53 protein-coding genes and 3 pseudogenes are annotated in these 55,289 nt (G+C 61.1%); 24 read left to right on the forward strand and 32 right to left on the reverse strand.

Annotated features, from left to right (window positions below; all coding sequences use genetic code 11):
- Positions 1-339 precede the first annotated feature (339 nt).
- The 3 genes and pseudogenes from Q2941_RS30050 to Q2941_RS30060 all read left to right on the forward strand — a co-directional run bounded on the left by Q2941_RS30050 (position 340) and on the right by Q2941_RS30060 (position 2,603).
- Entirely contained in the window at positions 340-795 is a 456-nt protein-coding gene (locus Q2941_RS30050; protein ID WP_458194649.1) for an SRPBCC family protein, read from the forward strand.
- Between the two features lie 486 nt (positions 796-1,281).
- A pseudogene (locus tag Q2941_RS30055) lies at positions 1,282-1,472 on the forward strand (N-acetylmuramoyl-L-alanine amidase); the annotation flags it as partial.
- A gap of 168 nt (positions 1,473-1,640) precedes the next feature.
- A complete protein-coding gene (locus tag Q2941_RS30060; protein WP_458194650.1) occupies positions 1,641-2,603 on the forward strand; it encodes an alpha/beta fold hydrolase in 963 nt (320 codons plus the stop codon).
- Between the two features lie 372 nt (positions 2,604-2,975).
- Here Q2941_RS30060 and Q2941_RS30065 read toward each other — a convergent pair whose 3' ends face one another.
- On the reverse strand, positions 2,976-3,437 hold the full coding sequence (locus tag Q2941_RS30065; RefSeq protein WP_051390274.1) for an ion channel: 462 nt from the start codon (positions 3,435-3,437) through the stop codon (positions 2,976-2,978).
- Positions 3,438-3,919: 482 nt separating this feature from the next.
- Here Q2941_RS30065 and Q2941_RS30070 point away from each other — a divergent pair, with 482 nt between their 5' ends.
- From Q2941_RS30070 to Q2941_RS30080, 3 genes and pseudogenes are all read left to right on the forward strand, one after another.
- Complete coding sequence (locus tag Q2941_RS30070) at positions 3,920-5,200, forward strand: patatin-like phospholipase family protein (RefSeq protein WP_458194651.1); 1,281 nt, start codon at positions 3,920-3,922, stop codon at positions 5,198-5,200.
- Positions 5,201-5,257: 57 nt separating this feature from the next.
- On the forward strand, positions 5,258-5,995 hold the full coding sequence (locus Q2941_RS30075; protein ID WP_458194652.1) for an acetoacetate decarboxylase: 738 nt from the start codon (positions 5,258-5,260) through the stop codon (positions 5,993-5,995).
- A gap of 104 nt (positions 5,996-6,099) precedes the next feature.
- Positions 6,100-6,844 (forward strand): annotated as a pseudogene (locus tag Q2941_RS30080) (SDR family oxidoreductase); the annotation flags it as partial.
- A gap of 496 nt (positions 6,845-7,340) precedes the next feature.
- On the opposite strand, the gene Q2941_RS30085 reads toward Q2941_RS30080, so the two are convergent.
- The 13 genes from Q2941_RS30085 to Q2941_RS30145 all read right to left on the reverse strand — a co-directional run bounded on the left by Q2941_RS30085 (position 7,341) and on the right by Q2941_RS30145 (position 21,993).
- Positions 7,341-9,515: a xanthine dehydrogenase family protein molybdopterin-binding subunit gene (locus Q2941_RS30085; RefSeq protein ID WP_458194653.1), complete on the reverse strand. Its 2,175-nt coding sequence runs from the start codon at positions 9,513-9,515 to the stop codon at positions 7,341-7,343.
- 2 nt (positions 9,516-9,517) lie between these two features.
- Positions 9,518-9,979, reverse strand: a complete 462-nt coding sequence (locus Q2941_RS30090; RefSeq protein ID WP_458194654.1) for a (2Fe-2S)-binding protein — start codon at positions 9,977-9,979, stop codon at positions 9,518-9,520.
- A 288-nt stretch (positions 9,980-10,267) separates the two neighbouring features.
- Positions 10,268-10,969, reverse strand: a complete 702-nt coding sequence (locus tag Q2941_RS30095; RefSeq protein WP_458194655.1) for an SDR family NAD(P)-dependent oxidoreductase — start codon at positions 10,967-10,969, stop codon at positions 10,268-10,270.
- A gap of 39 nt (positions 10,970-11,008) precedes the next feature.
- Positions 11,009-11,815, reverse strand: a complete 807-nt coding sequence (locus Q2941_RS30100) for a glutathione S-transferase family protein (protein WP_458194656.1) — start codon at positions 11,813-11,815, stop codon at positions 11,009-11,011.
- A 79-nt stretch (positions 11,816-11,894) separates the two neighbouring features.
- Positions 11,895-13,094 (reverse strand): ABC transporter substrate-binding protein, encoded by a 1,200-nt coding sequence (locus tag Q2941_RS30105; protein WP_458194657.1) that lies wholly within the window; start codon positions 13,092-13,094, stop codon positions 11,895-11,897.
- Positions 13,095-13,160: 66 nt separating this feature from the next.
- Positions 13,161-14,321 (reverse strand): iron-containing alcohol dehydrogenase, encoded by a 1,161-nt coding sequence (locus Q2941_RS30110; RefSeq protein WP_458194658.1) that lies wholly within the window; start codon positions 14,319-14,321, stop codon positions 13,161-13,163.
- 55 nt (positions 14,322-14,376) lie between these two features.
- Complete coding sequence (locus Q2941_RS30115; RefSeq protein WP_458194659.1) at positions 14,377-15,387, reverse strand: NAD(P)H-dependent flavin oxidoreductase; 1,011 nt, start codon at positions 15,385-15,387, stop codon at positions 14,377-14,379.
- A 20-nt stretch (positions 15,388-15,407) separates the two neighbouring features.
- Entirely contained in the window at positions 15,408-16,595 is a 1,188-nt protein-coding gene (locus Q2941_RS30120; RefSeq protein WP_458194660.1) for an acetyl-CoA C-acyltransferase, read from the reverse strand.
- A gap of 14 nt (positions 16,596-16,609) precedes the next feature.
- The gene (locus Q2941_RS30125; protein WP_458194661.1) at positions 16,610-17,740 is read right to left on the reverse strand and encodes an acyl-CoA dehydrogenase family protein; all 1,131 of its coding nucleotides are present in this window, start codon (positions 17,738-17,740) and stop codon (positions 16,610-16,612) included.
- 23 nt (positions 17,741-17,763) lie between these two features.
- Positions 17,764-18,945 (reverse strand): acyl-CoA dehydrogenase family protein, encoded by a 1,182-nt coding sequence (locus tag Q2941_RS30130; RefSeq protein ID WP_458194662.1) that lies wholly within the window; start codon positions 18,943-18,945, stop codon positions 17,764-17,766.
- Positions 18,946-18,956: 11 nt separating this feature from the next.
- A complete protein-coding gene (locus Q2941_RS30135) occupies positions 18,957-19,694 on the reverse strand; it encodes an SDR family oxidoreductase (RefSeq protein ID WP_458194663.1) in 738 nt (245 codons plus the stop codon).
- 64 nt (positions 19,695-19,758) lie between these two features.
- A complete protein-coding gene (locus Q2941_RS30140; RefSeq protein WP_458194664.1) occupies positions 19,759-21,306 on the reverse strand; it encodes a class I adenylate-forming enzyme family protein in 1,548 nt (515 codons plus the stop codon).
- Positions 21,307-21,354: 48 nt separating this feature from the next.
- Positions 21,355-21,993 (reverse strand): 2-hydroxychromene-2-carboxylate isomerase, encoded by a 639-nt coding sequence (locus Q2941_RS30145; RefSeq protein WP_458194665.1) that lies wholly within the window; start codon positions 21,991-21,993, stop codon positions 21,355-21,357.
- A 198-nt stretch (positions 21,994-22,191) separates the two neighbouring features.
- Here Q2941_RS30145 and Q2941_RS30150 point away from each other — a divergent pair, with 198 nt between their 5' ends.
- The 6 genes from Q2941_RS30150 (at position 22,192) to Q2941_RS30175 (ending at position 25,677) form a co-directional block, all read left to right on the forward strand.
- Complete coding sequence (locus Q2941_RS30150) at positions 22,192-22,704, forward strand: winged helix-turn-helix transcriptional regulator (protein WP_458194666.1); 513 nt, start codon at positions 22,192-22,194, stop codon at positions 22,702-22,704.
- 486 nt (positions 22,705-23,190) lie between these two features.
- Complete coding sequence (locus Q2941_RS30155) at positions 23,191-23,445, forward strand: hypothetical protein (RefSeq protein ID WP_458194667.1); 255 nt, start codon at positions 23,191-23,193, stop codon at positions 23,443-23,445.
- Positions 23,446-23,472: 27 nt separating this feature from the next.
- Positions 23,473-23,919: a hypothetical protein gene (locus Q2941_RS30160; protein ID WP_458194668.1), complete on the forward strand. Its 447-nt coding sequence runs from the start codon at positions 23,473-23,475 to the stop codon at positions 23,917-23,919.
- Between the two features lie 11 nt (positions 23,920-23,930).
- The gene (gene dapA, locus Q2941_RS30165) at positions 23,931-24,848 is read left to right on the forward strand and encodes a 4-hydroxy-tetrahydrodipicolinate synthase (RefSeq protein WP_458194690.1); all 918 of its coding nucleotides are present in this window, start codon (positions 23,931-23,933) and stop codon (positions 24,846-24,848) included.
- Between the two features lie 43 nt (positions 24,849-24,891).
- Entirely contained in the window at positions 24,892-25,275 is a 384-nt protein-coding gene (locus Q2941_RS30170; protein WP_458194669.1) for a hypothetical protein, read from the forward strand.
- A 135-nt stretch (positions 25,276-25,410) separates the two neighbouring features.
- Positions 25,411-25,677, forward strand: coding sequence for an epoxide hydrolase N-terminal domain-containing protein (locus Q2941_RS30175; RefSeq protein ID WP_458194670.1), 267 nt, complete (start codon positions 25,411-25,413; stop codon positions 25,675-25,677).
- Here the strand turns inward: Q2941_RS30175 and Q2941_RS30180 are convergent.
- The 4 genes from Q2941_RS30180 to Q2941_RS30195 form a co-directional block, all read right to left on the reverse strand.
- A complete protein-coding gene (locus Q2941_RS30180) occupies positions 25,579-26,091 on the reverse strand; it encodes a hypothetical protein (RefSeq protein WP_458194671.1) in 513 nt (170 codons plus the stop codon). The genes Q2941_RS30175 and Q2941_RS30180 overlap by 99 nt on opposite strands.
- A gap of 204 nt (positions 26,092-26,295) precedes the next feature.
- Positions 26,296-26,685 carry a cupin domain-containing protein gene (locus tag Q2941_RS30185; protein WP_458194672.1) on the reverse strand — a complete coding sequence of 130 codons (390 nt, stop codon included), beginning with the start codon at positions 26,683-26,685 and terminating at the stop codon, positions 26,296-26,298.
- A gap of 66 nt (positions 26,686-26,751) precedes the next feature.
- On the reverse strand, positions 26,752-27,504 hold the full coding sequence (locus tag Q2941_RS30190) for an SDR family oxidoreductase (RefSeq protein WP_458194673.1): 753 nt from the start codon (positions 27,502-27,504) through the stop codon (positions 26,752-26,754).
- A 71-nt stretch (positions 27,505-27,575) separates the two neighbouring features.
- Complete coding sequence (locus tag Q2941_RS30195; RefSeq protein WP_458194674.1) at positions 27,576-28,526, reverse strand: MBL fold metallo-hydrolase; 951 nt, start codon at positions 28,524-28,526, stop codon at positions 27,576-27,578.
- 367 nt (positions 28,527-28,893) lie between these two features.
- Between Q2941_RS30195 and Q2941_RS30200 the strand changes: the two genes are divergently transcribed.
- Entirely contained in the window at positions 28,894-30,669 is a 1,776-nt protein-coding gene (locus Q2941_RS30200; protein WP_458194675.1) for a tetratricopeptide repeat protein, read from the forward strand.
- 109 nt (positions 30,670-30,778) lie between these two features.
- Here the strand turns inward: Q2941_RS30200 and Q2941_RS30205 are convergent, their stop codons facing one another.
- The 3 genes and pseudogenes from Q2941_RS30205 to Q2941_RS30215 form a co-directional block, all read right to left on the reverse strand.
- Positions 30,779-31,441 (reverse strand): SDR family NAD(P)-dependent oxidoreductase, encoded by a 663-nt coding sequence (locus tag Q2941_RS30205; protein ID WP_458194676.1) that lies wholly within the window; start codon positions 31,439-31,441, stop codon positions 30,779-30,781.
- Between the two features lie 67 nt (positions 31,442-31,508).
- Positions 31,509-32,439: pseudogene (locus Q2941_RS30210) on the reverse strand (helix-turn-helix transcriptional regulator).
- Positions 32,440-32,914: 475 nt separating this feature from the next.
- Complete coding sequence (locus tag Q2941_RS30215; RefSeq protein ID WP_458194691.1) at positions 32,915-35,701, reverse strand: ATP-binding protein; 2,787 nt, start codon at positions 35,699-35,701, stop codon at positions 32,915-32,917.
- A gap of 110 nt (positions 35,702-35,811) precedes the next feature.
- Here Q2941_RS30215 and Q2941_RS30220 point away from each other — a divergent pair, with 110 nt between their 5' ends.
- The 3 genes from Q2941_RS30220 to Q2941_RS30230 all read left to right on the forward strand — a co-directional run bounded on the left by Q2941_RS30220 (position 35,812) and on the right by Q2941_RS30230 (position 37,325).
- The gene (locus tag Q2941_RS30220; RefSeq protein WP_371260547.1) at positions 35,812-36,336 is read left to right on the forward strand and encodes a DUF302 domain-containing protein; all 525 of its coding nucleotides are present in this window, start codon (positions 35,812-35,814) and stop codon (positions 36,334-36,336) included.
- 41 nt (positions 36,337-36,377) lie between these two features.
- Positions 36,378-36,731, forward strand: coding sequence for a hypothetical protein (locus Q2941_RS30225; RefSeq protein WP_027526863.1), 354 nt, complete (start codon positions 36,378-36,380; stop codon positions 36,729-36,731).
- 426 nt (positions 36,732-37,157) lie between these two features.
- Complete coding sequence (locus Q2941_RS30230; RefSeq protein ID WP_198031897.1) at positions 37,158-37,325, forward strand: hypothetical protein; 168 nt, start codon at positions 37,158-37,160, stop codon at positions 37,323-37,325.
- On the opposite strand, the gene Q2941_RS30235 is transcribed toward Q2941_RS30230, so the two are convergent.
- From Q2941_RS30235 to Q2941_RS30265, 7 genes are all read right to left on the reverse strand, one after another.
- Positions 37,322-38,185, reverse strand: coding sequence for a COG3904 family protein (locus tag Q2941_RS30235; protein ID WP_458194677.1), 864 nt, complete (start codon positions 38,183-38,185; stop codon positions 37,322-37,324). The two genes, Q2941_RS30230 and Q2941_RS30235, sit on opposite strands and share 4 nt — an antisense overlap.
- 146 nt (positions 38,186-38,331) lie before the next feature.
- Positions 38,332-38,565: a hypothetical protein gene (locus Q2941_RS30240; protein ID WP_458194678.1), complete on the reverse strand. Its 234-nt coding sequence runs from the start codon at positions 38,563-38,565 to the stop codon at positions 38,332-38,334.
- A gap of 652 nt (positions 38,566-39,217) precedes the next feature.
- Entirely contained in the window at positions 39,218-40,447 is a 1,230-nt protein-coding gene (hemA, locus tag Q2941_RS30245; RefSeq protein ID WP_027526861.1) for a 5-aminolevulinate synthase, read from the reverse strand.
- 335 nt (positions 40,448-40,782) lie between these two features.
- On the reverse strand, positions 40,783-40,992 hold the full coding sequence (locus tag Q2941_RS30250) for a hypothetical protein (protein ID WP_027526860.1): 210 nt from the start codon (positions 40,990-40,992) through the stop codon (positions 40,783-40,785).
- Positions 40,989-41,159, reverse strand: coding sequence for a hypothetical protein (locus tag Q2941_RS30255; protein ID WP_198031896.1), 171 nt, complete (start codon positions 41,157-41,159; stop codon positions 40,989-40,991). Before Q2941_RS30255 ends, Q2941_RS30250 begins: the two co-directional genes overlap by 4 nt.
- A 262-nt stretch (positions 41,160-41,421) precedes the next feature.
- Positions 41,422-41,709, reverse strand: a complete 288-nt coding sequence (locus tag Q2941_RS30260; RefSeq protein ID WP_458194679.1) for a hypothetical protein — start codon at positions 41,707-41,709, stop codon at positions 41,422-41,424.
- Between the two features lie 50 nt (positions 41,710-41,759).
- The gene (locus Q2941_RS30265) at positions 41,760-42,596 is read right to left on the reverse strand and encodes an SDR family NAD(P)-dependent oxidoreductase (RefSeq protein ID WP_458194680.1); all 837 of its coding nucleotides are present in this window, start codon (positions 42,594-42,596) and stop codon (positions 41,760-41,762) included.
- Positions 42,597-42,696: 100 nt separating this feature from the next.
- Here Q2941_RS30265 and Q2941_RS30270 point away from each other — a divergent pair, with 100 nt between their 5' ends.
- Positions 42,697-43,608: a LysR family transcriptional regulator gene (locus Q2941_RS30270; protein WP_458194692.1), complete on the forward strand. Its 912-nt coding sequence runs from the start codon at positions 42,697-42,699 to the stop codon at positions 43,606-43,608.
- A gap of 208 nt (positions 43,609-43,816) precedes the next feature.
- Here the strand turns inward: Q2941_RS30270 and Q2941_RS30275 are convergent, their stop codons facing one another.
- Positions 43,817-45,994 (reverse strand): PAS domain S-box protein, encoded by a 2,178-nt coding sequence (locus tag Q2941_RS30275; protein WP_458194681.1) that lies wholly within the window; start codon positions 45,992-45,994, stop codon positions 43,817-43,819.
- 371 nt (positions 45,995-46,365) lie between these two features.
- Between Q2941_RS30275 and Q2941_RS30280 the strand changes: the two genes are divergently transcribed.
- The 3 genes from Q2941_RS30280 (at position 46,366) to Q2941_RS30290 (ending at position 48,976) form a co-directional block, all read left to right on the forward strand.
- Complete coding sequence (locus Q2941_RS30280) at positions 46,366-47,739, forward strand: ABC transporter substrate-binding protein (RefSeq protein ID WP_027526857.1); 1,374 nt, start codon at positions 46,366-46,368, stop codon at positions 47,737-47,739.
- A gap of 48 nt (positions 47,740-47,787) precedes the next feature.
- Positions 47,788-47,970 (forward strand): hypothetical protein, encoded by a 183-nt coding sequence (locus Q2941_RS30285; RefSeq protein WP_027526856.1) that lies wholly within the window; start codon positions 47,788-47,790, stop codon positions 47,968-47,970.
- A 322-nt stretch (positions 47,971-48,292) separates the two neighbouring features.
- Positions 48,293-48,976, forward strand: coding sequence for an alpha/beta fold hydrolase (locus Q2941_RS30290; protein WP_458194682.1), 684 nt, complete (start codon positions 48,293-48,295; stop codon positions 48,974-48,976).
- Positions 48,977-49,389: 413 nt separating this feature from the next.
- Here Q2941_RS30290 and Q2941_RS30295 read toward each other — a convergent pair whose 3' ends face one another.
- Together Q2941_RS30295 and Q2941_RS30300 are read right to left on the reverse strand one after the other, a co-directional pair.
- Positions 49,390-49,623 (reverse strand): hypothetical protein, encoded by a 234-nt coding sequence (locus Q2941_RS30295; RefSeq protein WP_458194683.1) that lies wholly within the window; start codon positions 49,621-49,623, stop codon positions 49,390-49,392.
- A gap of 143 nt (positions 49,624-49,766) precedes the next feature.
- Entirely contained in the window at positions 49,767-50,828 is a 1,062-nt protein-coding gene (locus tag Q2941_RS30300) for an alpha/beta fold hydrolase (protein WP_458194684.1), read from the reverse strand.
- Between the two features lie 262 nt (positions 50,829-51,090).
- Here Q2941_RS30300 and Q2941_RS30305 point away from each other — a divergent pair, with 262 nt between their 5' ends.
- From Q2941_RS30305 to Q2941_RS30320, 4 genes are all read left to right on the forward strand, one after another.
- Positions 51,091-52,038 carry a LysR family transcriptional regulator gene (locus Q2941_RS30305; RefSeq protein WP_458194685.1) on the forward strand — a complete coding sequence of 316 codons (948 nt, stop codon included), beginning with the start codon at positions 51,091-51,093 and terminating at the stop codon, positions 52,036-52,038.
- Positions 52,039-52,514: 476 nt separating this feature from the next.
- Positions 52,515-52,916: a DUF305 domain-containing protein gene (locus Q2941_RS30310; RefSeq protein WP_458194686.1), complete on the forward strand. Its 402-nt coding sequence runs from the start codon at positions 52,515-52,517 to the stop codon at positions 52,914-52,916.
- A 1-nt stretch (position 52,917) separates the two neighbouring features.
- On the forward strand, positions 52,918-54,426 hold the full coding sequence (locus Q2941_RS30315; protein WP_458194687.1) for a YncE family protein: 1,509 nt from the start codon (positions 52,918-52,920) through the stop codon (positions 54,424-54,426).
- A gap of 148 nt (positions 54,427-54,574) precedes the next feature.
- Positions 54,575-54,748, forward strand: coding sequence for an alpha/beta fold hydrolase (locus tag Q2941_RS30320; RefSeq protein WP_458194688.1), 174 nt, complete (start codon positions 54,575-54,577; stop codon positions 54,746-54,748).
- A gap of 178 nt (positions 54,749-54,926) precedes the next feature.
- On the opposite strand, the gene Q2941_RS30325 is transcribed toward Q2941_RS30320, so the two are convergent.
- A complete protein-coding gene (locus tag Q2941_RS30325) occupies positions 54,927-55,136 on the reverse strand; it encodes a hypothetical protein (protein ID WP_458194689.1) in 210 nt (69 codons plus the stop codon).
- Positions 55,137-55,289 lie beyond the last annotated feature (153 nt).

Consider the following 55,289-nt stretch of genomic DNA (forward strand, 5'->3'; position numbering starts at 1 on the left):
ACACTGGAAACCATCGCGCCATTGAGCGATGATCCCATCGTCGGCCTGCCCGCCGTGGCAAGCTGATGCCTTCCGACCCGCCGGAGTCTCGGCGGTGACCCGCCGTCAGTTACACCACGCCACGGGACGCGATCCAATCAGCAGGCGGCGTCGGGCCTCTGCCACTGAGTCATTCGTGGGGTCGTTGGTTGCGCAAGCGGTGTCGCGACCATGGTGCGACGGTCCTGGTCTGTCACGGCGCGGATGGTGCAGCCACCTCGCGGGGCCTATCCTGGGGGAAAGGCCTGCCCTACCTTCCCCGCTGCAGGCGGGCAGGCATGACAACCGTGGAGGAAACCGATGCAAGAGGCACTCGTCGTCCGACGCGAGACGCACATCCCGGCGCCGCGCGCCGCAGTGTTCGCGTTCCTCACTGATCCGGAGAAGATCCTCCGATGGATGGGAACGGAGGCGCAGGTCGATCCTCAGCCCGGCGGGCTTTATCTCGTCAATGTCACCGGCGCTCGCTTTGCCCGTGGGTCCTTCCGCGAGGTGGTGCCAGTGCACCGCCTAGCCTATAGCTTCGGCTGGGACGGCAGCGAGATGGTACCGCCGGCGTCAAGCCTGGTCGAGATCGACCTGATGGAGCAACCGGACGGAACGCTGCTGCGCCTGACCCATACGGGCCTGCCCAGTGCCGAGCAATGCGCCGGCCACGCAGAAGGTTGGGCCCATTACCTCGACCGGCTGGCCGAGGTTGCAGCGGGACGCGACCCGGGCTCGGACCCCTGGCACGGCCGAACTGGTACCGATTGAACGCGGTCGCACCTCAGCGACGCGGCGTTGCATCTGGGCGAGATACTGTGGGACGAAACGGCGAGGTCGCAGGCTTTCCGTCCCGAGCGCTGGATGAGCAATCTTGTTTCTTGGGTAGCTCTGTTCGCTGATGCAGGCCTAACGCAATTTGTCCCCCTTTGTAGTGAGGGCTCCGGGTCGCGGACAATGATTTCTAAAGATCCCCGCCAAGACTTTCCGCTGCAGCCTGGGACATCGCATCCCTGCAGAGATCGCTCACCTCTGCCATGCGCGATTTTATGCAGGCTCTGATACCGCCGGCGCTGATCGAATCGATCCCCAACGAAACGGGCGGCGATGATGCGACAAAGAAGGCGCTGGCGGAGCTGACAAAGACGATCGGAGATCAAGTGCTGGTCGAGCGCAAGCCCCTCTCGGCTGTCGTGGAAACGCAGACACTGGCGCCTTTCCGCGCGCCCAGCCAGCTGCCGACGACCCTCGCCGGAAACCGAGCTCTCCGCTCACTACATCGTGCTGGAGGATGGCCGCATCGTGCAGTGCGTGCCCGAAGCCAAGCGCGCCTGGCACGCCGGCGTCTCATCCTGGGCGGGCGAGGAAGATTCCATTCCTGCTCCATCGGGATCGAGATCGTCAATCGCGGCCATGACTGGGGTTATCCGGATTCTCCGCTGCGCCAGGCCTCCGGTAATTCGGTTCGGGTTCGGTTCGGCGTTTGTTCATCGAGGCGCGGTGCGGCTCGAAAATAAATTCGTAGAGCATGTCGTTTTGGCGGTCTGCCGTTCGACTGGGTGTCGGCGATCCAGCCGATCAAGAGGAGTGCGGAAATGCAGAGCGGAGGTTGCCAGATGACGATCTCGCATCGATTTATCGAGACAAATGGCATTCGAATGCACCTGGCCGAAGCAGGGGACGGTCCCACTGTACTTCTCTGCCATGGCTTTCCGGAGTGCTGGTATTCGTGGCGGCACCAATTAGAAGCACTCGCCGCCGCCGGATATCGCGCCATCGCGCCCGATATGCGTGGTTACGGGCAGACGGACAAACCGGATGCGATCGATCAATATACTCTATTGCGTCTGACCGGAGACATGGTCGGGTTGTTCGACGCGATCGGCACGGATCAAGCAGTCATCGTCGGACATGATTGGGGAGCGCCGGTCGCTTGGCGCTGCGCTCTGTTTAGACCGGATCGATTTAGGGCCGTCGTTGGCTTGAGCGTGCCGTTTCCGGTGCGTGGTCCCGACCGACCAAGCACTGTCATGCCGAGAGCCGAAAAGCAGCGCTTCTATCAACTGTATTTTCAGACGCCGGGCGTTGCCGAGGCAGAACTCGAAAAAGACGTCCACAACGCAATCAAGACGACACTGTTCGCCCTATCTGGCGATGCGCCGGTTGAAGATCCTGCGTCGCTCACGATGCTTCCTAGTGACGGCGGTTGGCTTGATGGGAAGCCTACAACCCAATCATTGCCGGCGTGGCTCACGGACAATGACATCGAATTTTATGTCGAGGAGTTCAAGCGCACCGGCTTTAGAGGAGGTTTGAATTGGTATCGCAACATTGACCGCAATTGGGAGTTGCTCGCACCATGGTCTGGCGCAAAGGTTCAGGTCCCGGCACTATATATCGTCGGCGATCGAGACGCGGTTTACAGATCTCCGAACTGGGACCATCTCATCCCTAGCCTGAAACAGTCCGTGCCCTTGCTTCGCGAGACAATAGTCTTGAAAGGTTGCGGTCATTGGACTCAGCAAGAGCGCGCCAAAGACGTGAACAATGCGCTCCTGGAATTTTTGAAACAGTTATAAATCGCGAACGGACCACTTTTGGCCGCTCGCTTGCTGGCAACAGCAACGTGCTCGCTGGATAGAAGACTTGCGTAGACACGGCAGGCAACGCGACTGAAGCCCGGCAACGCAATGTCGCCTTTTGGGCCCTTCTCAGAAGTGCGCATACCGCCGCTTTGCGCCCAAGAACGGCCCTCCCCGCGATGCCGCAGTTTGGCCCCAGAGCGGTCATCGAGGTTCAGATCCGCCCTCGTATTCCCTTCCGACCTTTATTCGGCGAAGCGGTCCGGGACGGCAGGCTTTAAAGCTGGGGTCGCGGTCATAGACAGGCGCGGCAACTCTAGCGATCGGTATCCATATGTTGCGCAATTGGCGAACGCCTCGACAAAACGCTCAGGACCTAAGGTCCTCAAACCTGTCCAGAAGCAGCCTTTGGATAACGGCAAAGACCATGGCGGTCGAAACGCCGAACATAAGCGCTCCGTTCGCTGCCTCCAACGGTCCCAACAACCGCCACGACGGTGTCAGAAGCAGATCACCGTAACCCAGCGTCGTGTAGTTGACCGCTGAATGGTAGAAGGCGTTTCCGAACTCTTGAAATTCTCCACAGATGACGAGCAACACTGCCCATAGAGCGATCTCAATCAGGTGCGCCACGAACGCGAATGATACCGCCAGCGCGACGATTGCGAGATCGATCAAGGCGCCTGCGCCTGCTCGCCCGAGTTTCCTCTCATAGCGAACGAAGTTTACCGTCGCGGCCAAAGCGAACGCATGGACGAAAATCGTACATGCGACTCCGCCTAGGCCAACCACCAATGGATACAGGATCGCGAATTGATGATTTTGCGTCATCTTTCCACACCAGCATCCCATCCCATCACGGATCACGATGCTTGGATTTGAGACGAATAGCGTTCGGACCACCATCACCAGGGCAGCCCTAAGGCCGGTTCAAGCCGTAGCAGAATATATAAGACAATCGAATCATGTCCCGTGTTTCCGGGGGTCGAATTGGTGGATGGAACATTTTTAGGCTGTGGCCTTCGGGCCCTCCTTCATCTCTCGTACTGTCCGCGCGTGTGGACCGGCGATGCTCGCGACGCACGACCCAACTCGGACAGGAGACATCCGGGTGCCTCCCACAAATAGACCAGCATGGCTGACCAGTCGACGACGTCTAAGAAAGCGGCGCGGGATGTTATCCTGCTGTTGAGTGCGAACGGGCGACCGGATAATTTCTTCTCATTAGCATTCGACCCACTTTTCGACTCCCATTCTATTTAAGGCGCCCGGGTCATCAAAGAGTCTCCAGTCGTCGACAGGAGAGGATCAACATGACCAAGAGCACAATCTCGGAGAGCATGCCGACGGTATCGCTGCGCGATCAGGGCGTGCCCGACAAGCCGCTCGCGGAAAGACCGCTCGTCCCGAAACTGCGCGCAGCGAGCAAGGGCCGGAACCTGCGCGCGGGGCTCCCGTTCAATCGCGTCGTGTTGCTGCTGCAGGGGGGCGGCGCGCTCGGCGCCTACCAAGCGGGCGTTTATCAGGCCTTGGCCGAGACTGGACTTCATCCGGACTGGGTGGTCGGCATTTCGATCGGCGCCATCAACGCCGCCATCATCGCCGGCAATGCGCCCGAGAAGCGCGTCGACAGGCTGCGCGAATTCTGGGAGGAAATCACCGCCCCTGCCATGGGCTTCGACGCCGACGTCGTCGGCCTCTTTGAACGAGGCGAGGCTGCGCGCGCGCTCGCCAATCAGGTGAGCGCGGTCACGGTTGCCTTCGCCGGAACGCCGGGCTTCTTCAGGCCGCGACTCCCCAATCCGTGGTTTCATCCACCCGGTACGATCGAGGCGACGAGCTATTATGACACGCGGCCGCTGAGAGCCACGCTCGAGCGCTACGTCGACTTCGACCGCATAAACTCCGACAACTATGACACGCGTCTCAGCCTCGGCGCGGTGAATGTGCGCAGCGGCAACCTGGTCTATTTCGATCCTGGGACGCAGGTGATCGGACCTGAGCATGTGATGGCCAGCGGCGCGCTGCCGCCCGGCTTCCCAGCCATCGAGATCGAGGGAGAGCACTATTGGGATGGCGGCCTTGTCTCGAACACGCCGCTCCAGTGGCTTGTGACGAACACGCGTGTGACCGGCCAGCGGATGCCCGACGCGCTCGTGTTTCAGGTCGATCTCTGGAGCGCACACGGCGAGTTCCCGCGCAACCTCCCGGAAGTCGCGACCCGTCAGAAAGAGATCCAATACTCGAGCCGCACCCGCGCCTTCACGAATTTCATCAAGCTGCTGCACAAGGTGGAATACTCCGTCGCCACGCTCCTGGACCAGCTGCCGGACGAGTTCAAGCAAAGCGAGGAAGCCAAGTTCCTGGCCTCGCGCGCGCAACGACACGCCTACAACCTAGTGCACCTCATCTATCGACCGAGGGGCTACGAAGGCGACTCGAAAGACTATGAATTCTCCCGGGTAACAATGTCGGAGCATTGGCGGTCCGGCTACCACGACACCATTCGCACGCTGCGCCATCCCGAGGTGCTCGAGCGCGCCGGCAATGGCGAGGAACTCAGCATCTTCGACTTTGCCGGTGATCGCGATTAAGCCGCGGGCCGCGAGACGCGGCGCCCCTTCGACACACCTATATCAGGAGATCCAGCGATGAGAGAAAGCGACGTCCGCGAGCGAGCGTTTGCGATGCCATTGACGAGCCCGGCCTATCCGCCGGGGCCCTATCGCTTCATCAATCGCGAGTATCTGATCATCACCTACCGCACCGACCCGGAGAAGCTGCGCGCGCTGGTGCCGGAGCCGCTCGTGTCGGACGGCGACATAGTAAAATACGAGTTCATCCGCATGCCGGATTCGACCGGCTTCGGCGACTACACCGAGACGGGCCAGGTCATTCCGGTCGCGTTCCGCGGCCGCCAGGGCGGCTATTCGCACTGCATGTTCCTCAATGACGAGGGGCCGATCGCCGGCGGCCGCGAGCTCTGGGGCTTCCCCAAGAAGCTCGCCGATCCTACGCTACACATCGAGATCGACACGCTTGTCGGCACGCTCGACTACGGCCCGGTGCGCATCGCCACTGGGTCGATGGGCTACAAGCACAAGACTTCGGATTTGGCGGCGGTGAAGGCCTCGCTCGCGGCGCCGAACTTCCTCCTCAAGATCATTCCGCATGTCGACGGCACACCGCGCATCTGCGAGCTCGTCGAGTACTATCTCGAGGACATTACTGTCAAAGGCGCCTGGACCGGCCCGGCCGCGCTCGACCTCCACGCGCATGCGCTGGCACCGGTGGCCGAACTGCCAGTGCTCGAGGTCTTGTCGGGCGTCCACATTATCGCCGATCTGACCCTCGGCCTGGGCAAGGTCGTGCACGACTACTTGCGCTGACAGGAGACGGTTGGCTCATGCCGTGACGCCATGTCCGTTCTGCGCCAGTCTGAACCGATAGCAAATGTCCAGCACGTCGCTGGACTGAACTCGGGAGTCATCACATGAAGATTGTCGTCATCGGCGGCACCGGCCTGATCGGCTCGAAGACTGTCGCCATACTGCGCCAGGGCGACCATGAGGTCGTCGCCGCTTCGCCCAATACCGGCGTCAACACCATCACCGGCGAGGGCTCAAAGAGGCCCTGGCCGGCGCGCAGGTGGTGATCGACTCGCCAACGCGCCCTCATGGGAAGACAAGGCGGTACTGGAATTTTTCGAGACTTCCGGGCGCAATCTTCTTGCGGCGGAGGCCGCAGCCGACGTCCGGCACCATGTCGCGCTATCCATCGTCGGAACCGACCGGAGCGACAATGGTTATTTCCGTGCCAAGGTCGCCCAGGAGAAACTGATCGCGCCCTCCGGCATCCCCTACACCATCATCCGCTCGACCTAGTTCATGGAATTCCTCGGCGGCATCGCCGCTTCAAGTGCGGATGGAAATGTGGTCGGGCTTTCGCCCGGCCTGTTCCAGCCCATCGCGTCGGACGACGTCGCTGCCAACGTCGCCGACGTGGCGCTCGCGGCGCCGCGAAACGGTATCGTCGAGATCGCGGGCCCGGAACGAGCACCGTTCAACGAAATTGTTGCCCGCTATCTGAAGGCGATCGGCGATCCGCGTGTGGTCGTGAGCGATCCCGAGGCTCGATACTTCGGTGGCCGGGTCGAGGAGAAATCGCTGGTGCCGCTGGGCGAGGCGCGCCTCGGGCGCATCGGTCTGGACGAATGGCTTCGCCGGTCACAAGCAAAAACCCGAATTGTGACAGCATGCAGCGTGAGGCGAGGATATGAGAAGAGCGACGTGATTTGTTCCGAGTGCGGCGCTGGTTTTCGTCGCCTCGAACTATGGTCACACCCCGGGGAAGAAGGCGAGTACCGCTGTGCCGCCTGCGACAACTCACTCGAGGTTTTCGACGGTAGCAAGCTGGTTGCCTATCGCCTTACGATCGAGCCATCGGTTAGAGCTATGCGCGACTGACATCTCTCAATTGAGCTGCGTTTTGAAATGCCACGTGTCTCTGCATGCAGGATGCATAAGGCTCAAGTCGATAGGATATTCACGTCGGCTCAAGCCGGCGAGACTATCGTTTGCACACCGCGCCAGCAGGTGTGGTTCTTTTCACGAGGCTTAACGCTCAGTCCGCCGGTCTCTTTCCGAAATTCCGCTATCGAGAGTGCATTTCGATGCACTGTCCCAAGCCGCCACGGGCCCGCTTACAGGGCCAAGTAGCGTATTCATCAGCACCTCACGCCTGCTTCAACAATGCAGGATCGATCGGCATCTTGCGGAGCCGCTTGCCCGTCGCCGCATAGACCGCGTTGGCGATGGCAGGGACGATCGCCGAGGTCCCCGTCTCGCCCATTCCGCCCGGTGGCTCCGAGCTCCCGACGACATGAACCTCGATCTCCGGCGCCTCGTTCATGCGCAGCATCTGGTAGGTGTCGAAGTTGGTCTGTTCGACACGGCCGTTCTTGAGCGTGATCTCGCCATGGAGTGCCGCCGTGACACCAAAGATGATTCCGCTCTGGATCTGAGCTTGCACTGTGTCGGGATTGACGACGGTACCGCAATCCATCGCACAGACCACGCGGCGAACGCGGACTGTGCCCTCCTTCGACACCTCGACCTCCGCAACTTGGGCCATGTAGCTGCCGAACACAAACTGCAGTGAGACTCCGCGGCCGCTTCCCTTGGGCAAAGCCTGTCCCCAGCCGGCCTTCTCCGCGGCAAGATCGAGCACCGCCTTGGCGCGCGGCGACTTGTCGAGCAGCGCGCGGCGATAGGCGACCGCGTCCTGTTTCGCCGTGGCGGCCATTTCGTCGATAAAGCTTTCGGTCACGAACACATTGTGCGACGGACCGACGCTGCGCCAGAAGCCAGTCGCAATGCCTGGCGGCTCCACGCGCGCATATTCGACGTGGAAGTTCGGTAGGTCGTAGACCAAATCAATCGCGCCTTCCGTCGAGTCAGGATCAAGGCCATCCTTGAAGCCTGGCGGCAGCCATCGCGCAACCACGGACGAACCCGCAAGGCGGTGATTCCAGGCGATTGGCCTGCCCCGCTCGTCGAGCCCAGCGGAAATGCGGTCGAACCAGTAAGGGCGATATGCGTCGTGCTGGATGTCCTCCTCACGAGTCCAGACGACCTTCACCGGCCCGTCAACCTGTTTGGCGATTTCGACGGCGCCGACCGCGACGTCGGCTTCCAACCGCCGGCCAAAGCCGCCGCCGATCAGGTGATTGTGGACGATCACTTTCTCTGGCGGCAGGCCAGCGGCTTTCGCGGCCATCGCCTGAACGCGGGCAACGGCCTGGCTGCCGATCCAGATCTCACACTCGTCCTTACGATGATGTACCGTACAATTCATCGGCTCCATCGTAGCGTGCGCCAGGAACGGCACCTGATAGATCGCCTCGACCTTAGTGGCGGCGCCTGCCATGGCCTTGTCGGCGTCCCCGATGGTCTGCGCCACCGCGCCTGGCTTCGTTGTCGCACTTTCGAGCTCGCGCGCAATGTCGCTAGTCGAGAGGTTGGCATGTGGACCTTCATCCCACTCGATCTTGAGCGCCGTCAGACCTTTCTTGGCAGCACCCATATGATCGGCCACCACCGCAACGGCGTCGTCGAGCTGAACAATCTGACGGACGCCGTTGATCGCCTTGGCCGCAGTATCATCCACGCGCTTGACCCGCCCGCCAAACACGGGCGATTGCACCAGCGTCGCGATCTTCACCCCATGCGGCCGAGCGTCGATGCCGTAGATCGCGGTACCGTTAATCTTGGCAGGCGTATCGAGCCGCTTCGCCGGTGTGCCGATCAGCTTGAAATCCGCCGGATTCTTCAGCGTCACAGCCACGGGCACTTGCATATGCGCCGCATCGGCCGCAAGCGCGCCGTAACCGAGGCTGCGTCCCGACGCCTGATGGCGCACTTCACCGTCTTCTGCCCGGCAGGAGCTCGGATCGACGTTCCAGCGCCTTGCCGCCGCCGCGATGAGCATTGTCCTCGCGGTCGCGCCAGCCTTGCGCAGGGGCTCCCAGGCGCCTCTTATCGCATTCGAGTTGCCGGTCGCCTGCACACCGAGCAGCGGGTTCACGTAAAGCCTTTCATCTGGCGGGGCATGCTCAAGATGAATCTGCTTCAAGCCTACCTCGAGCTCCTCGGCAATTAGCATCGGGATTGAGGTGTAAGTGCCCTGCCCCATCTCGACATAGGGCATCGTCAAGACAATCTGGCCGTCGCCGCCGATCCGGATGAAGGCATTTGGCTCAAAGTTGTCGGAGCTCGCCGCCTCGCTCTCGCCGCTCGCGAACGGCAGGCTCAGGCTCAGCAAGAGGCCGCCGCTCATTGCGGCGCTCGCGCGGAGAAAGCCTCGCCGCGACAGATCACCTTGGGTTATGTCAATGTGCGCGAACGCCATGGTCAGCCTCCCGATTTCGCGGCTTGCTTGATTGCTTCGCGGATACGCACATAGGTTCCACAGCGGCAGACATTACCCGACATCGCGTCATCGATATCGGAATCCGTCGGATGCGGATTGCTCGCAAGCAATGCGGACGCCGACATAATCTGGCCGGATTGGCAATAGCCGCATTGCGGCACTTCTCGATTGAGCCAGGCAGCCTGGATTTTCTGGCCCGCCGGTGTCTTTCCGATCGCCTCGATCGTGGTGACCTTCGCGTCGCCAATGCTGTCGATCGAGGTGATACACGAACGGACGGCCTCGCCGTTGATATGCACCGTGCAGGCGCCGCACAGCGCCATGCCGCAACCGAATTTCGTGCCGGTCATACCGAGCACATCGCGCAACACCCAGAGAAGAGGCGTATCTCCGTCGACGTCGATGGAATGGCGATCTTCGTTGATCGTGATCTCGAAAACCATCGTGACCTCCCTTGAACGATTGTTCTGATTCAATTGCGAGGTGGCATTCGACGCTCACCTCGTTTCATCCACTACGCGATCAGCGAGCGCAGCCGGCAGCGGGTCTTTCTCTCCACCTCTCGATGCCAACGCGAGATCCTGTCTCTGTATCACAGCAGCATGCCTCCGCATCTTCGCACCTCATCGCGGATCTCCACAGCTAATGCACTGCGCCAGATCACTTCCTTCAACAACACAATGACAGCCGAACAACGCCACTCTTGAAGGCCCGCTGTGGCTGCGTTGCGGTTACCATGTTTCTCCAAACGGCCGCAGCTCGACATTGAACGACCATGCGCAGCGATCCTGGTGAACCACGTGCCAAATTTCCTCTGCGATTGCTCGCGGTTTGATGAAGAAATCGTCCGGCCGGTCCGGATAGCGCTTCCTCGTCCAGTCCAAGTCGATCACCGCGTCGACGACGACGTAGGCGACATGCACTCCTTGCGGACCGAGCTCGCGTGCCATTGCCTCGGCCAGGATCCGCTGCGCTGCCTTGGTTGGCGCAAATCCGGCGAATCCTGGCTTGCCCCGCAAGGCTGACGTATTGCCCGTGGCAACGATGGCACCCTTACTGGAGCTGACCATCGCCGGCGCAAAGCGCCTCGCCAGGTACAGCAGCCCCATCGTGTTGACCTGGAAGTTGCGATTGAGAATCTGCGGATCGATCTCGCGAAACGTGCCGAATGCTCCGCCAACCGCATTGTGAATGACGACGCCGGGTTGGCCGAGATCGCGTTCCACGGAGGTCGCTACCGCTTCGATTTGCGCCGGATCCGATACATCGCATCGATATCCCTTCGTGTTCGGCAGCTCCTTCTCAAGAACGGCAAGACGCTCCTCGTTCCTGGCGAGAAGGGCCACGCGGTAGCCACCCTCGGCAAATCTTCTGGCGAGCGCCGAACCCGTGCCGGGTCCAACGCCCGTTATCAAGCAAGCGGGCGCGGTCATGCGATCAAACCTCCTGGTTGGAGCGGACAGTTTTCATGTTCAGGCCGCCGCCTTTGACAGCAATTTCTCGACATATGGCTTAAGGTCCGGCCTGAAGTGCTCGTGATCGACCAGCCGGGCGAAGTGCGCGAACGCCAGCGGGTAGTCGTTTTGGACCCCCGGATACAGGATTCTGTCCAGCCCGTGCTCGCTCAACTGCTCGGCCCGCGCGTGCTCGTTCATGAACAGCGCAAGTTCGGCGGCAAAGCAGATGTCCGCCAGCGTGATGCCATTTCCCACTAGCGTTTCCCGTCGCGGAGACAACGCCTGCTCAAGCCCCGAGACATAGATCGCGAAGGCCTCTTTGGCGCGGGCGTGTATCGCCGCATTGACCGTGCCGCCCGACAGCGCGAGAAGATAAATCTGCGCATCCCTGGCGAAGACGAGGCTGACATCCAGAAAGCTGTCGATCCTGGAGGCGTCATAGGCATCACGCCCGTAAAGCGGGAATGTCGCTTCACCCAGGCGCGCGACCGCCCGCATGATGCTGTTCGATTCGAAGATGCCGATCTTTCCATCGGCCCCGAAAGCGGCGGGCACATTGCCGAACGGCTGCGCTTTGAGGAAGGCGTCGGTCTTGAAGAGTTGCGCACCGGTCAACCCGACCCGCCCTGTACGTGCAAGGGATGACAGGGATTGACGTTCGTGCTCGGCCAAGGGACGCGCATCATAGTCCCACAGCCAGTCCCTCAACTCCTTGCCCGATGCTCCTCTGATCTCGACATCCACGGCGCAGAACCGGGCCGCGATGGTCGCTTTCCATACGCGCGGGTTCGGCAGATAAGAGAATATTCGCAAATCAGCCATCGTGGAGTGCTCCTGATGAACCTTGTACCCACCGGCTGCCCCACAAGTCGCCGCTTGGGGTGTCAAGACGACGGATACCCTACTCCGAACGCCCGTCGAGAACTTCGCCGAACTGCTCCCAGCCCGTGCCCGTCCATCGCTGAAGCTGCAGTTGCGTCCAGATCATGTTGTCGCCGGCGCTGGTGTTGATCCGAACGCCGGGCAGCGCCGTCGGCAGCAAGAGGTTCTTCAGCGATTTGGCCTGCTTGATGATGTTCTCACGCGAAAGGTCGTCGCCGCATTGCTTGAGGATCTGCTCAAGCACCATGCCCTGCTGGTATCCAGTCAGATAGCTGGTGTTGGTAATATCGGAGCCAGCCAGGTATCGTTCGAAGAAGGCGCGAAAAGCCTTGACTCCCTCATCATCGGCCCATTTCTGATCGCTTGGATCCTTGTTCGGGGTACCGACGATCACGCCAACCGAGTTCTCCAATCCCGCCGGCTTCAGCGTACCTGCGATCGTCGATGAGGGGAAGTTGATCAAGACTATTGGCTTCCATCCGCTCTCGGCCGCACGTCGGATCGCCTGCGCAGCAAATTTTGGCGTACCTGCAATGAACAGCGCCTGCGCTCCTGCGCTCTTGAGCGTGACCACCTGCGAGTCGACCGTCGGTTCCGTCACCTCGTAGCTGGCGGTCACCACGCGCTTGTCGAAATCAGCGCCCAGCACGGTCTTGAAGGCGTTCACGTAGTCACGACCAAGATCGTCGTTCTGGAACAGGATCGCGTATTTCCCGATGGGTAAGGCGCGCTGCAGATATTTTGCGTAGATTTTTCCCTCAGTGTCATAGCTGACAAGTCCGGTGGTTGTCAGCGGATAGTCCTTGACGTTTGTAAATTTGCTCGCGCCGGTCACGATCGCGATCGTCGGCACACGTCTCGCGGCGAGGTATTTTGCTACGGCGGAATTGCCCGACGTGCCGAGCTGGCTGAACATGAAGGCGACTTCGTCGCTCTCCACCAGCCGGCGCGCGTGCTCAAAAGCCTTCGGCGGGCTGTAAGCATCGTCGAGCATCACGTATTCAATCTTGCGTCCGTTGATTCCACCACGATCGTTGATCGATTGCACATAAGCGCGCACACTCTGCCCGACCTGGCCGATCGAGGAGGCCGGTCCGCTCAACGGAAATATGCCGCCGATCTTGATTTGCGTCGCCGTGACGCCGGGCGTGTCGCCGGCCCAGCAAGGGACCGACATTGCAATCAAGAGTGCACAGACCAGCCGGATGCCCCTAAACATCGCGCATTCCTCCATAGTTTGCGCGCCCTGCATCCAGCAGGGAGCGATGCTCATTCTCAGACCAAGTCAGGCGGCAAACTTGAGTATCTTGACGATGTCGCCGGGCTCGCGGATCGGCTGCGGGTTCGCCCGCGTAAAGATTGAAAGCATCGCGTTCTTGGCGATCAGTTCGAAGCGATCCTCGGCAACGCCGACCTCGGCGAGCGTTCGGGGAAGGCCGAGCTCCGCGACAAATTCCGCAAACGCCTCGCTGGCGTCACGCCCCGGCGCGCCGAGCGCCGCGGCGACCGCCATCTGAGCGGCTTCAGTGGCGGGGCGGTTGTAGCGCAGAACACTCGGCATCATCACTGCTGTACAGAAGTAGTGCGGCACGTCGCAGGTGCCCCCGAGCACATGCCCGATGGCGTGGCTCGCGCCCATCGGCACCCTCGCCTGCAATCCGAAGGCCGACAGCCACGAGCCCAATTGACAGTTCAGTCGTGCCGCTTTGTCGTTCGGATTGCTCCTGGTGCGCCTGAGACCATCATGCAGAAAGCGTAGTCCCTGTTGACACACGGCATCGACGAGCACGTTGGGGCGACTGGAACAGATCGCCTCGATCCCGTGATCCATGGCGCGTGTGCCGGAGCCGAGCCAGAGTTTCTCTGGCGTATATTTGGTCATAGCGGGGTCGAGGATGATGCTGCGCGGCATCATCATGGGGTGGTTGAATATCTGCTTCAACTTGCGGCGGGTATCGGTGACCAGCGCTCCGGAATTGTATTCGCCACCGGACAGCGTGCTCGGGATGGCGATCATTCGCACCTTGGGGGTGCGAAACTGACCAAAGCGGCGCTCTGGCGTGGTCTCGAAGCCGTCAAGCCCGGCTTGCTCAAAAATCTCGTGCTCCATGCACATCAGCACGATCTTTGCCGCGTCGACCACTGAGCCCCCGCCGATGGCAACGACGAGGTCGGCCTTTGCCTCCTTCGCCCGCCTGGCAGTCTGTACCACCACTTCGCGCGTCGTGTGCTGTGGGACCCCGTCGAAAGTCTCCGCATGGCGCTCGCCCAGGGCCTTGCGGATCTTTTCGATTTCATCGGTCTTGCTGTTCAGGGTGCGGCTGACGATCAGGTAGACGCGCTTTGCGCCAAGCCGCTCCGCTTCCTCGCGCAGCGCCTCGGCTGCAGGCTTGCCGTAAATCACCGACTCCATCGTCGGGTATTGATAACTGCCCGCGACAAGCATGCTTTCCCTCCCATCGATGTTGTTGTTCGACATTCCCGCAAGGCGCGCTGAGCCCTCACGCGACGGCGCGCGCCGGTACGTCGTCGATGTTGCCGTCAAGGAAGCCGGTCAGGCGCTGGCGTATGATCTGCTCGGCGTCCGTCATGATACGGTCGATCAGCTCCTTCACCGTCGGTATGTCGTTGATCAGCCCGACCACCATCCCGCAGCTCCAGGCGCCCGCGTCCATTTCGCCGTTCACCATGACCTTGGGATAGACCCCGGCAACCTGCTCGTGGATGTCATCGATCTTCAGGCTTGCGCCCTTCTTCCGTTCGACCTCTAGCAACTGATCGACGCCCTTGTTCTTGAGCACGCGCTCGGTGTTGCGCAGCGCGCGCATGACCAGCACCGTGTCGAGCTCGGTTGCCTTGACCAACGCCTGTTTGACATTGTCGTGGACCGGCGCCTCCTTGGTGACGACGAAGCGGGTGCCCATGTTCATCCCGGCCGCGCCCATCGACAGCGCCGCGACGAGGCTCCGCGCGTCCGCCATGCCGCCTGAAGCCACGAATGGGATCCTCAGTTCATCCGCGGCGCGCGGCAGCAGGATCATGTTCGGGATGTCGTCCTCGCCGGGGTGACCGCCGCACTCGAACCCGTCAACGCTCACCGCATCGCAACCGATCTTCTCAGCCTTGAGCGAATGCCGCACCGAGGTACATTTGTGGATCACCTTGATGCCGGCTGCCTTCAGCCCCGGCATGTACTGCTCGGGGCTGCGGCCCGCGGTCTCGACGGCCTTGACGCCTCCCTCTTTGATGGCAGCGATGTATTCGGGATAAGGAGGCGCTGTAAAGCTCGGCAGGAAGGTCAGGTTCACGCCAAACGGCTTGTCGGTCATGTCGCGGCAGCGCGCGATCTCCTTCGCCAGCAGTTCCGGGGTTTTCTGGGTCAGGCCGGTGATGATACCGAGACCGCCAGCATTGGAGACTGCTGCCGCAAGCTCGGCAAAGCCGACATAGTGCATGCCCCCCTGGATGATCGGATGCTGGATGCCGAATAGTTCAGTGATTGCCGTCTTCACGTGTGATCTCCGCCCTTGGATCAGTGAACGATTTCAAACAGGCCGGCCGCGCCCATGCCGCCGCCGATGCACATGGTCACCACGCCGTATTTCGCCTTGCGCCTCCGGCCCTCGATCAGGAGGTGCCCGGTGAGCCGCGAACCGGTCATGCCGTAGGGATGACCGATCGCGATCGAACCGCCATTGACATTGAGCTTGTCCGGATCGATGCCGAGCTTGTCGCGGCAATAGATCACCTGCACCGCATAGGCCTCGTTGAGCTCCCAGAGATCGATGTCGTCGATCTTCAGATTGTGGCGCTTCAGAAGCCGCGGGATCGCAGCGACCGGGCCGACGCCCATCTCGTCCGGCTCGACGCCGGCCGCGACGAAGCCGCGGAAGATGCCGAGCGGCTTCAGGCCCTTCTTGGCCGCCATCTTGTCGCTCATGATCACGCAAGCCGAGGCGCCGTCCGAGAGCTGGCTGGCATTGCCGGCGCTGATCGTCTTGCCTTCGAACACCGGCTTGATCTTGGCCAAGCCTTCGGCAGTCGTATCGGGGCGTGGGCCCTCGTCTTTGGCGAGCGTGACCTGCTGATAGCTGACCTCCTTGCTGTCCTTGTCAACCACGGCCATTTTGGTGGTGATCGGCACGATCTCGTCGTTGAAGCGGCCGTCCTGCAGGGCGGCGCCGACCCGGCGCTGGCATTCGAGGCTGTACTCGTCCTGCTTATCCCGGCCAATCCCGTAGCGCTCGGCAACGACTTCCGCGGTCTCCAGCATCGACATGTACATTTCCGGCTTCATCGCCATCAGTTCTGCGTCGATGACATGGAACTTGTTCATGTGGTCGTTCTGCACGAGACTGATCGACTCGATGCCGCCGCCAATCGCGATCTCGACGCCGTCGAGCATCACAGAGCGCGCGGCAACCGCGATCGCCTGCAGGCCGGAGGCGCATTGCCGATCGATGGTGGTGCCGGCAACCGTGACGGGGAGGCCGGCACGGACCGCGCCCTTGCGGGCGACGTTCATCACCATGGTGCCCTGCTGCATGGCGCAGCCCATCACCACGTCCTCGACCTCGCCGGGCGCGATACCGGCACGCTTCACCGCCTCCGCGATCACATGGCCCGCCATGGTCGGACCGTCGGTGTTGTTGAGCGCGCCACGATAGGCCTTGCCGACACCGGTGCGCGCGGTGGAAACGATAATTGCATCAGTTGTCATGCTTGCCTCTCTGCTTAAGCCGCTGTGTCGAGCCGCGTGTAGCGCAGCAAGTGATAGGCGGGATCGCCGAACTGGATGTTGATGGAGGAAATGCGCTTGAAGTAGTGGCCGACATTGAGCTCGTCGGTCATGCCCATGCCGCCATGCAGTTGCACAGCCTGGTCGGCGACGTACCTGCCGGCATAACCGATCTTTGATTTTGCGCCCGACGCCAGCCGCGACACGCCAGCGTCGCCCGCGCTGATGCTGAGATTGAGATGCTGCATCAGGGAAAGCGCCTCCTGATGCGCGATGAACATGTCGACCATCCGGTGCTGCAGCACCTGAAACGAACCGATCGTGGTTCCGAACTGCTTGCGCGTCTTTGAATAGTCCAGCGTGGCCGAGTTCAGCTCCCCGATCGCGCCGACGGCTTCGGCACAGAGCGCGCCGATCGCCCGGTCACGGCAGGCTTCCAGCGCGGCGACGCCCTCGCCTTCCTTGCCAAGCAGCTCGCCTCGGACATTATTCAAACTGACCTCAGCGGCGCGGCGGCCGTCGATGGTTTTGAAGCTCTGCAAATGCAGATTGGCCGCGCGGCGATCGATCACGAACAGGCTGATGCCGCCGCGATCATTGCGGTCACCTGAGATCCGGGCCGAGACGATGAGATAGTCCGCCCAGGGTGCCGCGATGACGGCTGTTTTCTCGCCACTCAGGACGTAGTCGCCGCCGTCGCGGCGCGCGGTGGTCGTCACCGCCGCCAGATCGAAGCGCGAGCCCGTCTCGGCCCAGGCCAGAGCCCAGATTTTCGTCCCCGCGATGATGTCGGGGATAAAGCCCTGCTTCTGCGCGTCGGATCCCGTCTGCTCGATCAGGCCGCCTGCAAGCACGACCGTTTCCACGAACGGCTCGACCACGAGGTGGCGGCCGAACTCCTGCATGATGATCATGGTCGACAGCGGCCCGCCGCCGAGACCGCCGACGTCCTCGGAGAACGGCGCAGCGAACACGCCGAGCTCGGCGAAGTCAGCCCATTGCTTGCGGCTGATGCCTTCTTCGCTCGCGACGATCTTGCGGCGCGCGTCAAAGTCATACTGGTCGCGCAGCAGCCGCTGGACGCTGGATCGCAACAATTCCTGCTCTTCCGTGAACTGGATATCCATCCGATCCTCTTGTGACGCTGTGGCTAGAGACCGAGCACGGCTTTGGCGATGATGTTGCGCTGGATCTCGTTCGATCCGCCGTAGATAGAGAGCTTGCGCGAATTGAGATATTTCTCCGACGCCGTGTGGCCATATTCGGGGCCCGGCATGAAGTGGTTGGCGCTGACCGGATGCTCGCGGATCGCAAGACCGTAGTTGCCGATCGCGCGGTGCGTGAGTTCGGTGATGTTCTGGAAGATCTCGGTGCCGCGGATCTTGAACAGCGAGGCCGCCGGTCCCGGATCGACGCCGCGGGCCATCTGGGCGACGACACGAAGCTCGGTCGCTTCCAGCGCCAGCACGTCGAGCTCGACGCTGGCGATATCCCTGATGAATTCGAGGTGGGCCGGATCGTCCTCCGGGATCTCGGCTTTCACGATTTGCTTCAGCCGACGGATGTAGCGTGTCGAGCGGCCGATCCCGGCCATGCTGGTGCGTTCATTGCCGAGCAGGAACTTCGCGTAGCTCCACCCCTTGTTCTCCTCGCCGATCAGGTTCTCGACGGGAACATGGACGTCTTGCAGGAAGACGTCGTTGACCTCGTGAGAGCCGTCGATGGTGATGATCGGCCGGACCGTAACGCCGGGCGACTTCATGTCGATCAGCAGGAACGAGATCCCCGACTGCGGCTTCGCGGCGGGATCGGTGCGGACGAGACAAAAGATCCAGTCGGCGTGCTGGGCCAGCGTGGTCCAGGTCTTGTGACCGTTGACGATGTAGTGGTCGCCGTCGCGCACCGCCTTGGTGCGGACGGTGGCGAGGTCGGAGCCGGAGCCCGGCTCGGAATAGCCCTGGCACCACCAGTCCTCGCCGGAGAGGATGCGTGGCAGAAACTTCTTCTTCTGCGCCTCGTTGCCGAACGTATAGATGACGGGGCCGACCATGGTGACGCTGAACGCCAACGGCGGCATCGTGCCGGCCCGTGTCGTCTCCTGCTCGAAGATGAAGCGGCGCGTGATCGACCAGCCGGGTCCGCCATATTCCCTCGGCCAGAGCGGCGCGATCCAGCCCTTCCTGTGCAGGATGCGATGCCAGAGCAGCATCTGCTCCTTGGAGAGGTCGGTCTCCGGATTCGGAACGCGCATCTCCGCCGGATAATTCCGGGCGATGAAGGCACGCACCTCGTCGCGGAAGGCCGCATCCTCCGGTGACAATGCGAGCTCCATTGGATCTGCTCCTACCACTTCTCGCCGAAGGGACGGATTTCGAGCTCAAAGGTCCAGGCACTCTTCGGCTGCTGATAGAGCTGCCAGTAGGACGCCGCGACCGACGCCGGCGGCATCAGGAGATCGGGATTGTCGAGCGCATCGGGACCGAGCGCCTCGATGCGGCGTTGCCGCACCCATTCGGTATCGACGCCGGAGTCGATGATGAGATGCGCGACGTGGATGTTCTTTGGCCCCAACTCGCGGGCCATCGCCTGCGCCACGGCGCGCAGGCCGAACTTGGCGCTGGCGAAGGCGGCATAGCCGCTGCCGCCGCGCAAGGAGGCGGTGGCGCCGGTGAAGAAGATGTTGCCGCCGCCGCGCGGCAGCATCAGCCGCGCCGCTTCGCGTCCGGCCAGGAAGCCGGAATAGCAGGCCATTTCCCAGACCTTTCGGAACACGCGCTCGGTGGTCTCCAGGATCGGGAAGTTGACGTTGGCGCCAATGTTGAAGATGCAGACCTCGAGCGGCGCATGCTTGTCGGCATCGCTCAGGAAGGAGATGATCTCCTCCTCCTTGCGCGCGTCGAGCGAGCGGGCGTGGATCTTGCCGCCAGCGGCCTCGACTTCCTTGACCAGCGGCGCGAGCTTGTCGCCATTGCGGCGGCCGGCGAAGATCGTAAAGCCTTCGGAGGCAAACTTCTTGGCGATCTCGCCGCCGATGTAATCGCCGGCACCGATGACAGCAATTGTTGCATTTCTCTTCTGCATGGTTTTCTCCGGCCTCTGGTTTAGCGAACTCTTCTCGAATGCGGCGTCGGGCTGGTGCTTACCCTTAACTGCGCAGCGACTCCGCCAGCTTGTGCTTCAGGATCTTGCCCGTCGAGGTCGCTGGAAGCGCATCCAGCAGGATGATTTCCGATGGGCGCTTGTAGGAGGTGAGTTGCGGGGCGACGTGAGCCATCAAGTCCTGCGCGGTGGCCGTCGCCCCCTTGATTAGCTGCACAAAGGCCACGACCTCTTCATTACCCTCGACTGGCCGTCCGACCACGGCGCACTGCACCACCGCATCGTGCGTACTCAGCACTGCCTCTATCTCGGCCGGATAGACGTTAAATCCGGAGCGGATGATCATCTCCTTGGTTCGGCCGACGATGTAGAGGCAGTCGCCCTCGAAGCGAGCGAGATCACCAGTGTTAAACCAACCGTCAGCATCGATCGCCTTCGCGGTCAGGTCAGGGGCGCGGTAGTAGCCGCGCATCACATTCGGGCCACGAACATGGAGCTCGCCGACCTCACCATTGGCAACAATCTTGCCGTTCCGAGCGACGAGCTTTGCCTCAAGGCCCGGGAGAACCGTTCCCACTGCGTGATCGGCCCTCGGGCTATCGGGCCGGACGCCGGAAATGCCCGGCGAGCACTCGGTGATGCCATAACCGTTAAGGAGCGGCAGGCCGAGTTCCTGCTCGACACGAGATTTGAGCTCGAGATCGAGCGGCGCTCCCGCCACCGCGATCAGGCGAAGCGCACCGCGATCGAACTTCGGCAGCCCCGCATTGCGCCGGTATTCGAGCAGACGCTGGTAGGTCGCGGGCACGCCATTGAGGATGGTAATGCCCTCCTCCGCCATCGCCTTCACGAGGGCGGCCGGATCATACTTTGCGACCAGGCGCACCGTGCCGCCGAACATCAAAGTCATGGTGAGCAGCGAAATGCCGACGATGTGCGAGATCGGCAACACACAGTATTGCACGTCGGCCGATGTCATCTTCCGCCACCCCGCGGTGCCCCTGGCGCTGAACAGGAGATTGCGGTGGGTCAGCATCACGCCCTTGGGCGTGCCCGTGGTCCCCGACGTGTAGATGAGAACCGCAACCTGGTGCGAGCCTTCGGCCTCGACTGGCTCCGCCGAAGTCTCCTCGTTCAGCGCGGTCACGCCGATACCGCGGAGCGAACCAACGTTTTGCACGGACGCACCATACCGCACGGCGTGGTCGGCTGCTTCCTGCGACACATCGGAGGTAAAGTAGGCCCGACGAGCGCCGCTGTGATCCCTGATCTGGTCAATCTCGCGTGGCGACAGCCGCGGATTGACGACGATCGCCCAGGCATCGAGCCGGCTTGCGGCGAGCAGCAGACAGGCGAGCGAAATGGAGTTTTCGCTGACGATCATCACGCGGTCGCCGGCGCGGATACCGAGCTCCTGCAGTGCCTTCGCGACACCGCCCACGCTTCGATCCAGCTCCCGATACGTCAATTTTGCCTTGTCATCGATCAGCGCGAGCCGATCCGGTGTCGCATCGACATACCGGTCGATCACCTCGTGGATCCGGTTTGGCAAACCTTCCAGATGTTCTGCCGCCGTCTGCGTCGAAGCCACCACTGAAACCTCCCTGCAACGGCCCTTGGGGCCTGAGCGTGCGGTTCGGGATCAGGCGGTCTTGCGCCGTCCCGTAGCCAGCTGCGCGACGATCTCGTCCTCCACCTCGCGCAATTTGTCCTTTCCAAAGAAAATCTCGCTTCCCACGTAGAAGGTCGGCGATCCGAACGAGCCGCGAGCCACGGCGTCGCTGGTGTTCTCGATCAGCTTTCTCTTGACGTCGTCCTGTTGTGCGCGCGCGATGATGCGGTCGATATCGAGGCCAGAGGACAGGAACGCCTCACGGAACACCTGCGGATCGTCCATCTTCTTGGGCTCGCCCCACATGTGGTGATAGGCGGCGCGGAAATAGGGCTCGAACATTCCCTCGAATTGAGCCGCGACAACGCCGCGCATCAGCGTCAGCGTGTTCACCGGGAAGAACGGGTTCGACTTGAATTTCGTGATGTTGTGGCGCCGCAGAAAGCGCTCGGTTTCCAGCGCGTTGTATTCAGGCTTGTTCTTGATGCCATGGAGTGACTGGGCGGGCGACATGTTGCCGGTCGCCTTGTAGATGCCGCCGAGCAACACGGGAACGTAGTCGAACTTCACGCCGGTCCTCCGCTCGATCTCCGGCAGCACCAGTTCGGCGAGATAGGCGTTAGGACTGCCAAAATCGAAATGGAATTCGACCTTCAGCGGAGCAGCCATGGCATGCGCCTCCCTTTCGATGTGCGGCGATCGCGTGTCACCTGCATTTGATCGTGCCCCGTTGATAAAGTTCTTTTTTAGAACTGTCAATCTCGCTTTGGACGACGAGCTCTACAATTTCAGTAGATCATTGAAATGTGATCAGTTCTGATTTAGAATTTAGCGGACTAATTCGCTTGCAGACCATTGGAGATATTGATGAAATGGGATGCGCTCGAGGACGAACCGTGTTCGGTCGCCCGTACCGTCGCAGTGATCGGCGACCGCTGGAGCCTGCTCATCCTGCGCGAATGCTTTCTGCGCATCCGCAGGTTCGATGAATTTCAGGCGTCGCTAGGAATTACCCGGCATCTTCTCGCCGACAGGCTGAAGAAGCTGGTGCGCTTCGGCGTGCTGCGCCGGATTCCCTACCAGGAATCGCCAAAGCGTTACGAATACATCCTGACCCAGAAGGGCCTCGACCTCTATCCGATCATCATGTCGATCGTGCACTGGGGTAACATCCACATGGTCGACTCGCGCGGAAGGCCGATGCTGCACGAGCACAAGAACTGCGGAAAGATGTTCGACCCCGCGATGGTATGCTCGGAATGTAGAGAGCCGCTAACGGCCAAGGCAGTCCACGTGCATCCCGGGCCCGGCGCGCGACAATTGTCGCCGGAACATGCAAAGGCACAAGCTTCCGCCAGGAGAACCGTTCGGTCGGGCTAGGCCCCTGGTGGCGAACGCCCCCGAGCTCATTGTCGCGTTTCACGCCGGCTTACGCGTCATGACGACGTTCTGCCCGCCGAAGCCGAATGAGTGACATCCCCCAAACCTGGCGGCTTCCCGCACAAGGATGTCGATCAACATTTTGGCAGGCATGTTCCGGGGGCTGGCGAGAATGACCGCGAGAGTGCCGTGCACGCATCGGAGAGCTCCATGGTGCCCTCCCCGTCGGTCCTCAGCCACATAGGAAGCCGGTCATCGATAGCCGGCGCAACGCCGCCCTAGGCACGGATCGAAATCGAACTGAGGCCGACGAAAATCTTTATGCCGCTCTTATGAGGACGCCTCGCGTCTACTCTCGAAAACCTACTCGCCCAGCAGGATATTGAGCGGGCAAGTCAAGCGAGAGTGCCTACCGGCCATTCCCCTCAACATTCGTGGAACGTCGAACTGGCGGACGCACTCGCGTCAATCAGAAGGAATACCAACTTGAAGCTCGTCGAACCCCCATCGTGCAGCTCCCCCTCGACCGTCGTCTTCATCGGCAGGAATCGCCGAGGCCAGTGGGTCGCCCAGGAACAGAACGGCCTCTATGGCGGGCTATTCGTCAGCCGGGAACAGGCCATCAAGTACGCGCTGTTTGAGAACAGTCAGCATCTTGAGACGATCGTCGAACTAACGCGCGAGATTGAGCTCGATATGAGCCGGCAGCCGCAAGCCGGCATCGATCGACGCGTCGCCTGACAGAGCACCTTTCCAAGGAGTACGCTGATGCTCCAGCTTCATTCGTCCCCCTCCGAGTGCGACCAGGTCATCGAGACCATGATCACGCTCACACACCTGTCGAACCTCAATCGCGCGATCGTCGCTGGCCGAGGCAGCACTGAATTGTATCTGGCTTTGCGCCGGCGTGGCCTTGTCCGGATCGCACTCCCCTCGATGTTTCGCCTGCGCAACGGGAGGTGCGCGGTCGGCCTCATCAACGTTGAGACCTCGCTTGCGGAGTTCGAGCTGGCACTGGCCCAGATCGCCCCGTCTCTGGGCGCCGCCGCGACGATCGCTGTCCTCATCAAATCGCGCGAAAGCGGCCTTGCGCTGAAGATTCGCAAGTCGCTCGTGCAGCTCGGCTTCCGGATCGAGGCGGGCGTGAGATGCCAGCAGGGACTGGTGCTGTCCGGGCACCGGCAGGGCTTTGCTCAGATGGAACACGCGGCGTGAGGCCCATGACCATGCTTGTCCCTCGCTCTGCCTGGCTCACCGGCTACATCCCCGACCTGCCGACCCCGTTCAACGCCGCAGGGCTGGTCGATATCGAAGCCGTCGCCGCGCAGTGCGAGCGACAGATTGCAGCCGGCGCTCCGGCGCTCGTCGTCTGCGAGGACGCCGGCGAAGCCTCGACGCTGTCGCCGACAGAGCAGGCACTGATCATACGCACCGCAGTTGACGTCGCACGCGGCCGCACGCGGATCATCGCCGGCGCCGGCTCGAACGCGACCAGCCGCGCTATCGAGCTGACCCGGCGCGCAGAGGCAGCGGGCGCCGATGCTGTGCTTTCGGTTGTGCCCTACTACAACAAGCCTATGCAGGAGGGGATTCGCGCCCATTTCCAGGCCGTCGCAAGTTCAACCGGGCTACCCATCATCCTGCATGACGTACCGTCCCGCACCCTTCGTCCCCTCGCCGACGAGACCATCGTGCGCTTTGCCGAATCCCGGCAATTCGCAGGCTTGAGAGATGGCAGTGGCGACATCGCTCGCCTGTTGCGGCTGAATTGCGTTTTGCCACCCGGCTTCCGCCTGTTATCGGGTGACGATGCGACCGCCTTCGGCTTCATCGCGAGCGGTGGGCACGGCGCGATCTCACAGCTATCGAATATCGCGCCGGATCTGTGCCGGACGATCTTCTCAACCTGTCGGCAGGGCCGGCTGCAAGCTGCGAATTACCTGCAGACGCGACTTGTGTCGCTGGAGTTCTGTCTGTCCAGAGAACGCCCTGCCGCCCTCAAATATGCGCTGAGCCTGCTCGGCTTGATGGAGCCTTACACCCGGCTGCCGATCGTGGAGTTGGACGAGCCCGCCAAGGCAGAGCTTGCCAGAGCGCTCACCGCGATCGCCGACGAAGATCTGATCGAGACTGCTGAGGCGTGATGTCTGCCTGCGTTGCCAAGGTCGCGTGCGGTCGAGGCTCACCGTGAGCTCGGGGCAAGGGCCAGATCGACAGAGCAAGCTGCTGCATGCGTGGCAACTGGCGCTTCTGCGTCTTGCCATTACGCTGGAGGAGGCCGACAGGCTGAATGTCCTTGCCATCGCCGGAGAAGCTGATCGGCTCGCTGCAAACCAGCGTGGCGCCGCTTCCTTCCGCTTCTTTCGGCGAACCAGCGTGGAGCTGAGCTTGGCTATCCTCGGAGCGTCAGCGGATGCTGACACGGTCCTGCGCCGCTTTCATGCACAAATCGACCATCCGACCTTGAAACGAGCATTCGGCGCGGCCGTTGGGATCAAGGCTCAGCATCATGCAAGACACGGAATGACAATCTGCTCGGGGAATTGCCGTCATGGAAGGTTTACGCTTTGAGCCGCCCTCCAGGTATGTCATCACCACCAGACTGTCCGCGAGCTGCGTAGCGCGACCTCTGAGACTATCGATCATGAGAGGCGCAAGCTGCTCGCCGGCGCGGCCACGGGACTTGCCGCTGCAGGCGTCGTCAACATGTTTGCGATACGCCCGGCGCCGGCCGCAACGAACGACGAGATCCGTCCGTTCTGCGTGAATATTCCCGAAGCCGATCTCGTCGACCTGCGCCGTCGCCTTGCGGCGACCCGGTGGGCTAAGAAAGAGACGGTCGACGACGGCTCCCAGGGCGTGCCGCTCGCTATGTCAAGCGTACGCAGGCGTCGGCCAGTACCGCCGGATCACGCCGATGATCACGACGACGAAGAATACCAACACGATGCCCTGTACGATGGCGAACGGTAGCTCGGCTGGGGGCACGCTTGGCGCCAGCGCATGCAGTGCCGGCACTTTCAGGAAGGACTGGATCACCAGCACGAATACATTGAGGTAGAGCGAGACTAGAGCAGTTAGCGCGTAGATCCAGCGCCAGGCGCCGGCGAGCTTCATGCCGTAAAGCGCAAAGCAGGCGATCGCCAGCAGAACCAGTGAAAAAATGCCTATCATATGGGACGGCAACAGCTTCTCGAACAGCAGCGGTGGGATCAGAAACCCCGAAGCGCTCGTCAGGATAGTGAATCCTAGGAAGATCGCAGTCAAACCCGGCATCCGCTTCGAGCCGAGCATCCCGAACATCACGACCAGGCCTGCCACGATTGCAATCAGGCCGATGATCACGTGAACCATCGTGAACGTCGCCAAGCTCATACCCAATATCATGATACATCTCCGAACAAGATCATACGGTCCTCCCAGTTGTCGGAACTGAGCGGCCAGCCGTGATGAGAAACAATGGGTTCGGCGGGCTCCGCCCCCCAGTCATGTAGAAGACCTTGGACGCAATCTTTGATGGTGACTGTGGTCATAGGGTCGATCCCTTGAATAGCGCAATTTGCAGCCAGCTTGGTGCTTGGGTTGTAACAACTATTGTGCGGGCACGAGCGCCGGCGCGCCCTTGTCCTTGATCAAGACCACCAGGAATTTCGCTGGCTTTGTGTCGCTTGCGTTCCGGTCGACGACGTGAACGTCGCCAGGGCCTTCATAGAAGCTCTGTCCTGGTGTCAATGTCACCGGTTGTCCACCCTTCACTTGCATCACGACGGAGCCCTCCAGCACGTAAACAAACGCGTGGGCATTGTGTCGGTGAACAGCGCTTGATCCGCCGGGCGCATGCTCGACCGTGATCATCAGGGCTTCCCTGCCGGGGCTTTCCGGAAGGTCCTTGGACATGAGTGGCGTGACCTTAGCCTCCTCAGCCACCGCAGTGCCGGTCATGAAGCACAGCAGAATCAACGCAACGAGTTTGTTTGTCATAGTCGCCTCTTTCGTTCCTCGCCCGAGGCCCGCTCGTAGCAGAGCGGGCCTACTTGCGATGCGGTATCAGGCTGCTGCCTGTGAGCGGCGGATCCATTCGTCCAAACCGATGCGGCCGAGGCGCGCCTCGCCCAATGGCACTAGCGAGTGCTCGTCGACCCGGCCGCCCCAGTATCGGGCCTCGGGATCGCTCACGACCTCGCGCGGGTCGCCAACCGCCTTCAGGTAGCGGGCAATGATTTCGTTGAACGGCGCTCGCTCCGGGCCGGCGATCTCCACGATACCGCTTCGCGGCGGCGCGAGTGCCACGTCGGCAACATTGGCAGCAACGTCGTCCGCCGCGATCGGCTGGAACAGGATCGGCGGGAGCCTGACCTTGTTTCCATCCGAACTTGAATCGGCGATGCCGCGGAGAAATTCCATGAACTGGGTTGCGCGGACGATCGTGTATGGGACGCCGGATGACTTGATCAGATTCTCCTGGGCGACCTTGGCGCGGAAATAGCCATTGTCTGTCCGGTCGGTTGCGACGATCGATAGTGCGACATGGTGCCTGACGCCCGCTGCGGATTCTGCTGCGAGCAGGTTACGGCCAGAGGTCGAGAAGAACTCCAGCACCGCCTTGTCTTCGAATGAGGGCGAATTGGCGAGGTCGATCACCACCTGTGTGCCTGCCATCGCCTGCTTGAGCCCCTCGCCGGTGATGGTGTTGACACCGCTTTGAGGCGAGGCAGCCACGACCTCGTGGCCGCCCTGGCGCAGAATGGCGACGGTCTTCGAGCCGATCAGGCCGGTGCCGCCGATCACGACGATCTTCATGTTTGATCCTCCATTGTCGTTAGATTCGCTTGGCTTCTGAGTTGGTAGTCCGGCCCTAGCCCAGCAAGCGGTCAGTAGTCCCAGATGGCCGGTACCCAACGAAAGGCGTTGCCAGCGACCGCGACATGGCCGACGGACGGGAACGGCATATGCGTGGCCACCAGCAGTTCGCGGTTCGCCGCCAGCTCCCGCAAAAGACTGGTACGAACGCGGGCCGCCTCCTCGGGGTCATGTTCGAAGCCGTTGTACCAATCCGGGTGTTCGAATCCGACCGCGAACACGAGGTCGCCAGCGAATGTCAGCCGGTCGCCGCCGGACGCCAGGCGGACCACGCTGTGCCCGGGGGTGTGGCCGCCAGTGCGACAGACGACGACCCCCGGCGCCACCTCGTACTCCGTCTCGAACGTGTGAAACTTGCTGCCGTATTCGTTCGAGAACCGCTTGGCCGTCTTGCGAAGCGCGTCCGGGAAACCCGGCGGCATGGAGACGCGGGAAAAATCGGGCGATTCCCAGAACTTGACCTCGGCGGCGGCCACATGGATCCGAAGATCCGGACGCAGCCGCTCCTTCACCCCGTCGACGAGCAGCCCGCCAACATGGTCCATGTGCATGTGGGTCAGCACCACGTCCGTTACGGACGAAAGATCGATGCCGGCGGCCTCCAATCGGTGGACCAACTGTCCGGCCTTCGGCACTGGGAACTCCACCCCCATCCCGGCGTCGACGAGGATGGTCCGGCCCCCGCTGCGCACCACGACCACGTTCAGCGCCCAATCCAACGCGTCCGGAGGCAGGAAATTGTCCTTTAGCCAGGCCGCCCGGGTAGCCGGGTCGGCGTTGTGGGCCAACATCGCGCCTGGCAGCGTTAATACGCCATCGCTGACCACCAGCACGTCGATGTTGCCGATCTGCAGCGCGTAGCGCGACGGAACCAACTCGTCGAGCCTCGGTCTAACGGAGTTCGAGGTGTAGTCCAGGCTCATGTGTATCTCCTCCTGAGCGTTGCGGATCATCTCATTCATCTTTGAGAACTCCTGCGTTCGATCTTCGCGCTTGATCTTAGGCGGGCCGCGCTTCCCGCGTGGGAAGCGCGGTCAATGCGTTTGAGGTGTCCAGAGACCGGCGACACGCTCATAGCCGGTGTGTCACCGTGATGATCTATCGAACTTGACCCGCGACTGCGCCAGAGCGATTGCCGTCACTATAGAGCGATTGCTGCTAACGCACGCGCCTCCGCTAGGCGGGCAAGCGGATAGGCCGTCCGGTTGTGACCGAGAGCCTGTGAGGCGCACCGCCAGCACATGCCGCACGCTTGGATCACTACGGCCGCTTGACGGAAGTGCGTTCGCCACCCCAGACTGGCCTCTACAGGTGGCATTGAGGTCCGGTATGTCAGACCTTACGGACGTCACCCGGAGGCTGGTAGCTGTCCTCGCGGCAGACGTGGAGGGCTACAGCCGGCTAATGGGTGTCGATGAGGTCGGGACGCTCAAGGGACTCACTGAGCGCCGGGCGATCCTCGACAGGCACATTGGGGAGCACAGGGGCCGCATAGCCAACACGGCGGGTGACAGTGTGCTCGCCGAATTTCGGAGTGCAGTGGACGCCGTCCAGTGTGCCGTGGATGCGCAGGTCGCCTTAGCAGAGGCTAACGCCAGCCTCTCACCTGATAGCCGCATCGCCTTCCGCATGGGGGTTCATATTGGCGACGTAATGGTCAGGGCCGGCGACTTGTTCGGGGAGGGTGTGAACATCGCCGCTCGTTTGCAGTCCATTGCAAAGCCTGGAGGCGCGTGCATCTCAGGCACGACGTACGATCAGGTACGCAAGGTCCTGCCGATCACCTTTACGGACCTCGGCGTTCAACAGGTAAAGAACATTCAAGAGCCAATTAGGGCCTATCAGGTGGGTGCGTCGATTGAAACGAGTGAGGCTGCTCCAGCGCGTGCCGTCGAGGCTGAGAGCGCGCCTCCGCTGCCCGACAGGCCTTCCGTTGCGGTGCTTCCGTTCGCGAACATGAGCGGCGATCCCGAGCAGGAGTATTTTGCCGATGGGATGGTCGAGGAAATCATCACAGCGCTGTCGCGTTTCAAATGGTTGTTCGTAATCGCCCGCAATTCGAGCTTCACCTTCAAGGGTCAAGCCGTCGACATAAAGGAGGTCGGACTCAGGCTCGGCGTGCGCTACACCCTTGAGGGGTCGGTACGCAAGGCGGCTGCGAAGGTTCGCATCACAGGCCAGTTGATTGATGCGGTGACGGGCGCGCACCTATGGGCGGACAGGTTCGAGCGTGATCTGACTGACGTCTTCGCTCTGCAGGACGAAGTCACCGTCGCCGTTGTCTCGGCCATTCAGCCAAGATTGCTACAGACAGAAATTGCAATGGCGGCGCGGCGACGACCGGAGAACCTCACCGCTTATGATTTTTATCTGCGAGCGATGTCGCAATTCTACCTGACGACCCGTGAAGGGTTGGCGGAGGCGATAAGATTGGCTCATCGCGCTTTGGAGCTGGACCCTGGGTGCAGCCTGGCCGCTGCCCTCGCAGGTGCCGGTCACATGCAAAATGTCCTTCTGGGCTATGCGGTCGATCCTCAATTCGACAGGGAGGAAGCAATTCGGCTTCTTCGGTTGGCATTGAGCATCAACGATGGTGATCCGGATTCGGTGGCAGTGGCTGCGGTGACATCGGCCTACTTTGTCGGCGATCGTGAAAGTGAAATTGAAATGGCTGACCGGGCGGTTGCGCTCAACCCAAATTCATTTGTGGCATGGAGCTGCAGAGGCCAAGTCTATAGAATTGTAGGGTTGCCCGAGGAAGCGATTCCCAGCTTTGAACGGGCCATTCGCATGAGCCCAGTAGACCCGCGACTGCACCTGATGCTTGCTGGTATGGGGCAGGCCTTGATTGAGCTCCGTCGCTTTGACGAGGCTATCGCCGCAGGGAAGAAAGCCCTTCGTCAGTGCCCCTCCTTTTCGGGGGCTCACTGTTGCCTCGCGTCCGCTTTAGCCCATCTCGGACGTGATGCTGAAGCTCGCGAGGCGGCGGCGCATTTGCTCGAAGTCGACCCCGACTTCACGGTATCTGCTTGGATCGCCCGGGGCGGCCAAACAAACTCGACGCTTGTTTTGGAGGGCCTTCGGAACGCGGGGTTGCCCGCATGATCCCGGCTTGTGCGACCGCTCCTCGCGTGATCCTACGTCGCGATGTGTTGGCCTTTTTGCCTGCAGGCCCCACGGTGGTGATGTCGCAACACCTGGAATCGCCTTCCTGTCATGCGCTCGCAGGGGGGTAGCTCGCTTCGACGGTCCAGGAGTCCTTCGGCTGGCTGTACAGCTGCCAGAACTGTTCGGCCACCGATGAGGCCTCCTTCGAGTCCGGGGAAACAAAGGTACAGACGGTCACCGTCGCGACGTGAATTCCCTTTCCTCGGAACGATTCAAAAAGTCCGCGAGCCAAAGCACGAATCCCGGCCTTGCCGATGCTGACTGAGAGATAGTCCGGGCTGGGAGCGAGCGCGAAGCCACCACCCGTCAACAGGATCGCACCGGACCTCTGATCCTCCATCTTCGGGGCGACCGCCTGAGCGGCGACAAGCGCCCCTCCGATGTTCACGGCAAGATCACTGTTGAAGCTGTCGCGCGACTGTTCAGAGAGGGTCGCCTTTCGCGCGGATGCGGCATTGTAGTGCAAGACGTCGATTGAGCCGTGCTGCTTCTGAACCTCAGCGATCAGTTCCGCGACGCTCTTCGGATCGCCTGCGTCCGCTTTGCGAGCGTTGGCCCTGTAACCTTTCTTTACTAGCCTTTCGGCCAGCTCTTGCGTCTTGGAGACGTTCCGAGCGGCCAAAAACACTTGGAAACCCTCTCTGGCAAAGCGTTCGGCGGTCGCGAAGCCCATTCCCGGGCCCGCACCGATGCTGAGAAATGTTTTCATCTCCTGTTCCTTTTTGTAAGCACCTCGCATTTGGCATTCGCCAGGCCAGCGTCGGCGCAGAAGGTGTTCACCGCATGCGTCTTCGCCAGTCGCTCGGCGTTTCACCGGTCAGCTTTCTGAACGCTGCGGCGAAGGCGGTCTGGGAGGAATAACCGAGCGCCGCTGCGACCGAGACGACCGACACGTCGGTGTCACGCAGCATGTTCATGGCTTGCTCGAGCCGGTGCTGGCGCAGCCAGGCATGCGGCGACAGCCCGGTGCTTTCCTTGAAAGCGCGGCAGAAGTGGAAGCGCGACAGGCCTGCATCCGAAGCCAGCGCGGCAAGCGATAGGTCCGCATCGCTGTCCGAACGCAGGCGTTCGATGGCGCGACCCAGCACCTTGGGCGACAGCCCGCCCATGACCGGCTGGATCGTTGCGGGTGAGCCGCCATACGCCGTGAGCAGGCGCGTAGCCAGAAGAGTCCAGCGCAGCGCAGCCTTCCAGGGCGTCGGCCGCGCTCAGGAGCAGGCGGGATGTAATGGGGTCGGGATGCGCAGTTCGCTCCACAAGTTCGCCGGGGGCGGTTGTACTGGCTTCGTGGGCGACGCGATTGAGCGTTGCCTGCGGAAGATAGAGCTGAAGGACACTCAAAGGCTGGTAGATGTCCCATCGTGAGGTTGAACCGGCCGGAATAACCGTCACGGTCCCGGGACGCGTCATTCCGTGCACGAACACGTTCCCGTCGCGGCGCTCGAACTGCACTGGCTCGGCGGGGAACGTCATGATGACGTGGTCGGCCATGGGCCGGACGACGTCGTGCAAGGGATCGTGCCTCCAGAAGGTGATCACGCCGCTGGAGGGGTCTGAAGCCATGCGCAGTGGCGCCGTCTTGAGCACGCGTGTCATTTCCGCATCGGCATGAGGACAGTCGCCGATCGGCATATCGCGCTGCTGTGGCCGGGATCTGTCTGGGTGATTGTTCTGCGAACGATCGCGCAAGACTGGCTTGCTGCTCATGGACCTGTCCTCGCCGTTGAGGGGCATTTCGTTGAGCGTTCGGCGCGCGTTCTAATTTAGCCGCTCAACAGGTTCGACGTCTTTCCCAAAACGGCGGTGCTTTGCCTGATCATGCTCAAGCCGCCATCACACGCCCCTGTCCAACCGAAATCGAGTGCGGCGAACGGTCGCGGCTTGCTGCTGTCGAAACGAGTTGCCGGTGCTACAAAGGCTCTTGCTGCGTGACGCTGTTGCGGATGGACAACAACGCTGACTCTCTTTTGAGAGCGCTATCAGTCCCGTGCTCTGAGAATGCCAGCTTGTGGGTCCGGCCGAGAGTCCGCTTTCCCCCAAAGAGCTGGCGATCTCCGATTCCCTTCGAAGCGCCTCACCGCGCGAATGCGCGCGTCTGGCTCAGCGGCGAAGCCGCTCCATGTCGGGCGAACTTTTTCCGAGGCTTAGCGGAAAACCTCGAATCCGACGAGTTGCCCGATCATTACTTGGCATCAAGTCCATCAAGCAGCGCTCTCGCCTCGCGAGCGTCGGCAATCTGGAGGCAGTCTCCGCGCGTCTCGCATACCTGCGCAATGATTTGCCTCGCCTCGGCCTTCCTGTCCTGTGCCGCCCTGAGACGCGCGAGCCTAACTGCATTTCGCAACTCCCAGAATAGCGCGCCCTGCTGCCTTGCCAGATGGAGCGCGTCGGAGAAGTATGCTTCTGCTGACGAGGCGGATCGGTGTGGTGACCCCTTCAGCATCAGTTCGCCTTTGATGCGCAATAACTCCGGGACGTACCACTCTTCGTGCCTGGCTTTGCAGCGCTCCAAGGCTTCATCGACCGCTGCAAGTCCGTTATCGATTTCATTTGCTTCACCGAGACAGACCGCGAGTTCGCCCAGCGGAAGCAGGAAGCGCGGCAGGAGCCTGGCGTCACCCGCGCGACCGATTTCACTACGCAAGAGCGCCAGTCCGGCGTCGACGTTACCCCGCTTCGCCATGACCATCCCCCTGAAACAACCAGCCCAAAGCCGCCATAGTCGTATCGCGTGGCGTTCGGTGTGCTCGAACAGCACGTCACCGTAGTGCTCCGCCGCGTCGAGATCGCCGGCCCAAAAAGCGATCGGGCACGCGGCCTGTCCCAGCACACTACAGAAAGTCAAGGCGTGGCCGTTCGCGCGCCCCTCCTCGATGTTGCGCTCGACAAGCCGTAGCGCCTGACCCGCAAAACCCTGCAGCCACAGGATGCGGGCACGGAAATATTGCGTCGAGATGCGAAGATCGAGAGGGAAAATCCTGGGCCTTCCTACCAGGCGATCGAGAGACGCATCCACTCGATCGATGTGGTTGCGGGCATCCTTCTGGTTTCCGAGAAAGTGCAGCGACACGGCGAGAAGGCGATCGCCCAGCATCGAGTCGGTCGGATCGGCCGACTCCTCTGCCGCCCTGGTGAAGCGCTGAGCGAATTCGAGCGCCTTGAGAAATTCGCCATTGTTGAACTGATCGACACACAGGCCCCACAGCGCACGCAGGCGATAGTCTTTGTCGTCGAGCCGTTCCGCCAATTCGAGGGTGATCGCTAGTGCCGGACCCGTCTCTCTCGCACGTCCCTGGCTGTAGGTCAGCGACCAGCCTAGCGCCGCCGAGAGCTGCATGCGCAGGCGTGTTGAGCCCGTAGCGCCATCATCCAGTCGCGCGAGCGCCAATTCGGTGCGCTCGCGACATTCGCCGAACAGCGACAGGTGGACCCATAACGGTACTGGAGCGGCAGTCAACGCAGCGCCGACCTGCAAATCGCCGTCCGCAGAGAATGCCCAGTCAAGGCCGGCACGGACATTGCCGAGATATCGGCCGTAGCGCTTCTGCCAATCGGCTTGCGGCAAGGGATTACTCTCAGCTTCGGCCTGAAGGAGGGCAGCCCGGAAATATTCCGCATGACGACGTGCGGCTTCCTGATACTCGCCCGCAGCCCGCAGTTTCTCGAGCGCGTAGGCGCGCGTCGTGTCTAGGAGACGATAGTGATCGTCCCCGGCTTGAAAGTCGGCGGCGACGAGCGACTTAACGACCAGCCCTGCCAACATGTCTGCGGCCGTCGCGTCCATATCTGCCGTCACCGCGGCAGCAGCATCGAGGGAAAAATTGCCATTGAAGACCGCGAGGTGGCGCAGCACCCGGGCCTCGGTCTCCGAAAGCAACTCATAACTCCAGTCGAGGGTCGCAAGCAGGGTCTGATGCCGCGGCAAAGCGGTTCGAAAGCCGCTGGTCAGGAGATTGAAGCGATCGTGCAGGCGCGCCGCGACCTGCTGCAATCCAAGCGTTGCGATGCGGGCCGCCGCGAATTCGATGGCAAGTGGGATGCCATCGAGCTGACGCGAAATCGACGCGACTAGTTGAAGGTTTTCCGCGCTCGGCGAGAAGTCGGCATTCAATGCCTTTGTCCTCGCCACCAGGAGCTGCGCTGCGCTGTATCCGAGCACATCGCGATCTCCACCTCTCTCTTGTCCCGGAATATCGAGTGGAGGAACGCGATAGACGTACTCGCCATCGATGCGCAGTACCTCACGGCTCGTCGCCAGTATCGTTGTATATGGACAGGAACGTACGAGCGCCTCCGCCAGCCGCGCAGCCCCTTCGATGAGATGCTCGCAATTATCCAGCACAAGCAGAAGTTTCTTTGTACCAATTTCACGCGTGATCGTTTCGATGGATACCTCGTCGCCACGTTGCTTGAGGCCTAGAACCGCCGCGACCACGAGCGGCACCATCGCAGGGTCCGATAGCGAGGCCAGTTCCACGAGCAAACCATCGCCTCCGAAAGTCGCGAGCAGACTGCGCGCAACCGCATGCGCGAGGACACTCTTTCCGATACCTCCCGGTCCCGTCATGGTGACCATTCGATAGGTCGAAAGTAGCTCCGATAGCTGGATCTCGGCAGCCGCTCTGCCGATCAATGCATTGGTTGGGGCCGTGAGATTTGTGACATGGCTTTGAATTGGTTCGGCAGCCGGCATGCCCACCGCGGTGACGGCCTCCTGCTGAATGACCCAATCTCCCAGCAATCGGTAGCCGCGACCCGCGATCGTTTTCAGGAGTCCCCTGTCCGGACCCAACGCTTTGCGTATGGCGGAGATTTGAGCTTGCAGCGTATTTTCCTCAACCGCTGCGCCCGGCCATACACGATTCATCAAATCATACTTGTCGATCAGTTCGCCCGCCGACTGGACGAGCGTCTCGAGAATTTCAAACGCCCGACTTCCAAGGTCAGTCGGAACGCCGTTCAACCGCATCTCGCGGCGAGCGAGATCGATTTCCCAAGCGCCCGACCTGTAAACGGGCTGTCGGTCCTGGCCCCGCATCCGTGCTCCTTTCGGGCATTTTAAGGCCATTTCGGACGGCTTTGCGGGACAATCTGCGGTTCCCGCGCAGTGCTTTTCAGGACTTTTCAGAACTGGCTCAAGGCGAAATGCGGCCCCTGGGGATAGGGTCAGTCATCGAACATTCTCTGGGCCGCAACGCCATGACCGCAAATGGATTGATTACTATCGAAAGTCGAAACGGACCCGAGGAAACGATGAATCGGTTCGAGGCCGAGGTCCGCGCCAGGGGAATGACCGTCTTTGCCCATATTGATCACGCCGCGGGCGCGACCGCCGCGGGGCTCCCGCTGCGCCCCACGGAACTCTTGATCTTCGGCAACGCAAAGACCGGCACGCCGCTGATGCAGTCAAATCAGATGATCGGCATAGATCTGCCTCTGAAGACCCTGGTCTGGCAGGACGCATCGGGCACCACGTGGTTGTCTTACAACGATCCAGCGTTTCTTGCGCACCACCATGGCGTGGACGGTGCAAATGATACGACCGTCAACGCCATGGCTGCCGCATTGCAGGCGATCGCAAGCAAGGCAACGACCGCAACCTGACATCCAATGGCAGTTCAAGGACTAAACTTCGGAGCACGCCGATGACTATCACGCAACCAATAGTCCAACGCGACATGCCATTCGAGGAAAGGGTAAGCGAAGACGAAACACTCATGCAGACGCCGCCGGATACCGCGCGTCCCTTTGATGCAGAGCTCCACGAGATCATCGACGCGATCGCGGCGATAGTCATGGGTGCACAGGCTGGGTCACGATGGTTGCGTGTTCAACCGCCGGACCTGGAAGAAGTGCGAGAGATCCTCAGCAGTATCGCCGTGGACGGCAAGCGAGCTTGCGAACTCGTCGTTCGGCTTCGAGCGGTTCTGAGCGCAGGAGCCCAAACAACGCAGGGCACCAGCAAGGGCGTTTTCTGCGGATCCCACGATCCTTCCTAACGGGTTAGCGTCCGGGCGATGTTCGGCTTGCACCGATTGCGTCGAAAAACTTCTGAAATCCCCTTCGGAGACTGAAATTCGCGATACCCGTCGTCGAAGTGCGGTTTGATGTGCCGGGAGGCTGGCTGATTGCGGTAGCAGGAGATGACGCGGCCCCCGGAGTCTCCGACACCGCCGCGCTGGCGTCCCTTTTAATCGCGCACCGCGCCGAACACATCCGAACTCGCCAGGCCCGCAGTCACTATCCCGGCAAAACTTCTTCGACCTCTCAAGGGGATGATCCCATCGAACGGACCGCGAACGAAGGCCCTGCACAGGGCAAGCATTTCCGCTGATCGCCGTCATAAATCCGTAATCTTACGTCACTGAAGCCTTTGCGGGCCCGACCTTGTGACTTAGGTTAGGCATAAGCAGACGGGGCAAGCCATGACGGAACGCGATCAATCAGGAATCACGCCACGTGACCGCCTTCTTGAAGCGGCTCGCAAGGAGCTAGTTGATTTCGAGCGGCGCGAGAACGAGTTCCGAAAAAAGGATCGCGACGAGCGGGCCGCAGAGTTGCGACTTCCTCTGGAAGTGATCAAGATTCACTAACGTGTGCGGGCTCCAGGCACCACAGCTGCCGCCCTCACGCTGCCCATCCGCCCCGCAGCTTCAGCCGAGTTGATCGATTTCGCCGCCTCCGAATATGTTTCAGTCGCAACGGCACCGCCTACGAAGCGCTCTTGCACTGGTTTGAGCTTGAGCTCGCCCGCCGCTGCGTTGGGGCTGCCCGGCTGATCAACCATATCGGTGTTGACGAGATTGGTCAGTCGCAACTCGTCCCGTGACAGCTCATGCAGATCCTCCCAGGGCGGCACGTTCAACGAAAGCGACAACAGATCGCCCGCACCGCCCATGTCAAAGGCGTATTTGGCGAGACGCCCGATATCGCGTTCCACGATTGTTAGATCATCTGCGCTGTAGGTCGCGGCCCTGGCGTCATTGGCGCGGTCGCCCATCCATATCTGATGCACACGAACATGGGCGGTCTCGGGCACGTAACGCGTCTTGCCCGACAGAAGCAGGAAGACGCACATCGACTCGCAATAGGCCACGGGCGTCACGTTGACAGGATCGCTTTGCGCCGTGTTGGTCTGAACGCTGACGCCGACGGTGGTCAGCGGCCCGAGATTGCGCCAGCGCCGTCCAAGCGCAATCGAGTCGTTGACCGAACCGCCGCTCGAATCCAGCACGATGGTCACGCCGCCGAGCTGTCGGCCGCGCGCGAATTCATCGAAATCTCTTGGACTGGCGGCGGTCACGATGCCGACAGCGCTGATCCAGCCCCGGCAATTCGGCTGGCAAGCGACCCAGCTAAACTTCATTGGCAATTTGCGGTCTTCGCCGGCATGCGCCGAACCGCTCAGCATAGCCACCAATGCGATGCAAAGAGCCGCGCCAATGAGCAGCATCCAACCTCGGATTTCCACCCAACGAGCGCGAGCCGAGGTCGGATCGGAGATGTGGGGGCGCTCCGAGGATCCGGCCCGCGAGATGAGCATGATTCCGTGACCTCTGCTTGACTATCGAGTGGGGCTGAGCCGTCGCAGCGGCGTACCTACAGCGACACGCGGTGCTGCCCGCCTGGCGGTACCGCTGGAGAATCGAATTTCAGCCAGGGCTGATGCTTGGCGCGCCATTTCGGACCAGGGCCGCGCATGTAGTGCAACTCGGGCCGGTAACTGTCGCGCACGTCCAGAATCAGGTTGCGAACGACGCTGGCGAAGTCGGAGGCTGACTCAGCCGTCCTGCGAGCCAAACCTGACAATGCAGTTGCATCCATGATTCTCATCGCTGTGATTCCTCGATTTGCCGCTCGATGGATCGGGCGATTAGCATCCAGAGCGTAGGCACGAGAGGAGAAGCAAGCCATTGCACAGAGGTCGATCGCGTACAGTACATTGGCTAGGAAGAGCACACCTAAGTTTAGGTCTGCCTACCCGAGACTTGGCCGGTCTTCAAACAAGCGCTTTTGATCCGACTCGGACCTGCCGCGATACAATGCGGCGCACCATGTGTGTGATGACAACCTGGAGCAAACAATGAAAAAGCTTTCCACTTGCGTGGCAGCCGTGGGCTGCCTTGTCGCCTTTGTCTCCGTCGCTCAAGCCCGCTCTGCATACGACGGATCCTGGGACCTCATTTTCGTGACGCAAAGAGGCGCTTGCGACGCGACCTATGATTTCACGGTCAACATCACGGATGGAATAGTGACACATCCGAATCTAGTCAGGTTCAGAGGCTACGTGGCGCGTTCCGGCATAGTCCGGGCGTCAGTGACAGTTCAGGACAAATTCGCCTCCGGCGCAGGCAGGCTCTCGGGCAATTCTGGCCGCGGGACATGGAGTGGCTATTCAGGAAGCGCGCGATGTTCGGGCTACTGGACCGCGCAGCGAAATTGAGGCGCTGAACCCAGACACTTCGCGAAATTTCCGGAGGGGGAGTCACTCCGCCGCGAGCGCGCGGTGTCGGAGCGGCAAGCCAAGGCGTTCCCATACATCGACCAGCGCTTCAGCGAGCGCATCGATCAGTGCGTCATCATGATAGGGCGTCGGCGTGATGCGCAGCCGTTCGGTGCCACGCTGAACGGTCGGATAGTTGATCGGTTGGGCATAGATGCCGTGCTCGGCGAGCAGGAGATCGCTCGCCTCCTTGCACTTCTCCGGATCGCCCACCATGACAGGCACAATGTGTGTCTCAGTGGGCATTACCGGCAGACCTGCTGCGTTGAGCACAGCCTTGACCCGCGCGGCACGGTCCTGATGGCGGTCGCGCTCCCATTGCGAAGTCTTGAGGTGCCGGATCGCCGCGGTAGCAGCGGCGCAGACCGCCGGCGGCAGTGCGGTGGTGAAGATGAAGCCCGGCGCATAGGAGCGCACCGCATCGATGATGTCGGCGCTCGCCGCGATGTAACCGCCAAGGCCGCCGAAGGCCTTCGCCAGCGTGCCCTCGACCACGTCGATGCGGTGCAAGGCCCCTTCCCGCGCGGCGATGCCGGAACCACGCTGACCGTACATGCCAGCCGAATGGACCTCATCGATATAGGTCACGGCGCCGTACCGCTCCGCGAGATCGCAGATGCGGCTCACCGGCGCGACGTCGCCGTCCATCGAGTAGAGCGCCTCGAACACGATCAGCTTCGGCCGCTCAGGTGCCTCCGCCGCCAGCAATTCTTCGAGATGGCCAACGTCGTTGTGGCGCCAGATCTTCTTTTCTACGCCGGCACGCCGTACGCCCTCGATCATCGAATTGTGGTTCCAGGCATCCGACAGGATCACACAGTTCGGGAGCAGCTTGGCAATGGTCGCAATGCCGGTCTCGTTGGACACGTACCCCGAGGTGAAGACCAGCGCCGCTTCTTTGCTGTGCAGGTCAGCGAGCTCCCGCTCAAGCTCGACCAGCGGATGGTTGGTACCGGAAATGTTTCGGGTGCCGCCCGCGCCAGCACCCATGCGGGTCGCGGTTTCGACCATGGCGCCGATCACCTTCGGATGCTGGCCCATGCCAAGGTAGTCGTTCGAGCACCAGATCACGACCGGCCGCGGGCCGTCCGGCGAATGCCATGTCGCATGCGGGAAGCGCCCGGCGATGCGCTCGAGATCCGCAAACACGCGGTAGCGCCGTTCGGCGTGCAAGCGAGCAAGCGCGGCGGAAAAGAAATGATCATAGGTCATGGAGCAAAATCTCCGTCCGGTTTGTGCTCGGCGGTTGGGTCTTCTCCAATCCAACGAGCCGCCTTGCCCCTCCGATCCGGCGCCGTCACTTATCCAGGCCCTGCGAAGAGGGCGGCCGGTCCTCGGGAGGGGAAGGACCGGCCGCGGGGAGCCACGGCGAAGGGACGGGGCGCCGAGGCCAAGCACTTGCGAAGCTGTCTGCCTCCGCGAGCCAAATTGGTATCCGACAAAGGACATCGGGGCGAGTGAAGCAATGTAAATTTCAGCAAATCGTAGCGAATGCGCAGGCCGGGGCATCCGATCACATCCGTTATGAGACGTGATCCGCTTTGACCCTACGCTCCCCGGTCGCCCTGTTTGCCGATCACACACCGCCATCCGGCAAGGCGCTCGGCCGGATGCTCCTTCATCCAGTCGGCAAGCTGCGGTGCGCCCATCAGGCACGACTGCACTGAGACGTTAGCGAAGTTCGAGGTGGTGACGGTCTGCTCGTAGCAATTTGTCGGAGACGACAGACTGCAGAGCACGGCAATGATCTTGATCACGACAGCAGATCCCCGCCACGAACCGAGTGAACCGCCGGCCCTTGGTCGCCCTGCTCGTTGATGGGAGCAGCCGACGGGAAGACGCTTTCATATATCGCACGAGCTTCTCGAATGAGGCGGATACGCTCGCGCTCGGATTTTGAAACAAATCGAACAACCTCACCCATAGTAAGCTCCTATTGAATTACAGTCGTCATTCCTACTATTGACTTGGTGTCCTTAGCGCCGGCGTTGAACCCCCGCAGGTGGTAACGAACAGATAAAAAGCGCGTGACACAGTCTGAAGGTTGAAGAAAAGGCCCCTTCGTCTAGGTCGGCCGAGATTCCTCAACCGAGCTACGCCAGCGTTCCAAACTGCCGTGCGCATCGAGAACCTAGCAGTAGCCCGTTCATGGTTTTCCTTTCCAATCCCGGCCGAGCGGGTCAGCTCTAGCGCGCAGCCTCGGCCGTCTGTTGTCGGCTTTGCGGCTTGCTCCCGATGACCTTTTTCCGTGGCGTCAAGACCTCGATCTGGTGGGGAGATGCGGGCATACCACCGAACGTCAGCGTGGGCACAGAGGGGGCCTCCTGAACATGTGCCGCGCCCGTCACGGAGACCTGGTGCGCGGTGATCGGAAAGCCCGTCGTTTCATAGGTCGGAAGCCCGGCAGCGGCAGCCACATCGATTCCGTTCGCTATGACGAGGGAAATGGCGGCAAACAACACTGAACGTTTCATGATTGCATCTCCTTTGGTTCTACTTCCATGGGTTTACGGTAGTGATTGAGTCACTTCGCCGACGCTACGGCAGCCTTCGACGCGGCGAACGCTCCGACCCTGTATCGGGGAGCCGGGACCGCGCTTGAGAGCTTGCCGGACATGGTGCGGCGCGCGGTCTCGTAGCTGTCCCAGTCGACCTTGTCGGCGAGAGACGGAATGGTGACGACCTCGCCCTGGTCAAGACCGGTCAATGCGGCGTCGACCATGTCACCGGCGGACATCACGATCGCGGCAGGGAGGTGGTGGAGCGGCACGCCGGCGACGTCCCAGAAGTCGGTCGCGGTTGCGCCGGGCAGGACAGCCTGGACGCGCACGCCTTTTTCAGCGAGCTCGTGGTGCAGCGAGAGAGAGAAAGCCAGCACAAACGCTTTGCTTCCACCATAAACGCCATTAAGCGTTTCAGGTGAGATCGCTACGATGGACGAGATGTTGATGATCGTGCCCCTGCCGCGCGTGACGAAGCCCGGGGCCGCCGCATAGGTCAATCGGGTTAGCGCACCGACATTGAGGCGGATCATATCATCCATCTTCTCGACGTCGGCGTTAAGCAGTGGCGCCGTGGCTCCGACGCCTGCATTGTTGACCAGGAGCGTGATGTCCGCGTTCGCGCGCAGGATCGCCTCGACCTTGGCAAGATCCGTCTTGTCGTTGAGGTCGGCTGCGAGGGTGTCGACGGAGCGGCCGGTCGAGCTTCTCAAGCGCTGCGCGAGGCCGGTGAGACGGGTCTTGTCGCGGGCGACCAGGATCAGGTCGTAACCACGTTTGGCCAGACGGTCGGCGTAGATAGCGCCGATACCTGCCGATGCGCCGGTGATGAGGGCGGTGCCTTTGTCGGTGGTGCTCATGGACGTTCTCCGTTATGCCGTCCACACCTAAGGCCTTCCGAAATCCGACGCCATCTGGCAAAATTGAGAGCTATCCTTCCAAAATATGGAAGAGGAGCCGATGGACCGTCTGGATGCGATGTCGACCTTCCTGGCCGTGGTCGAAACCGGCAGCCTGTCGGCTACGGCGCGGCAATTGAAAACCCCACTGGCAACGGTCAGCCGCAAGGTCTCCGAGCTCGAGTCCCATCTGCGGACCAAGCTGTTCAACAGGTCGAGCCGCAAGCTGGTCCTGACCGATTCAGGCAGCTCCTATTTTGCCGCGTGCAAGCGGATTCTGGCTGATGTGACCGAGGCCGAGCGCACCGCTTCCGGTGAATATTCTGCTCCGACCGGAGAGCTGATCTTGACAGCCCCGGTCGGACTTGGCCGCGCTTACCTCATCCCGATCCTGGCGGATTTCTTCAAGGCCTACCCGGATATCAAGGCCAGTCTTCTCCTCGCAGATCGCGTGCAGAGTCTGTTTCAGGAGCAGATCGACATCGGGCTCCGCATCGGCGCTCTTCCCGACAGCAGCTTGATGGCGGTACGCCTAGGTACGATGCGTCGCATGGTTTGCGCCAGTCCCGCCTATCTCGTAGCCCACGGAACGCCGCGCACGCCGGACGATCTCGCCGGGCATGACTGCATCACTTATGCAGGCTTTATGTCCCCTGATGTCTGGACATTCTTCAAGGACAAAGTGGCGGTCGCCGTGCCCGTGCATGCGCGGCTCGTGGTCGGCAGCGCCGAGGCAGCCTGCGACGCCGCGTGCGCCAGCATCGGAATTACCTCCGCCTTCACCTATCACTTCCAGACCGCGCTTGAACGCGGAGCCCTCACGAGCTTGCTCGACGAATTCCAGCCGGCACCGCTGCCGGTTAATCTCGTGTACGCAGCCAACCGGTTTCTGCCGATCAAGGTCCGTGCTTTCCTCGACTTTGCGGCGCCGAGACTGAAGAAAGTCTTCGCGGAGCTCCAGCCGCCTGTCTAGGGCGCGGAACTCATTGGCGGGTAGCCAAATGCAGATTGATGCGAGCTTGGCGAATGCCAGCTTACTTCGCTTTCGGCGGCACAGCGGACGTGACCGAATTAGGTGCTGGATTGCTTCGGCCGCGAATGACCCTAGCCGACCTCGATGGACCAGGGATCGTCTGCTTTAGGTGCCCGGAAGAGGAACCCGCGATGCGTTCGCGAGGCTCTCAGGTCCGTTGAATCGCCCGAGGAGGATTCATGGGCTCTGCTTCGGCGCCGGGCAACCTGAAGCGAAATACGGCGCCGCGAGGCTTGTTCGCCTCCGCCCACAGCTCGCCCCCATGAGCATGGATGATGGAGCGGCAAATCGACAACCCCATGCCTGTTCCACTGGACTTCGTGGTGTAGAAGGCGTGGAAGACCCGATCGAGATGCGCCGGATCAATGCCTGGTCCGGAATCGCGCATGGCCACTACGGCGCCCGCTTGCTCCTGCACGGTGCTGATCAACAGCTCTCTTGCTCCCTCTTCAACCGAGCTCATTGCTTCAGCCGCATTCAGGATGAGGTTCAGCAAGACTTGTTGTAGTTGAACGCGATCCCCTTCAATCGGAAGCAATCCATCCGCAAGCCGGGTCTGGACCGAAACACCATTCCTGTTGGTTACGCTCTGCGCTAATTTGAGCACCTCATTGATTGCCGCATTGAGGTCAAAACGCTCCTTTCGCGGTGGCGCTTTCTTGATTTGCGCTCGGATGCCATTGATGATTTCTCCGGCGCGATCAGCGTCGCCAACGATACAGGAGAGTGCTTCCCTGACCTCGCTCAGGTCCGGCGGCTTCATCTTCAGAAAATTCTGGGCCGCACGGGCGTTGTTGCGCGCGCTGGCGATCGGTTGCGCGATCTCGTGAGAGAGCGAGGCTGCCAATTCTCCCATCATGCTCACGCGGTTTATGTGGGCGAGATCCAATTGCATCTGCTGCAATCGCGCCAACGCCTGCGTGCGGTCCTCGATGTCCGTCAGGAGAACATACCAACGAGTGATGCGCCCAGATTCATCCCAAACCGGAACGCCTCGGTGGTCAAACCATCGATATTCGCCGTCGAGGCGCCTCAAGCGTGCTTCTGTCTCATAGGGAACACCGGTGGCGATTGATTTTGTGAAAACTTCCTCGAGATGTGGACGGTCATCAGGATGAATCGTCCCGCTTGTGCTCCAGTTCTTCAATCCTTCCAGCGACCGGCCACAATACTCGACGATTTGGCGGTTCACGGCTTCGACGTCACCGTTCGGGGCCAAGATCGCAACGAAACCCGGTATCCCGTCAATTGCTGAGCGCAAACTTCGCTCGCTTTTACGGAGCGCCTCCTCCGCACGTTTGCGCTCAGTCAAATCGAGCACGAAAGCGACACCTTGATTCTCAGCATCCTCGAAGCTCGCCGCGCCGATCAGTACGGGCAAGCGGCTACCGTCTTTCCGAAAATACTCCTTCTCGAATTGTGGGACACTCCCCGTCAGTTTCAGCTGCGCGAGGTTACGGTCGTCACGGTCGCGCCATTCAGGCGGCGTCAGATTGGTTCGGTGCAGGCGACCCGAGGCGAGATCCTCTCGGTCGTATCGCACCATTCGGAGAAACGCGTCGTTGGCATCACGAATGCGGCCTTCGAGATCGAAAATCGTGATCCCGATAATGTCAGAGTCGAACAGACGTCGAATCTTCCTATTTCGCTCTTCGAGATCCTTGTGAAGCCGGACGTTCTCGTCGGTTGTTCTTCGTCGCTGCCTTGCTTCGAGCCGTGCGAACACCAATGCCGCCGCTGCCAGGGCAGTGGCAATGACGATGGCCGCTGCGATCAGCCACGTCTTGCGTTGTTCGAGCGAACCGGCGCGCGCCTCCTGATCCACCAGCAGAAAGCGTTCGTTATCCACGATCTGGTCAATTTGCGAGCGAATCTCGTCCATGTTGCGGATCATCGCCAGGGCCGCCAATCCCGACGTGCGTGCCGTCTTGACCATGTCGTCAGTCTCGCGCAGCATCGCTGAGACAGTCAGCGCCAGATGTTCTGCGCGCAGGCTCTGCAAGGGATCGTTCGTCACCAGGGCTTGGAGTGCCTGAACATCTCGTCGCACGCGGGCGTCTGAGACGCCGTAGGCCTTGAGATATGCCGGGTCGAGGGTTTGCAGATAACCGCGCCTTTCGGTCTCTAGGTCGGCGGTTGTCGTCCGCAGCCGATCAAGCGTATCGAGCACTAGCCCGCTATGCGCGAGCACCTGAAACGTCGCTTGCCGCTCGCGCCAATTTCGGATGCCGAAATACCCGGTCGCGGCTAATAGAACCAAAAACACCGCGATCGCCAGCGGGCGAGCAAAGCTACGCAAAGACGGGTCCGGTGCAAGGACAGACATTTAGTCTTGGTCTTCGATGGTCGCGTGACTGGCGTTTTGCTGGCAGCGACACGACAGGAATGCTGTTATAGTAGCAGGCTGGTCTGCATAGGTGAACCCGAACCCGACATCGTCCTGGCTTCAAATTGCGGGAGATCACTAGTAGCGGAAAGACTGCTACACAGCCGACCGGCGACTTTCCTAAAGTGGATAGGCACCCTTTCTTGACATCCAAATGAAGCGATTTAAAAATCGATAGTGTTGGACGGACGGGCCTTCTTGAAATGCAACGGGTACGATCCGCTCTTGGTTCTCTGCGCTTCGGCTTGCGGTTCATCTTCTCGATCAGCCCGTGTGTATCGTGATGACTGCCTTTGGTCAGGAGCACCAACATGGCGCCAGGTGAAAAATCACTGAGCGGTCGGTTGCCAGCCAGCCGCCGTAGCTTCGTCAAGGGATTGGGCGCGGCGGGGGTAGTCTTGCCGGCCCTGGCAATGCTGTCGCAAAGGAGCTTCGCGGAGGATGCCGCCGCGAGCTATGGCAACGCTGCGATCGATTGGAAACAATTTGCGGGGCACACGATCACGCTCGCGGGCGCGGTCCATCCTTGGTCGAACGCCATTACTCCGCTTTTGCCCGATTTCACGAAGCTAACGGGTATCAATGTCCTCACCGACTTCCGGCCGGAAACTACGTATCTGGGCGCCTTGCCGATCAAGCTCGCCCGCGGCAGCGACACGCCCGACGTCTTCATGTTCCTGACCTATGGTCAAGGCATCTCCGCAGGTTGGCTCGAGCCGCTGAACGCCCACTATTCCGACAGGTCGCTGACCGATCTCGCCTGGTACGATGAGAACGATCTCCTGAAGACCGCCCGAGCCTTTCCCGTGTGGTCGGATGGAGAACGCTATGCCTTCCCGATTACGTCCGAGGCAGTGACCTTGTTCATCAACGGCGATGCGCTTGCAGCCAAGAACCTACCGGTTCCTCAGACTTTCGAGGAACTGCTTGCGACGGCTAAGGCTGTCAAGACCAATGAGATGTCCGGGATTGCCATGCGGGCCCAGGCCGGCGGTAATTCATCGCCCGCAGCCATGAGCTACGTATTCTCCTACGGCGGGCACATGGTCAAGGATAACAAAGCCGCTTTCGATAGTCCCGAAGCGATTGCGGCTATCGCAATGTTCGGGGAGACCCTTGGAAAAGCCGGGCCCGTCGGCGTCGGCAGCTATGAATGGCAGCAAGTGCTGAACGACTTCGTTCAGGCCAAAACGGCAATGGCGATCGATAGCAGCGTTCTTGCCAGCGATATTTCCGACCCGGCGAAGAGCCGCGTCGCGAAGCAGGCTGAGTTTGCAGCCTTCCCGCACGTCGCCGGCCGCCAACCGGTTCCCTTTATGTCGCACTGGCAGGCCTGTATTAGTTCTAAATCGCCAAGTAAGCGGACAGCTTTCTTGTTCCTGCTGTGGGCGACAAGCAGGCCAATCTCACTGCAGACCGCCGCGGCGGGGCTTGCTACAACACGCGTCTCGGCTTGGTCGAGCGAGCCCTTCAAGAAGACATTCGGCCAGCAGGCCGCGGCGGCGGCGCTGACCAACTTGCAAAATGCCGATGTCGAACGCGCGAAGGCAATCCTTTTCCATCCGCAATCGAGACCTATCCAGGACGCCTTTATGATCGGCGTCAATGAAGTGGTCTCTGGAACGAGATCGGCAAAGGACGCTATGACCGCGGCCGCCGAAAAGGCCAACGCGGCGATCCGCTGATAGGGGGAGCTGTCCCAGAGGGTGCGCGCGTCACGGGCGGCTGCGCGAGTGCAGCAGGCAAAGTCCCTCGAACTGCGCGCGGCGACGAGCTTGGCGCCGCTGTGGCGCGATCAAGGGAAGCGGGACAAGGCCCGTGAACTTCTTGCTCCGATCTACGGCTGGTTCACGGAGGGCTTCGATACCCTCGATTTAAAGGAAGCTAAGGCACTGCTCGCCGGGTTGCAGGACTGACAACGAGTTTTTGTCTCGAATCTTTTGCAGCGCATGAGTCCGTTTCTGGCCCCTCGCGTCATTTGCTGCGCCTGCACAAAGGCGAGCGCTATCGGGGCCGAAGCGGACATCGATTGGTAGCGAGCACTGCCCGCTCAGTCGCGAAAGACCCGTTACGGACATGGCCGAGCCTGCCGCCGGACTAGGCGGCCTGAACCAGGTCTGCGACGTTTTACTTTTTTTAACTGCCCGAATGCCCGTTCCTGTTCGATAGCACCTGTACACGACCGCCACATTGGTCGGCATGCTTTGGAAATGACGGTCAACGCGGAGGAGTAGTATCATGGCAATCAAAAACATCGTTCTTGTGCATGGCGCTTTTGCCGACGGTTCCTGCTGGGCAAAGGTCATTCCGTTGCTCGCGAAGCGCGGGCTGAAGGCAATCGCCGTTCAAAATCCCCTCAGTTCCTTGGCTGACGATGTCACCGCTGCTCACCGAGTCATCGGGATGCAGGAAGGTCCGATTCTCCTGGTCGGTCACTCCTGGGGCGGCGCCGTCATCACGGAAGCCGGCAACCATGCTCAGGTGAAGGGTCTTGTCTATGTCGCGGCTGGCGCGCCGGATAGCGGTCAGTCGTTCGCTGATTGGTGGAAGGACTATGCGCCCGCGCCGGGCGCAGCCGAAATCAAGCCTTACGGCGAGGGCTATGTCGCATTGACTCCCGAGGGGGTTCGCAAGCACTTTGTACAGGACATCCCGTCGGACGAGGCCGATATCGTGTACGCGACCCAAGGCCCGCTGGCAGTGAAGTGCTTCGGCGACAAGGTCACCGAGGCAGCATGGCGCTCTAAGCCAAACTGGTACATCGTCGCAGCGCGAGACGAGACCATTCCTCCCGGAGTCGAGCGCGATTCCGCGAAGCGAATGGGTGCCGAGACTCTCGTCCTGGAAAGCTCGCACGTGCCGATGCTTTCTCAGCCCGATGTCGTTGCGGAATTCATCGCCAAAGCGGCGTCGTCTCTTTGAGACTCGGGAAAATTGGGGTCGTAGGCAGACCTTCTCTGCGGTTTAGATGCATCTTGCAGGCGTCGGCCTTTTTGGCCTCGCCGAAGTTGACGCTGGTACTGATGATGAATGTGGGGCGGAACGATCGCAGCGTTAGATCGGACGAGCCTGCCTGCGAATCCCGTTCGCAATGGACCTCAATGATTCCGGAGCGGCTTGATCCACCAGACTGCACCGCAGCCCATCGTCAGCCGCGCCGAAGATCGCCGTGGCAAGACCCGGTCTCAGAAGCTTGCAGGAGAGCGTCGTCAGGACGCCCTGAAATGATGGCCGATACATTCCAAACTTCGTGGGTGTTGCATTGAGCGTGAGACGTATCACGACGCGTCTTATTCCATCGAACTTGTTGAGAATTTCGCCGCCGCCGACCATCATCATCCCAACCATAGGTCTGCCCATGGATCATCGACATGATTTTGAGGCTGCGGCCTAACGGCGCGCGGCGCGGACATGCTGTTCATTCCGTAACCCTGCGCGTACGGGCGCACCAGGGACTTGGCCGCGGCGTGCATTGGGTGAGCTGCAAGAGCAGGGGAAGAGGCAAGCGCAATGCCGAGCGCCATTGTTGCGAAGACGAGAACAGGGTGTCGTGATTTTTCAACGGTCATTTCGATTCTCCATTTGTTGGGTCATGTGGCGACGATTGGCTGACCTTCGCTGCACCATTGAATGATCAGGCCCCGCTCATCGCACTCGGGGCGATGCCCTGCGGGATGGAAATGACCGCTCCGCAGGTCCTCTCTTACGTCGATCAAATTTCGGCAACCTCGAGGATTGCCTTGGCGAAGGCCTGCGGCGCTTCCTGCGGCAGATTGTGTCCGATGCCGCCCCTGATTGTCCGGTGCTGGTACTTGCCCGAAAACTTCTTGGCGTAGGAACTCGGTTCCGGATGTGGCGCACCATTGGCGTCGCCCTCCATCGTGATGGTCGGCACCGTGATGACGGGAGAGTCCGCAAGTCGCTTGTCCAGATCGTCGTATTGGGGCTCGCCCTTGGCGAGGCCGATTCGCCAGCGATAATTGTGGACAGCGATGGCGACTTGATCCGGATTATCCAGGGACGCTGCGCTGCGATCGAATATGGCATCGTCGAAGTCCCATTTCGGCGAAGCGAGCCGCCAGATGAGCTTCGCAAAATCGTGCCGGTATTTGTCGTAGCCGGCCCGGCCATTTTCTGTGGCAAAGTAATATTGGTACCACCAGGCGAGTTCCGCTTTTGGCGGCAACGGCACCATGTTCGGAGTGCCGATCAGATAACCACTAACGGAGACCATGGCCTTGCAGCGCTCCGGCCAGAGCGCGGCGATGATGTTGGCAGTCCGCGCTCCCCAATCAAATCCGGCGAGGGTCGCCTTCTCGATCTTGAGCGCGTCCAAGAGAGCGATGATGTCTGTCGCGACCGCCGCTTGCTGGCCGTTCCGGAATGTTTCGCTGGAAAGAAAGCGCGTCGTGCCATAGCCGCGCAAATAGGGGATGATCACGCGGTTGCCGACCTGAGCCAGCAATGGCGCGACATCTACGAAGCTGTGAATGTCGTAGGGCCAGCCATGCAGGAGAACGACCGGTGCACCGTCGGCGGGACCAGCTTCTGCGTATCCGACATTCAGAAGGCCGGCGTCGATCTGCTTCAAAGGGCCATACGACGTGTTGGTCCCCGGTTTGATCGCGCGCGCACCTGCCTGCTCCGCTTTGCTTGGTTGCGCCTCCGCAAGGCTGTTCAAGGCCAACTGAGTGGCAGCGATCGTCAGAGCTGCGGTGCCAAAAAAACGCCGGCGCGGCTGGTTGATTTCTTCGGGCTTCTTGATTGCATCCATTGGTCAATCTCGTTGGTTGTTGGTCCGACTTGGACGAGGATTTCCTTCGTCCGGCTTCGATGCGAGCGAAGATGGCGCATGACCAGTGATCGATCCAACGAATAATTTATGATGTTTCAATCGATAAAATCGATTAAACTCCCTGCACAGCGAGGCCACCGGGCGAGAGTGCCACCTTGGCAAGAGACATAGTGTTCTCGATCGCGAGATCGCGCTTGTTCGGAATGAGCCGTGATTTGGGTGATGGAACAGGATTGCCGGCATGACCCTTGAGCAGCTTCGCATTTTCGTTGCCGTGGCTGAATGCGAGCACGTCACTCGAGGCGCGCGACAGCTTAATCTGACCCAATCGGCGACGAGCGCCGCAGTCGCCGCGCTCGAAGAGCGCTACGCGACCAAGCTGTTCGATCGGATCGGTCGCAGGATTGTGCTGACCGAGGCGGGGCGGCTATTCCTGAAGGAAGCAAATGCGGTGCTTGCCCGTGCGTCCGCCGCGGCGAAGGTGTTGACCGACCTGGCCGACCTGACGCGAGGCTCATTGGCGCTAGCCGCGAGTCAAACCGTGGCGAACTATTGGCTGCCCGTGGCGATCCAGAGCTACCGGTTGCGGTATCCGGGCGTCATCGTCAGCACGACGATTGGCAACTCGGAAAATGTCGCAGCCATGGTTCGCGAAGGCAGCGCCGATCTCGGCTTGGTCGAAGCGGCAATTGATGATCCAACGCTCGTCATGGCTCCGGTTGCGGAGGACGAACTCATTCTAGTTGCGCCGCTAACCCATCCCTGGGCAGCAAAAACGCCGCGATCGGCGCAGGAATTGAAGCGCGGACCCTGGGTGTTGCGCGAGCCGGGCTCAGGTACGCGATCGGTCTTCGAGGCTGCGCTGCCCGGCCTTGGCTTAACGAGCAGAGATCTCGACGTCGCGCTGGTGCTCCCATCGAATGAAGCCGTTCGTGCCGCGGTCGAGGCTGGCGCCGGGGTCGCCGTGATATCCAGGTTGGTGGTTGCGAATTCGATCAAGGCAGGCAACCTCGTTCCCGTCAAATTTCCTCTTCTGCATCGCCGCTTCGTCGTCCTTCGACACAAGGAGCGATACGTCAGCCGCGCGGAGCAGGCATTTCTCGACGTGATTGCGAACGATGTTGCTTCGAATCGTCAAAAACGGAAGGGCGGCGCGCGAAGCTTCCGTCCCCCAACCATTGAGAGATAGATTTCATCGGTTACTCATCGCGAGAGGCGACCTACAGAATACTCTTCGGACCGACGACGTGTTTCACGCGCATGAGCAAGGGGTAACAACTACTCATTCCGGCGCCAACTGATGCCTCGAGCCGTCCGAAAAGTGCCATGAAACGAAATCGTGACCTCTTACCGCCAGGAATTGGACTAGCTTTGGTGTTGCAGGGAGGGGTGCAGTGAAGCTTCCTCGCCGACTTTTTGCATCTGGCCAGGCGCTGCCGCGATCCCGGTCGTGTCACGCATGACGTGCTGGAACTGATCCGATGCGCCCGGTGCACTGGCTGCTCGGTCGCACCGCCGGCGGTTCGCTCCTAACTCTACATGACGGCAACTTGACTAAAGGACGTTTTCGCCGAATGGCCACCGAGCCAGGCTTGCGCGCCGTGACGATCTGGAAATGAACATGATCGGGAGGTCGGGATGAATTCGCTCACTCGCGGTTCGGCCATGCCGACGGTGACCACGCTGGCGGTCGTGTGCGCTGTTGGAACCATCTTCTTTGCATCCGCCCAATCGCTTCCGACGTCACATCCGGAGATTTGCGCGAGGCCCAATTCCGATGTTGGTGCAGAAGCTGCTTTCCTGGCCGAGAACGTCACCGCTATGAAAAGAATGATGGGCGATATGGCGGTGAAGCCGGCCGGCGACGTTGATGCCGATTTCGTGGCGATGATGGTGCCTCATCATCAGGGTGCGATCGACATGGCGCTTGCCGTGCTTCGCCACGGGCGCAATCCGCAGATCAGACGGTTGGCCCAGGAGATCATCGTGGCCCAACAACAGGAGATCGCGGTGATGCGCCTCGCTGTCGATCAGCCCAAACCCACCGATCGAACCGTGGAGCCGTGACATGAAACGCGCCGCTTATCTGGGGGGCCTCCTGGTATCGACTGTTCTCGTGGGTACGCAATATGCCGGTGCCGGACAAGTCCCGGGCGCTGCCTCCAATCCCGACATCCCGATCAGCCACCGCGATCGCGTCTACGCCGCCGAGCAGTTTTCGAACACGGTCTCGGTCACTGATCCTGTCGACAACAAGCTGCTCGGCGTTATCCGGCTCGGCGGGCCGCTGCCGGCGAGCTTCAGTCCGCTCTATCGCGGCCAGTTGCTGGTGCACGGCCTGGGTTTTTCGCCCGATCAACGCACCCTTGCTGTGGTCGCAATCGGCTCGAACGCCGTGAATTTCATCGATACCGCAACCAACACCGTCAAGCACGTCACCTACGTCGGGCGCTCGCCGCACGAGGCGTTCTTCACGCCGGACGGCAATGAAGTCTGGGTGGTGGTGCGGGGCGAGAACTATGTCGCCGTACTCGACGGCACGACCTACCAGGAAAAGACGCGGATCGTCGTGGCAAACGGACCGGGCATGACGATCTTTTCGCCGGACGGGAAGTACGGCTATGTCTGCTCGTCGTTCACGCCCGAGACCGCAGTTATCACCGTCGCCGATCACAAGATCGTCGGCAAGGTCCCGCAGGCGAGTCCGTTCTGTCCGAACATTGCTGCCACGCCGGATGGTGCCCAGGTTTGGTTCACGTTGAAGGACACCGGCAAGGTCCAGGTGTTCGATGCCCAGCCGCCATTCGCGCTCTTGAAGACGATCGACACCGGTCCGATCACAAACCACGTCAACATCGTGCGCAACGCCAACGGTATGTTCGCCTATGTCACGATCGGCGGCCTCAACGAGGTCCAGGTTTATCGCACCAGCGATTTCTCGAAGGTGGCAACCATTCCGGTCGGTCAGCTGCCCCATGGCATCTGGCCGTCCGGTGACGGCACGCGGGTCTATGTCGGCCTCGAGAACGAGGACCGCATCGCCGCGATCGATACGCTGACGAACACGGTGATCGCGACCAGCCCGATCGGACAGGCGGCGCAGGCGGTGGTCTATGTGCCGAATGCCAGCTCGGTGATGAGTGTGAACGACAACGCCGCGATGACGATGATGCCTGCGGCCCTTGATCGCGCGGGAACGGAGAACTTGCAGCCACTCGGCGTAGCCGGGATGTCGACGCAGCTGTGGCTCGCGCCACCCGGGCAGAAAGTGGACAAGGCGCCCACCAGCGTCTCGCTCTCCGACCAAGGCCTGGTGCAAGTGCTCGAGGCTTCGGTCACCGGGCTCGAGCCGGGCAAGCCCTACGTGCTGGCGCTGGCGAGCGAGGCGTCGGGCGGCGGCGCGCTGCAGCCTCTACAGGGCTTCATGACCAATCCGGCGGGCGCGGCGGTCGTCACTGCGATCGGACCGATCCGGCAGCTCGTGCGTGGTGATGACAAGGTCCAGCGCCGCTATCTGGTGATTGCGCCCGGTAAGGTCGACGGCCCGGGCGCGCCGGTCCAGGTGCAGGCGGAATGACCGCGGTCGTGCCTGGATCAGGTCCGCGACAACCTGAACAGCAATCGCGACGAAATCCTGCAGAGGTTTGCCCGAGGAAGAGCATTTTAAAGTTGCGCGTGGGTTCAAGGACGACATGTTCCGAGGATGGACCCAGGGAGCGATGACATTGGCAGATGCGTTCTCCCACCACTACTCGCACTTTACGCGAGACCAGGATCACTTCGAATCGAAACTTGCCCGGCTCCAGACGCCCGTGAAGATTATCTGGGGCGAGAAGGATCTCTACATCAATAGGGAGATGGGAGTAGAGTTCGCCGAACGGCTGCACGCGGAGATATAACCCTTCTTCCGGGCATTTCCCCCACTGCAGAATTCAAGGCTGGCCATCGATGAGGTTCGTGCTGCATTCCGATGAGCCGCCAGCTCCTGCATGTTCAGTCGAAGTTCGATGGCAGATCGATGGACCGACATGGCAGCTCCGGCCCATCGCGGCATTTAGCTGCGCTGCAGGATGTTCCCTAAGCTCCCCTGCCCTCCTTCTGACCGATCACGCAGCGCCACGCCGCAAGACGTTCGGTCGGATGCTCATTCATCCACGCAGCGAGCTGCGGCGCGCCCATCAGGCAGGACTGCATTGAGACCTCAGCGAAGTCCGAAGTGGTGACGGTCTGCTCGTGGCAACTTACCGGAGACGAAAGACTGCAGAGCACGGCGATGATCTTGATCACTAGAAAACTCCATCGGATGTTCAAAGGCAGCCTTCGTCTGATTCAGCCGTGTCAGCACGCCACGGCGCTGCTTTCCACCGCGCGATCGGAGCGATCGGCGTAGATGTAGAGCGGGCGCGCCGTGCCTTCCACGACCTCGCGGGAGATCACGAC

This window comes from Bradyrhizobium sp. UFLA05-153, assembly GCF_054185185.1.

Excerpts from the sequence above, each read along its gene's own strand:
- Q2941_RS30050 (WP_458194649.1), top strand. The coding sequence starts at position 340 with ATGCAAGAGGCACTCGTCGTCCGACGCGAGACGCACATCCCGGCGCCG.
- Q2941_RS30060 (WP_458194650.1), top strand. The coding sequence starts at position 1,641 with ATGACGATCTCGCATCGATTTATCGAGACAAATGGCATTCGAATGCAC.
- Q2941_RS30065 (WP_051390274.1), bottom strand. The coding sequence starts at position 3,437 with ATGACGCAAAATCATCAATTCGCGATCCTGTATCCATTGGTGGTTGGC.
- Q2941_RS30070 (WP_458194651.1), top strand. The coding sequence starts at position 3,920 with ATGACCAAGAGCACAATCTCGGAGAGCATGCCGACGGTATCGCTGCGC.
- Q2941_RS30075 (WP_458194652.1), top strand. The coding sequence starts at position 5,258 with ATGAGAGAAAGCGACGTCCGCGAGCGAGCGTTTGCGATGCCATTGACG.
- Q2941_RS30085 (WP_458194653.1), bottom strand. The coding sequence starts at position 9,515 with ATGGCGTTCGCGCACATTGACATAACCCAAGGTGATCTGTCGCGGCGA.
- Q2941_RS30090 (WP_458194654.1), bottom strand. The coding sequence starts at position 9,979 with ATGGTTTTCGAGATCACGATCAACGAAGATCGCCATTCCATCGACGTC.
- Q2941_RS30095 (WP_458194655.1), bottom strand. The coding sequence starts at position 10,969 with ATGACCGCGCCCGCTTGCTTGATAACGGGCGTTGGACCCGGCACGGGT.
- Q2941_RS30100 (WP_458194656.1), bottom strand. The coding sequence starts at position 11,815 with ATGGCTGATTTGCGAATATTCTCTTATCTGCCGAACCCGCGCGTATGG.
- Q2941_RS30105 (WP_458194657.1), bottom strand. The coding sequence starts at position 13,094 with ATGTTTAGGGGCATCCGGCTGGTCTGTGCACTCTTGATTGCAATGTCG.
- Q2941_RS30110 (WP_458194658.1), bottom strand. The coding sequence starts at position 14,321 with ATGCTTGTCGCGGGCAGTTATCAATACCCGACGATGGAGTCGGTGATT.
- Q2941_RS30120 (WP_458194660.1), bottom strand. The coding sequence starts at position 16,595 with ATGACAACTGATGCAATTATCGTTTCCACCGCGCGCACCGGTGTCGGC.
- Q2941_RS30125 (WP_458194661.1), bottom strand. The coding sequence starts at position 17,740 with ATGGATATCCAGTTCACGGAAGAGCAGGAATTGTTGCGATCCAGCGTC.
- Q2941_RS30130 (WP_458194662.1), bottom strand. The coding sequence starts at position 18,945 with ATGGAGCTCGCATTGTCACCGGAGGATGCGGCCTTCCGCGACGAGGTG.
- Q2941_RS30135 (WP_458194663.1), bottom strand. The coding sequence starts at position 19,694 with ATGCAGAAGAGAAATGCAACAATTGCTGTCATCGGTGCCGGCGATTAC.
- Q2941_RS30145 (WP_458194665.1), bottom strand. The coding sequence starts at position 21,993 with ATGGCTGCTCCGCTGAAGGTCGAATTCCATTTCGATTTTGGCAGTCCT.
- Q2941_RS30150 (WP_458194666.1), top strand. The coding sequence starts at position 22,192 with ATGAAATGGGATGCGCTCGAGGACGAACCGTGTTCGGTCGCCCGTACC.
- Q2941_RS30160 (WP_458194668.1), top strand. The coding sequence starts at position 23,473 with ATGCTCCAGCTTCATTCGTCCCCCTCCGAGTGCGACCAGGTCATCGAG.
- dapA (WP_458194690.1), top strand. The coding sequence starts at position 23,931 with ATGCTTGTCCCTCGCTCTGCCTGGCTCACCGGCTACATCCCCGACCTG.
- Q2941_RS30175 (WP_458194670.1), top strand. The coding sequence starts at position 25,411 with ATGTTTGCGATACGCCCGGCGCCGGCCGCAACGAACGACGAGATCCGT.
- Q2941_RS30180 (WP_458194671.1), bottom strand. The coding sequence starts at position 26,091 with ATGATATTGGGTATGAGCTTGGCGACGTTCACGATGGTTCACGTGATC.
- Q2941_RS30185 (WP_458194672.1), bottom strand. The coding sequence starts at position 26,685 with ATGACAAACAAACTCGTTGCGTTGATTCTGCTGTGCTTCATGACCGGC.
- Q2941_RS30190 (WP_458194673.1), bottom strand. The coding sequence starts at position 27,504 with ATGAAGATCGTCGTGATCGGCGGCACCGGCCTGATCGGCTCGAAGACC.
- Q2941_RS30195 (WP_458194674.1), bottom strand. The coding sequence starts at position 28,526 with ATGAATGAGATGATCCGCAACGCTCAGGAGGAGATACACATGAGCCTG.
- Q2941_RS30200 (WP_458194675.1), top strand. The coding sequence starts at position 28,894 with ATGTCAGACCTTACGGACGTCACCCGGAGGCTGGTAGCTGTCCTCGCG.
- Q2941_RS30205 (WP_458194676.1), bottom strand. The coding sequence starts at position 31,441 with ATGAAAACATTTCTCAGCATCGGTGCGGGCCCGGGAATGGGCTTCGCG.
- Q2941_RS30215 (WP_458194691.1), bottom strand. The coding sequence starts at position 35,701 with ATGCGGTTGAACGGCGTTCCGACTGACCTTGGAAGTCGGGCGTTTGAA.
- Q2941_RS30225 (WP_027526863.1), top strand. The coding sequence starts at position 36,378 with ATGACTATCACGCAACCAATAGTCCAACGCGACATGCCATTCGAGGAA.
- Q2941_RS30230 (WP_198031897.1), top strand. The coding sequence starts at position 37,158 with ATGACGGAACGCGATCAATCAGGAATCACGCCACGTGACCGCCTTCTT.
- Q2941_RS30235 (WP_458194677.1), bottom strand. The coding sequence starts at position 38,185 with ATGCTGCTCATTGGCGCGGCTCTTTGCATCGCATTGGTGGCTATGCTG.
- Q2941_RS30240 (WP_458194678.1), bottom strand. The coding sequence starts at position 38,565 with ATGAGAATCATGGATGCAACTGCATTGTCAGGTTTGGCTCGCAGGACG.
- hemA (WP_027526861.1), bottom strand. The coding sequence starts at position 40,447 with ATGACCTATGATCATTTCTTTTCCGCCGCGCTTGCTCGCTTGCACGCC.
- Q2941_RS30255 (WP_198031896.1), bottom strand. The coding sequence starts at position 41,159 with ATGGGTGAGGTTGTTCGATTTGTTTCAAAATCCGAGCGCGAGCGTATC.
- Q2941_RS30260 (WP_458194679.1), bottom strand. The coding sequence starts at position 41,709 with ATGAAACGTTCAGTGTTGTTTGCCGCCATTTCCCTCGTCATAGCGAAC.
- Q2941_RS30265 (WP_458194680.1), bottom strand. The coding sequence starts at position 42,596 with ATGAGCACCACCGACAAAGGCACCGCCCTCATCACCGGCGCATCGGCA.
- Q2941_RS30270 (WP_458194692.1), top strand. The coding sequence starts at position 42,697 with ATGGACCGTCTGGATGCGATGTCGACCTTCCTGGCCGTGGTCGAAACC.
- Q2941_RS30275 (WP_458194681.1), bottom strand. The coding sequence starts at position 45,994 with ATGTCTGTCCTTGCACCGGACCCGTCTTTGCGTAGCTTTGCTCGCCCG.
- Q2941_RS30280 (WP_027526857.1), top strand. The coding sequence starts at position 46,366 with ATGGCGCCAGGTGAAAAATCACTGAGCGGTCGGTTGCCAGCCAGCCGC.
- Q2941_RS30290 (WP_458194682.1), top strand. The coding sequence starts at position 48,293 with ATGGCAATCAAAAACATCGTTCTTGTGCATGGCGCTTTTGCCGACGGT.
- Q2941_RS30295 (WP_458194683.1), bottom strand. The coding sequence starts at position 49,623 with ATGACCGTTGAAAAATCACGACACCCTGTTCTCGTCTTCGCAACAATG.
- Q2941_RS30300 (WP_458194684.1), bottom strand. The coding sequence starts at position 50,828 with ATGGATGCAATCAAGAAGCCCGAAGAAATCAACCAGCCGCGCCGGCGT.
- Q2941_RS30305 (WP_458194685.1), top strand. The coding sequence starts at position 51,091 with ATGACCCTTGAGCAGCTTCGCATTTTCGTTGCCGTGGCTGAATGCGAG.
- Q2941_RS30310 (WP_458194686.1), top strand. The coding sequence starts at position 52,515 with ATGCCGACGGTGACCACGCTGGCGGTCGTGTGCGCTGTTGGAACCATC.
- Q2941_RS30315 (WP_458194687.1), top strand. The coding sequence starts at position 52,918 with ATGAAACGCGCCGCTTATCTGGGGGGCCTCCTGGTATCGACTGTTCTC.